Origin of the sequence: Arcobacter sp. CECT 8983 (assembly GCF_004118855.1) — a bacterium.
Lineage (GTDB): Bacteria > Campylobacterota > Campylobacteria > Campylobacterales > Arcobacteraceae > Halarcobacter.
Window position 1 is genome coordinate 346,028 of record NZ_PDKF01000008.1, and the last position, 57,671, is coordinate 403,698.

Below are 57,671 nucleotides of genomic sequence, written 5' to 3' on the forward strand. Positions count from 1 at the left end.
CTCACCACTATATTCGTGTTTTTATGGATAAGCTATTTTTTACAAAGTTAAAGGCTTTTGAGTATTTGATTCTTTTTATTGTACTAATTTTATCGATAGTGATATTTCTAACTATTACTAAGCTTTTTTAAAAATCATTTTATAGTTTTTATAGAAGTTTACATTTTCCATTAAAAGTAGGGCAATTATACCCATAATCCAGTATAAAAGCCAAAGGGAAATCATACCTTCAAAACTACCTTCACTAAAGTAATCAACTACTTGAAAGATAAGAAAAAACATAACAATAGATTTAAAAGATAGATTAGAGTTTTTATTAAAATCTACTAATTCATAGTTTTTTAGTTTTATTTTAAAAAATATAAAAATAGCAGCTAGAGGAATAATAGCAAGAAGATATAAATACTCTTTTTTTATTAGTTCTAATGTTTTTTCTTCACCAAATACAAAAAAATATGTGCAAAGAATTCCTATAAGTGCAAGGGGAAAAAGTATTTTTGGGTTATTCAATTTTAGTGTCCTATTTTTTATTTGGAATTTTATCTAAAACTAGATAAATAATTTTATGTCATAAAAACCTTATTATGCTAAGATATCTTTTTTATTTATGAAGGAAAATATTATATGAAAGAAAAGATATATTTAATTCCTGGTCTTATGACAGATGTTAGATTATGGAGTAAGTTAAAACCTTATTTAGATAAAAAATATGAATTAATACACCTACCAATACCATATAGTGAAGACTTTGATGAAATTAATAAGATATTAGATAAACAAATTGAAGATGAAAAAATCAACTTATTAGGTTTTTCTTTAGGTGGTTATATAGCTTCATATTATGCAGTTAGTTTCCCAAAAAAAGTAAAAAGGCTATTTTTATTAAGTTCAACTCCTAGTGCAACAGAACAAAAAGATGTTCCACGAAGAGAAAAAAAACTAGAAGAAGCAAGAGTTGGTAAATTTACTTCTTTAGATGAAAAAAAAGCAATTGATCTTTTAGAAATAAAAGATGATGAAGAGTTGGTTGATATTGTATGCAATATGTTTAACGAGCTTGGAAATGAAGCTTTTGCTCCTCAACTAGCCTTGACATTAAAAAGAGAAGAGTTATTTGAAAAGTTAAATAAACTTGATATTCCAACATATCTTTTCTATAGTTCAGAAGATAGGTTATTAAACCATACCTCTATAAAAGCATTAAAAGAAATGGAACATGATTTTTATATAAATAATAGAGTAGGTACAAGCCATAATATCTCTTTGGAAGTTCCAGAAGAGTTAATCATTCATATAGAAAAGTGGATGAAAATTTAAAAAGGAAATAATAGATGACATTCTATGATTTTGGTTTAAAAGAACCAATAAACAAAGCTCTTGAAAATATGGGTTTAAAAAAGCCAACACAAATACAAGAAAAAGTAATACCTTTAGTTTTAGAAAAACTTGATGTTATGGCTAAAGCACAAACAGGAAGTGGAAAAACAGCAAGTTTTGTTCTTCCTATTTTAGAAAACTTTTTAAATAATCAATATGAAGGTAAAGCTAAAGTAAGAACTTTAGTTCTTGCACCTACTAGAGAACTAGCACTTCAAGTATCAAAAACTTTTGAAGATTTAAGTAAATATATTAAAAAAAGACCTAAGGTTGTAACACTTATTGGTGGAGATGATATTTCTCAACAACTTTTAGATGTACAGCAAGGAAGAGATATCGTTGTAGCAACTCCTGGAAGATTACTTGATATTATTTCTAAAAAGCAGATTAACTTGTCTTTTGTAGAGTATTTAGTTCTTGATGAAGCAGATAAGATGCTTGATTTAGGTTTTCAAGAAGAGTTAGATTTACTATTAGAACAAATTCCTACACAAAGACAAAACTTACTTTTTTCTGCAACTTACCCTGAAAAAGTATTAGAAATCGCTTCAAAGATTACAAAAGAAGCAAAAGAGGTTTTCTTAGAAGAGAAAGAGACTGTTGAACTTATAAATCAACGAGCAATAAAAGTAAATAGTGAAAATAGGTCAGCTCTTTTAAGACACTTACTTAAAAAAGAGAAGTTTGAAAAAGTATTAGTTTTTATGGCTACAAATAGAGCAGCAGATAATTTAGCAGCAAAATTTAGAAAATATGGCTTTAATGCAGAGTCTTTTCATGGACATTTAGACCAAGAAGAGAGAAATTATACTTTAGAGGATTTTAAAAACAAGCAGATTGATATCCTTTTTTCTTCTGATATAGCAGCAAGAGGATTACATATTGATGATATTTCTTGTGTTGTAAACTATGATTTACCTAGATCTCCTGCTGATTATGTTCATAGAATAGGAAGAACTGCAAGAGCTGGTAAAACTGGAACTGCAATATCTTTTTTGACTTTAGAAAACTATGAGCATTTTAAACTTATAGAAAAGCGTTCAAATATCAATCTTGAAAAAGAAGAGATTGAAGGTTTTGAACTAAAAGGTACTCCTTTAAACAAAAAAAAGGGTGAAGCACCTGTAAAGGGAAAAAGAAAAAGTAAAAAAGATAAATTAAGAGAAGCTAGAGCTAAGAAAGAGAATTTTTAATCTTCTCTCTTAGTTTCTAGCAAGTACTTCTATTAAGTGATATCCAAACTCTGTTTTAATAGGACCTACCACTTTATTTAGTGGAGTTTTTTTAGTGAAAACTACTTCATCAAACTCTTTTACCATATCACCTTTAAAGAAACTTCCTAAAAAACCTTTTCTTTTTCCTGTTGGGCATTTAGAGTACTTTTTTGCAGCTTTTTCAAATATAATATCACCTTCTATTAGTTCTTCTTTTATTTTTTGTGCAAGTTTTTTGTTTCTAACTAATATATGCCTAGCTGTTGCAGATGCCATATAAGTACTCCTTTGTTTTATGGAATTTTAACATAAAGAGCTTATGTCTAATCCTTTTTTATAAAGTGCAAAGATATTAATCGTTCTAAAACATCAATAACTTCTTTATCATCACTTAATGATTCAACAATACAATGAATACAAGCTTGGTATTCATCAAAGCCTTTTTTTATAAGTTTAGCTGCATATACTAAAAGTCTTGTGGATACTGCTTCTTGTATATCTGTATCAGTTAACTCTCTTATCTCATTTGCAATATTTACAAGTTTTGTAGCTGTTTTCTCATCAATACTACTCTCTTTTATAATAATTTGTTTCTCTTCTTCTTTTTTAGGATAATCAAAACTTAAAGAGATAAATCTTTGTTTTGTACTTGGTTTCATTCCTTTTAGGATGTTTTGATAACCAGGATTATAAGAGACAACTAACATAAAATCAGGATGCGCTTCTATTGTTTCACCTGTTCTATCTAAAGGAAGTACTCTTCTGTAATCTGCAAGAGAGTGTAAGATAACAGTTGTATCTTTTCTTGCTTCAATTATCTCATCAAGGTAACAAATTCCTCCATATCTAACTGCTTTTGTAAGAGGTCCATCTTGCCAATATGTACCATTTTCAGAGATTAGATGTCTTCCTAATAAATCAGAAGAAGTTAAATCATCGTGGCAAACAACAGTATAAACTTCTCTATTTAGTTTTTCTCCCATTGCTTCAATAAATCTTGTTTTTCCACAACCCGTTGGACCTTTAATTAGTACGGGTAAGCTCATCTTTTCAGCAGCTAAAAAAAGTTGTGTTTCATTGTTTTGTTCTAAATAGTAAATATCCTTAGACATTTTAATCCTTTGTTAAATTCATATATATTTCTGGCAAAATTTTTGGAAGTTTTTTTACATTTCTAATTACGGTAAAACCAGTTCTTCCAAAAAGGTAAGTAAGGTAGCTTTTTGCTTCTAAATCAATAGTTATGCAAAATGGTACAATTCCCTTTGCTTTTACTTCATTGATGGCTTTTTTAGTATCTTCTATGCCATATCTTCCATCATATTTATCCACATCATTTGGTTTACCATCACTTATTATTAGAAGTAATCTATTCTTTGTTTTTTGAGTTTCTAGTATTTTTGTAGATTGTCTTATTGCTGCCCCTAATCTTGTGTAGTATCCAGGTTTTATGTAATTAATTCTTCCTCTTATAGTATCGCTATACTTTTCTTGGAAGTTTTTGATTAAATGAAATTTTACATCTTTGTTTTTCAATGATGAGAAGGCATATATGCTAAAGTTATCTTGCAGTCTTTCTAATGCTTCAGCAAATACAATAAGTCCATCTTTTATCATATCTATTACTCTAAGTTCTGAACTAATACCAGCTTCTGTTGATAATGAAGTATCAGCAAGAATCAGGGTACTCATATCTCTTGTATTTTTTTGAAAGCTTTCAAAAAAGTTTTGCTTATCTACGCTTTTATCTTTTGAACTTTTGTAATCAATCCATGTATTTAGATTTATTTCATCACCATTATCAAGATTAGTTCTTTTTATCTTATCTAATTGCATTAAATCTAGTTCATGCTGAACTTGATTTGTTATCTTTTTCAGTCTTGTAGGAAGTTTTATAGCTTTTATATTTTTTGTAAATATTGGATTTATATTAACAAAATTGTCTAAATATTTTTGTTTTTTATAATCCCATTCATCTAATGAAAAGTTGGATTTTATAGGATACTCTTCAATTGCATCGTTTTCAATATCTAAATCCATTTTTATTCTTGCATTTAGATTTGCTTTTTTTCTTCCGATTGTTATTTCATCTAAATCCTGTGCATTGAATAGGGCATTTTCATCAAAACTATCATCTTCACTTCTATCAACATTTACTCTTTCTAAAATACTCATTAGTCCTTCAGGTAAAAATACCAAAAGTCCATCAGTTTTTGATTTATCATCAATTTTCTCAACCTTTTTTTTCATAAGTAAGGTTTCGGTTTTATCTTTTTGTTCTTTATTTCTATAAGGTTCATCTTCTTCAAATTTTTCAATAGTTTTTTTCATTTTTAAAGAAGGGTAAACCCACATGTAAAATGGTTGTATTTCTAAAATATTTTTAGAACTATTTTCATCTAACTTTTTTATAAATTCTAGTTCTTTGTATTGTTCAAAGATTTCATTTGAACAGTTGTTATAAAAATCTTGAAAACCTTCATATTTAGATAATAGATATTTTGTTGTTTTAATATTACAAGAGATGATGTTTTTTTTATTTACATCTATATTACTCATCATTGCAATAAGCCAAAAATATAGAAGTTGATTTGATTTTTCATCTTTAAAGTATGAAATAGAAGGAGGGAGGTAAAGAGCCTCTTCATCTTGCCATGGAAGATAAAACTCTTTTCCTACTCCAGAAATCTTTTCGCTTAGATTTCTTCTTTTTTTTAAAATGGAACGTTTATCAGTTATATAAAGTTCTTTTGTTTTATCACCTCCTAAAAGGTGATAAAAAATTCTTAATGCTTTTTTATTGTCTTCAAAGAAAACCGTTTGTTCTTCAAAGTTTTTTCTTGCTTTTTTAGTAATATATTTATCCCAAACTTTTCCGATATACTCTTCCATTTTTCTTCTTTTAAGCTGTTGCTTCTTTTGGTTCTTTTATAAAGAAACTATATAAATAAGTTAAAAGTCCAATTACAGTCATAACTCCAAATAAAAGTCTTACTTTATATACAGGAATTAGATGCTCTTGTGTTGACATAAAGTTTAGAGCTTCTCCTGATTCAGGCCATCTTTGAAGAACAATTTGCCAAACTCCTGCAACTGTTAAGGCAAGAGTTAAACCTAACATTCCTATAACCATTAGCCAAAAAGATACTCTTTCAACTTTTTGTGCTTTTAAAGAATTACCTTTTAATCTACCTCTCATTATAGGCATTGCATAAGAGATTATTGTAAATGCAATCATTATATAAGCACCAAAAAATGCTAAGTGACCGTGAGCAGCTGTTAATTGAGTACCATGTGTATAGTAGTTTACAGGAGCTAATGTATGAATAAATCCCCAAACTCCAGCACCTAAGAAAGCAATTACAGCAGTTCCTTTTGCCCATGTAAGAGCTATTTTATTTTCATGGAAAACTCTTCTTTGTTTCTCCATTGCAAAGGCATATAAAACCATTAAGAAAAATGGTAATGGTTCAACAGCTGAAGCAATAGAACCTAACCATAACCAATAATCAGGTGTACCAATATAGAAGAAGTGATGTCCTGTACCTATGATTCCTGATACTAAAGTCATTGCAATAATTAGATATAACCATTTATCGATATGTTCTCTATCTACACCTGTTACTTTAATTAGAACAAAAGATAAAATAGCACCAAGAATTAACTCCCAAACACCTTCAACCCACAAGTGAACAACAAACCACCAGAAGAACTTGTCTTCAGCAAGATTTGCAGGAAGGTAAAATGCAAATAAAAATAAACCTGCTAGCCCTAAAAGACCTGTTAATAAAACTACTGTAATAACTGTTTTTCTACCTTTTAATACTGTCATTGCAATATTAAAGACAAAAGAAACAGCAACAATTACAATTCCTATTTTTATAATAGTAGGTTGTTCTAAAAACTCTCTTCCCATAGTAGGAAATAGGTGATTATATGTAATTTCTGTTAATGTTGCATAGGGAACTAATAAATATCCAAGTATTGTAATTACACCTGCAACTGCAAATACCCAAAAGGTAATAATTGCAAGTTTTGGACTCCATAATTCTCTTTCTGATTCTTCTGGTACTAAATAGTATGCAGCTCCCATAAAAGCAAAAAGAATCAATACAATTAATAAATTTGTATGTACCATTCTTACAACATTAAAAGGAATTAGAGGAAATAAAAAATCTCCATTTATATACTGTAATCCTAAAACTAAACCAAAAAGCATTTCTCCTGCTAAAAGTAGTAGTGCAAAAATAAAATATGGTTTTGCAACCATTTGTGAACTATATTTCATCTGTATTATCCTTCAATATTTGGTGGCCATTCATTATCATCAATCTTTGATGTCCAGATTAGAAAATTTGCTAAATCTTCAATCTCTTTATCAGAAAGATTAAATTGAGGCATTTTTCTTCTATTTTCTATATCTAAAGGTTGTGAAGCCATCCATGAACTAAGGTATGTTTTAAAAGTTTCTTCATCTTTTAATCCTCTTCTATCAAATACATTTGCAAGTTCGGGTGCATAATAAGCACCTTCTCCCATAATTGTATGGCAACCAACACAGTTGTATTTTTCCCATACATGTTTACCATCAGCTACTGATTGTGTAAGTTTATCTTCGTTTGTAAGCTCAGGAAACTTCTTTACTGTATCAACTGTAAGTCCTACAAAGAGTAGTATAAAAAACAAACTTCCACCAAAGTAAATATTACGAGCCATATTTTTCGTAATTTTTTCAGTCATTCTAACTCCTTTTTAAATTCTACCTTGAGGTAGTATTTTGGAATATTATCATTGAATATTTAAATTCTACCTTAAAGTAGAATTTAAATTATTTTTAATTAATGGTTTAATGTAAAATCATGTAAAATGATAAAAGTAAAGGGAATAAATGCAATTACACAACACAACAAAATATGCCATACGAATATTATGCTATATAGCTGATAATGGAAATGAAAAACTATATAATGCAAAAGAGTTATCAGAGATATTAGGTATTCCTTATAAATTTTTAACAAAAATAATGATTGAGTTAGTAAATGCAAAATTTGTTAATTCTATAAAAGGTAGAGAAGGGGGATATGAACTAATAGCAGATCCTTCAAAAACTAGTATAAAAGATATTTTGGAAACATTTAAAGACTTAGAAGAAGATACTACATGTATTTTAGGTATAGGTCAATGTGACTGTAACAATAAGTGTGCATTACATGATAAATGGGTTGAACCAAGAGCTTTAATTAGAAAAATGTATGAAAATACTACCTTAGAAGATATTAAAGATAAAGATTTTAAGTTATAATATAAAGTATTATTAATCAAATAGGAGTTTATTATGAAAAAACTTTTTATTTTTGCAACTCTTTTATTAGCAACTATCCTATTTTCTAAGACTAATACTTTTAGCTATAAGTTAGATGAGATAGCTTCTAATCTTGGAAAAGTATGGGGAATGACTTTTTTAAATGAAAAAGAAATTTTGTTTACTGAACTAAATGGTAAAATAGGAATATTAAATTTAGAAAAGAAAACTATTAGATATCTACTTAATACCCCAACTGTTTATCATAGAGGACAAGGTGGTCTTTTAGATGTAAAAAAAAGTCCAAACTATGAGAAAGATAAAACTTTATATTTTACATATGTTAAAGAGATAAAGAATAAAGGGGTTACTACTTTAGCAAAAGTAAAATTTGTAGATAAAAAATTTCAACAATGGAAAGATTTACTTATAACAAAATCATCAAGTGATACCTCAAGGCATTTTGGTAGTAGAATAACTTTTGATGAAGATGGACATTTATATTTTAGTATAGGAGATAGAGGTGTAAGACCTAATGGGCAAGATTTAACAACCCATGCAGGAACAATTATAAGATTAAATCTTGATGGAACTATCCCTAAAGATAATCCTTTTGTAGAAAATCCAAATGCTTTAGATGAAATATATTCCTATGGTCATAGAAATATTCAAGGCTTATTTTATGATAAAAAGACAAAAAGGTTATGGGCGATTGAGCATGGACCAAGAGGTGGAGATGAAATAAACTTAATAGAAAAAGGTAAGAACTATGGTTGGCCTATTATTTCTTATGGTAAAGAGTATTGGGCTCCGCTTTCTGTAGGGGAAGGAACTCATAAAGCAGGTATGGAACAACCTAGAAAATATTATATTCCTTCTATTGCACCAAGTTCTTTAATTGTCTATTCTGGAAAAAAATTTAAAGACTTAGAAGGAAAATTATTATCTGGAGCACTTAAACTTACACATCTAAATATAATAACTATGAATGATAATGCAGAGTTTGTAGAAGAGAATAGACTCTTTGAAAACTTACATCAAAGAATAAGAAATATTATTGAAGGACCAAAGGGAGAAATTGTACTATCTTCTGATAGTGGAAAGATCTTTCTTTTAAGGAATTAGTTTCATAGAGTGAAACTAAGTAAAATTAATATATTTTACATATATGTTATTAACTCAAGTTGTATTAGTATTTTTTAACTTAATTAAGGAGTGAACAATGTCAAAAAAAATTTTAGTTTTAGCCGGTGATTTTGTAGAAGATTATGAGTTAATGGTCCCTTTTCAAGCACTGTTAATGTTAGGTCACACTGTAGATGTAGTTTGTCCAGATAAAAAAGAAGGAGAGCAGATTAAAACTGCAATTCATGATTTTGAAGGTGATCAAACATATACAGAAAAGCCAGGACATAATTTTACATTAAATGCAACATTTGATGAGATTGATGAAACTACATATGATGCACTTGTAGTTCCAGGTGGAAGAGCTCCTGAATATATTAGACTTAACCAAAGAGTACTAGATATTGTAAAAGATTTTAGTAATAAAAATAAACCAATTGCTTCTGTTTGCCATGGTATTCAAGTTTTAGTAGCTGCTGATGTAGTTAAAGATAAAACTTGTTCTTGTTATCCAGCTTGCGCACCTGATTTAGAAATGAAAGGTGGAACTTGGATAGATATTGGCTTTGAAGATGCTCATGTAGATGGAAACTTTGTTACAGCTGCTGCTTGGCCTGCACATCCAGCTTGGCTTGCAAAATTTAATGAACTTTTATAAAACTTGTGCAAAACTATTAACTTAGTTTTGCATAAGGACTTAAATGTCAACTCAATTACAATCTTTAACAAAAGGTTTACAAGTTTATAAAGAGATAATAAACTATGGAAAACCTATTTTAGCTTCAACTCTTTGTGAAAGATTAGATATAAATAAAAGTACTATGTCTAGAATTTTACAAACATTAAAAGATGAAAACTATATTTCTTATTTAGAATATTCAAATGAGATTATTCCAAAATCTTTAGAAAATAAAACTACTCAAAAAACAAAAATACAAATTTTAGTAGAAAAAACGAAACCTATTCTAGAAAATATTTATGAACTTACAAAAGAGTGTGCTTATTTTGGAGTTTTTGATGATTATAAAGTTTTATATGTAAATCAAATCGATAAATCAAATAGAAAAGTAAAAACAAGAAATAATATAGGTCTTCAAGCTCCACTACATACTAATGCTTTAGGTAAATCAATACTTGCTTTTGGAAATTATGACTTAGAGCTTATAAAGCTTAATCAATATACGCATAATACAATTACTGATATTAGCTTTTTAGAACAAGTAATCGAAGAAGTAAAAGAAAATGGTTACTCAATTGATAATAGTGAATATCAAGATAATATGTCTTGTGTAGCAGTTCCTTTGTTCAATCATGAAAATATATTAATTGGTGCAGTGGGTATTTCTGGTACTAAAGAGAGATTATCTATAGAAAAACTTAACTCTTTAGGAAAAGAAATATCAAACCTAGTAGAAAATTATAAAATTATTTGTTAAAAAACAATTTCTTTTTTTGATACTTAACTAATTATTACCTAGGTCTAAATTTAAGTAAATCATCTAAATAGTTTTCATAATTGTATTTATAAGTAGTTAGTTTTATTCTTATTGTTAAATCTTCTCTTGTGTCAAAACTTACATCAATAGTGTATGAAGGTTTTAGAAATGGTGTAGTGTTATATTTTGATCTTAAAGATAATACTGTTTCTCTTAATGTCTTAAAATCTACATCTTCAATGGTATTAATATATTCAACAAGTTCTTCTTTTGTTTTTTCTACATATTTTTCTACATCATAGTCACTACTTACTGTATATTTAAATTCAACATAGTCTAAATCTGTAATTACTTTATGAATAATCTCTTTTTCATTTAAAACTTTATTTTCTAAAGATAGAAGTTGACCTGTCATCTCATTTTTATAAATAGTTTTAAATAGATTTACCTTTGATATTTTACAAACTTCATTTGGTTTTTCTTTAAAATAAAACTCCATTCCTTCATAAATAGTTGTTAAAATAGAAGACTTATATGCTAATCCTAAAAAGATATTATTTAATTGCTCTTTTATTGAAAATAGAAGAATTAATATAAGTGCAGATAAAACAGGAATTACAACTGCAAGGTTGTTATTAGAGATAATTAAAAAGGAAATAAGCAAATATATAGCTATGTACAGTTTTGAAAGGTTTTGTCTTTTTAGATTTAGATTTGCTTCAAGGTTTATTCTTTTTAATTCTATTTGTGTTTTATTTATTTTACTCTTGTGATATCTATTTAAAGCAATAATATTTACAATATAAACAATTAACATTGTAATTGTTAATAAAATAAGTCTGCTGTAATCAAAGTCATTTAATAAGTTAAGTAGGTTTTCTAAATCAGTAAACAGGTTTTTTAGCACATTCATTAATACATTTCCATATAAAATATTTTAAAAACGTATTATACAGTACTTTTTTTAATAAATGAAAAATATTAGAGATAAAAGAATAAAATTAAAAGCAGATTTAAATCTGCTTTTAATGGCTTTGTATGTTTTTAGGTGTACATTTTTTTGTAACAATGCATAAAGGACAAAAATCAACAAGCCCTGCAATTAAAGGAATAATTCCTAAGTAAAACCATGCAATACTTGTATAAAACCCAATACCTATCAGCACTATACCAATTAAAATTCTGAATTTTCTACAAAAATTTCTAAACTTATCAAATTTGTTCATTATAAGTTCCTTTTATATTTTTTTATAATTCTAACTTATTAAACTTAAATAAATTTTACTTATACTAACTAAATTACTTAAGATTATTTATTTTTTATTGCTATGTTTTATTGTTATAATATTTTAAATAATTTAAAAGAGGATGTTTATGAAGAATGAACAGATAAAAAAAGAGTTTGCGCAAGTTATTAGAAATGCAAAAATAGTAGCTGCGATTTTTTTCATATTATTAACTCCAAGTATAGTTATGATAGTAAAAGATGTTAATCAAGTATTTGGACAAGGACAAGATTTCTGGTTCCGTGCAGGTATTGCTGGTTTTGTAATATATATGGGATTTACTATATTTTTATGGAAATGTCCAAAGTGTAAAAAGTTTCCAGGTCGTGGGTGGTTTAGAAAAGAGTGTCAAAGTTGTGGGGCTGAACTTTCATAAAGGCATAATGCCTTTATGTTTTTAGTTCTTAATTCCTTTATTTACACCCTTGATAGTTATTTCTTTAAAATTAATATCTGATTGATAAACTAAAACTTCAACTCCATTTGAAGTTACTTCTTGAAAAATCTCATTATATTTTTTATCTATGTCTTTTGCAATTGTAAAAGGTAAGTTGTCTGTTCTTTGAATAACATAAAGCATAACTGCTCTATGACCTTCTTTTACCATATCTCTTAGCTCTTCTAAATGCTTTTGTCCTCTTGTTGTTTTTGCATCAGGAAAAGCAAGAGTCTCTCCTAAATTTAGACTTACACTTTTGATTTCAACAAAACATTTTTTATCGCTATCATTATTCCAAAGTAAAATATCAATTCTACTATTTTGATTTCCATACTTTTGTTCAGGTTTTAGATTATCATAACCTTGTAACTCTTTTATAGTTCCATTCTCAATAGCTTCTATGGCAATTTTATTTGCAACACCTGTATTTGTACAAATTAGATTTTCACCCATTTTTGTTAGTTCTAAAGTGTATTTCAATTTTCTTTTTGGATTATCATGGTGCGTAACCCAAACATCACAGTTTTCTTCAATACAAGAAGTCATGGCTCCACTATTTGGTACGTGAGCAGTTATTTCTTCCCCATTGTCTAAAATAATATCTGCTAAAAATCTTTTATATCTTTTTATAAGTTTTCCATGAATTAGTTCTTCAAATTTCACAAAAGACCTTTTTGTTTTTTGTATTTTATAGAACTTGGCTTATTTTTATATAAAATCTTTAATATATAAAAAGTAGCTATAATCTAATATGGAAAAAATAAAAAAAGTTTTTGTAGATGGTAGTGTTAATCCTCAAAGTAAAGTAGGTATTGGTGCATTTTATATTTGTGATGAGATAGAAAATTTTGATGAAAATAAAATCAAGATAAAAAAATTTGAAAATACTTCTTCTACTATATTAGAATTAGAGTGTTTACTTTGGGCTTTGAAAACTATTGATAGTAAAGATAAACTTCTTATTTATACTGATTGTCAAAATATCTTTTCTCTTTTGAATAGAGAGGAAAAACTTAAAAAAAGTAATTATTATACTTCAACAAATAAAATAATCAAAAATCATTTACTTTATGAAGAGTTTTTTACTTTAAATAAAAAATATGATTTAGAATTTATAAAAATTAAAGGTCATAAAAAAAGTTCATTAAAAGATGAGATTGATTTAATCTTCTCAAAAGTAGATAAAAAAGCCAGAAAAGAGCTTAGAAATATAACTTTAGATACAATTTAAAAATGAAAGAATTAATAACAGAACATGGGTATCAGAAGTTTGTAAAAGAGTTTAATAATCTTTTAAAAGTAGAAAAACCTTATTGGGTGAAAGAGAAAGAAATAGCAGCTCAATTTGGTGATAGAAGTGAAAATGCAGAATATATTTCTGCAAAAGAGATGATTAGAAATATCGATAAAAGACTTAGATTTTTAGATAAGATTATTAATAATTCTACTGTAGTTGATACCACAAAAATCCCCCACAATAAAGTAAACTTTGGTTCACAAGTAAGTATTTTAGATTTGAATACTGATTCTATAAAAGAGTTTATTATTGTAGGAACTTTTGAAACTAATCCAAATGAAAATAAAATATCAAATAAGTCTCCACTTGGTAGAGTACTTCTTGGAAAACATTTAAATGAAGAGTTTGAGTTTACAATAAATAATGAAACCTATGAATATGAAGTAATAGAGATAAAAAAATATGAATATAAATGATTTAGAAAATATTATAAAAGAGAATTTAAAAGAAAAAACAAAAGAGTTTAAACGAGTTTTTCATGGAAGGGGAAACTTTTATGATAAGTTTTCTTTTCTTACACTAGATAGTATAGATAAAATATTGTTTGCTACTTTCTTTGAAAAAGTTGAAAAAGAAGTGGAAGAAGAGCTTTTAAAACTTTTAGGTTCTATTTATGAAGAATATGATTTTGAGTGTTTAGTTTTACAAAGAAGATATTTAAATGGTGGAGAAAATGAGGTTTTAAAAGGTATTTTGCCAAAAGAAACACAAGCTATTGAACATGGTTTAAAATATCAACTAAACTTTTCAAATAAAAATATAGGTTACTTTGCAGATATGAAAAAAGGAAGGGAATTTATCTCTTCAATTTGTGAAAGTAAAAATGTCTTAAATCTATTTTCATATACTTGTGCTTTTTCTGTAGCTTCTATAAATGCAGGTGCAAAGCAAGTAGTAAATGTAGATATGGCTAAAAATGCTTTAAATACTGGACGTGAGAATCATTTGATAAATGGTTTAGATTTAAAAAAAGTAAAATTTTTACCTTTTAATATTTTAAAGTCATGGAGTAAAATAAGGAAATTTGCACCCTATGATATTATAATTATAGATCCACCATCTTTTCAAAAAGGAAGTTTTGCAGCAACAAAAGATTATAGAAAAATAATAAGAAAACTTGATGAGTTAGCAAAGGAAAACTGTATTGTTTTATCTTGTTTAAATGCACCAGAATTGGATTCTGATTTTATAAAAGATTTATTTAAAGAAGAAGCTCCAAGTTTTAGATTTGTAAGGAAGATTGATAATTTGAGTACCTTTCCTACCAACAAGGAAGAAAGAAGTTTAAAAAACTTAATTTTCAGTAAGTAAATTGTATAAAATGATAATAAATAATTAAGTTTTCAAAAGTTAGAATAAAATATTATATATTGTAGTAAGGATTCATTTTGTCGAACTTAAAAATATTATTTTTAATTGGACTTATAAGTGTTAACTCATTGTTTGCTAACTCTAAACCAAAAGAATTAGAAAGTCAGCTACTTTATGGAGCAATAGCAACAAATACATATGATGGAAGAAGTTATCTAGATGATATTTTCGTGTATGGAGTTGGTACAAAATCTGATGATAATGCTTATTATGGTTTTGGCTTAAAATATGATTTGAATGATTATTACTATAATGTAGAAAACCATATTGATTTTAAAAAAGCTGCTTTTATTCATAAAATAGATTTTAATGATAAGTTTTATAATAAATTTGGATTTAGTTATTTAGATAAAAAAGTATCTATTTTAGATAATTATGAATTTGTAAAACAAATGACAAGCGGAGTATCTTTAGGATTTGGTGATACTAACACTTATAATTTTGAAGTTGGTTATATAATAAATAAATTAAATGATGCCTTTCATGCAAATACCACTACAAATACAACTTTTGCTGAAATTACTTTTAAAGAAGATTACTCTTTTGGAGCAATTGATACAACATTTTCTTTGCAAACATCAAAAGCTTATGATAAAAGAGAAAAAGACTATAGTGGAACTTTAGGTTATTATCCTATTGATGATATTAAAACTTCAATAAAATATAATAGTGTTGAATATTCTGAAGATGAATATAATTTTATAGCTGGTTTAAATTATAGATTCAAAAATTTTAGTAATTTTTATGAAGGAACTTTAAATCCTTTACTAAATGCAACTTTGAATAATACTAACAATATTCAAACTATATTTGATTATAAATATGACATTGCAAACAGAAGCTTAAAAATAAAAGATAAATTTAAACAATTAATCTCAACTGCAAAAATATTTGCAAAAAAAATCAATCCAAGTGAATTTTTAAGAAAAACTTCTGAAGATAAAGAGGATTAATCTTTTTTAATAACTTTTTTGAATGTAATTTTAATGTGACAATTATGCAATTTTAATATAATCTAAACTAAAACATTTCTTTGTTAAAATTTAACTTTTAAAATTAAATTTTAGGATTATATATGTTTAAAGTATTAGTCAACAAATTTGTAAATGGAAACTTGGTTTTACAAATTTTTATAGGTATTGTTTTGGGTGTTGTTGTTGCAACAGTTTCTAAAGATTTCGCACTTTCTTTTTCTATTTTAGGAGAGTTGTTTGTAAAATCTTTAAAAGCTATAGCCCCTATTTTAGTTTTTGTCCTTGTATCAACTGCAATTGCTACAAAAGAGGTTGGTGTTCAAACTAAAATGAAACCAATTATTACATTATATATAATGGGAACTTTTTTATCTGCTGTAATTGCAGTATTAATTAGTTTTGCATTTCCTATAGATTTAGTGTTTCTTGAAGAAACACAACAATCTTTAACTCCCCCAGATAGTATTGTTGCAGTTTTAAAAGGAGTTTTATTTAATATGGTGGATAACCCTATTAATGCGCTATTAGAAGGCAATTTTATAGGAGTATTGGTTTGGGCTATAGCACTTGGCTTTGCAATGCATAGTAGCTCTGTGGAAACTAAAAAAGTTTTTTTTGATGTTTCTGATGGTGTAACTAAAATTGTAAAATTTATTATAAGATTAGCACCTTTTGGTATTTTTGGTTTAGTTGCAAATACAGTTGCGGAAACTGGTTTTGATACTTTGTTAACTTATTCTAAATTAATAATTATTCTTGTTGGCACTATGTTATTTATTGCATTAGTTCTAAATCCTCTTATTGTTTTTTTAAAAACTAAAAAAAATCCTTATCCATTAGTTTTAATAGCATTAAAAGAGAGTGGAATCACGGCATTCTTTACTAGAAGTAGTGCTGCAAATATACCTGTAAATTTAAATCTTTGTAAAAAACTTGGTTTAGATGAAGATACATATTCTATTTCTATCCCTTTAGGTGCTACTACAAATATGGCAGGTGCTGCTGTAACTATTACTGTTTTAACTTTAGCTACTGTTAATACCTTAGGAATAAATGTAGATTTTGGTACGGCATTACTTTTATGTATTATTTCAAGTTTGGCTGCTTGTGGAACTTCTGGTGTAGCAGGGGGATCAATTCTTTTAATTCCACTTGCTTGTTCATTATTTGGAATTTCTAATGATATAGCAATGCAAGTAGTGGCAACTGGATTTATTATTGGAGTAATTCAAGATTCAATGGAAACTGCTTTAAATTCTTCTACTGATGTTGTTTTTACAGCTGCTTGTCACTAATAGAAACTAAGCTTAAGCTTAGTTTCTATTTGATCAACTTTTTAACTTCTTTAATAAAAATAAAGATAAAATCATCTTCATTTTAGTTTAAGGAAATAGAATGGTTGAAAAAAATCGTTGGCTAATGGCTTTAGCAGCAGTTGGTGTTCATATTTGTATTGGGTCTGTATATGCATGGAGTGTGTATGTAAACCCAATTCAAACACAAATGAACTGGACTTTAACAGATGTAACAATAGCATTTTCTATTGCTATTTTCTTTTTAGGTTTAAGTGCAGCACTTATGGGTAAATTTGTTGAAAAAAATGGACCTAGAGTTTCTGCAATAATTTCTGCATCTTTATTTGCATTAGGAACAGCTGGTTCTGGTTTAGCAATTTTAATGGAATCAAAAGCTTTATTATATTTCTTCTATGGAGTATTAGGTGGTTGTGGCTTAGGAATAGGTTATATTGCTCCTGTTTCAACACTTGTAAAATGGTTCCCTGATAAAAGAGGTATGGCAACTGGGCTTGCAATTATGGGCTTTGGTTTTGCTTCAGCTATTTGGGGTCCAACAATTGAAATTTTGATTGCAAAAGTAGGAATTGCTTCAACATTTTTTATTTTAGGTGCAGCATACTTTGTTGTTATGTTTTCATCAGCATTATATTTAGAAAAACCAGAAGAAGATTATTTACCTACAAAGTTTAAAAACAAGCTAAAAGAGGGTAAAAAGAAATTAAAGAAAGATTTACAAACTTTAGGACTAAGTGAAGCTATTAAAACACCAAGGTTTTATGGACTTTGGGTGATGTTATTTATTAATGTAACTTGTGGAATTGCAATTATTGGTGTTGCTTCACCTTTATTACAAGAAGTAGTAGGTATCTCTGCAATAGCAGCAGCGGCAGCAGTTGGATTAATGGGAATCTTTAATGGTGCTGGAAGAATTTTTTGGGCTTCTTTAAGTGATTATTTAACTAGACCTGTTGTATATATTATTTTCTTTTTAACACAAGCAATTGCATTTTATGTATTACCATCAATTACAGAAATTGTGATTTTCCAAGTTGTTTTATACTTTATTATGACTTGTTATGGTGGTGGTTTTGCCTCTATTCCAGCATATATTGGTGATATCTTTGGAACAAAAGAGCTTGGAGCTATTCATGGTTATATCTTAACAGCATGGGCAGTAGCAGGTTTAGTTGGTCCACTTATTATATCTATTGTAAAAGATATTACAGGAAGTTATTCTCAAACACTTTATGTATTTGCAGGCTTCTTTATTATTGCACTATTTGTATCAATTGCAATGTTAATAAATATTAAATCAATTCAAAAAAAACAAAAGCATTAATCTAAATAGGTTATAAAAAGACTCTATGATATAATCTTTTTTTATATTTATGGAGTCTTTATGCCTTACAAAATAATTATATTTGCCTTTCTAGCAGGTTCTACTGTATTTATTGGTGGATTATTATCTTACTTTTTTGAAAAAACTGTTTTAAATAGAAAAACAAAAATTGAAATAATTCATTTTTTAACAGCTTTTGCAACAGGAATAATGCTTGCAGCTGTTTCTTTTGTATTAGTTCCCAAAGGAATGCATAATTTAACTGTTAGTTTTAGTATTTTTATATTCTTACTTGGTGCTATTGTTTTTTATTTTTTAGATGATTATATACATAAAAACTCTGCTTCTATACCACAGTTTCTTTCAATGCTTTTAGATTTTATTCCTGAATCTATTGCATTAGGTGCTGTGTTTATGTATGACTATCATACAGGTGTTTTATTAGCTATTTTTATTGCATGCCAAAACCTACCTGAAGCTTTTACTTCATATATTGAATTAAGGTCTTCTGCTTTTTCAATCGCAAAAGCTTTAACTATGCTGTTTTTTCTTAGTTTTATTGGTGTAATATTTTCTTTGATAGGTTTTTATCTTTTAAAGGATAATACAGAACTTACTTCTTCTTTAATGCTTTTTGCAGCAGGTGGAATTTTATACCTTATTTTTGAAGATATAGCACCATCTATGAAGTTAAAAAATAGTAGATTTATTGCGTTTGGAGTGAATTTAGGGTTTATTGTAGGTATGTTAGGTGAAGCACTTGTTTAAAGTGCTTCATTTTATTTAAGAGAAATAAACTCTTCAGAAGGTTTTCCTATGTGGTAACCTTGACAATAGTCTATATCTAGTTCATCTAAAGTTTCAACAATCTCTTGATTTTCTACAAACTCAGCAATTGTTTGTACGTTTAATTCTTTTGCTAAAGTAACAATAGAATTAACAAAAGCTTTATCTTTTTCATCTTTGTTAATATTTATAATAAAATCACCATCAATTTTTAAATAATCAATAGGGAATTTCTTAATATAGTGGAATGATGAGAAACCAGAACCAAAGTCATCAATAGCAAATTTATAACCTTCTTGTTTTAAGTTATGTACAAACTTTTCAAGTAAAGAGAAGTTTTTAACTGTCTCTCTTTCTGTTATTTCAAATACTATTTTTTCTTTATCAATATTATATTTATTTACTAAAATATTAATTTGATTTATAAAATCATTTACAATTAGAGATTTAGGAGAAAGATTTATAAATAAAAGTCCTTCATAGTTTGTAGATTGTATTTTTTCAAAGGCTTTTTCAATAACCATTAAATCCATCTTATTGATTAAACCTCTAGCTTCTGCAATTTCTATAAACTCAAAGGCAGAGAATACTTTGTCACTATGTTTGATTCTCATAAGAAGTTCATGAATTACAAGATCATTATTATTACTTAATCCTGGTCTAATAGGTTGGAAATATGGGAATATTTCATTATTTTCAATTGCAGAAATAAGTAGTGCAGATTTTTCTTGGTTTACTTTTAAAATCTCCGATACATTATCTTTTGTTGGAAGTTTGATCGAGTTTTTACCTTCATCTTTTGCTTCATACATCATGTGATCTGCAATTATAAACATCTCTTTTTGTGAAGTTGTATGTTCAGGATAAACAGAAATACCAATAGAAATAGTAATACCAACATAAGTGTTATCTGGAGCTAAAAGTTTTTCATTCTCAATTTTTTGCGAAATTCTTTTTGCAACAGTTTGAGCACCATTTGCATCGCATTCTGGTAAGATAATAGTAAATTCATCGCCACCATATCTAGCAACAATATCTTCATCTCTTTTTTCTTCTTCTAGAATATCTGCAATTGTTTGTAAGAATTTATCTCCAAAAGCATGTCCAAAATTATCGTTTATAGGTTTGAAGTTATCACAATCAATAATCATTAAAGCAAAAGAATAATCATGTTTTTTTGCTCTTTTGATTTCATAAATCATCATATCATTAAAAACTCTTTGATTAAATAGATCAGTTAATGGATCTCTTGCTGCATAATATTCTAAATCTTGTGTATATTTATTAATAGCTTTTACTGAACCAACAAGATTTGCCATAGTTGTTAAAATAGAGTCAACAACAATATATCTAATTGGGTCAGTTGATAAAACAGATTGTAGTCCAATTCCTACAATACCACCGATTTTTGGTGCATCTAAGAATAGAGATTTAGATCTATATTCTATATCTTCTCTTTTTAGATTGTCAAGCTTTTTATTTCTATTTGCAATTATATGTTTGATATTAAAATCTGTCATACCTTTAAAGTATTCAGAATTCTTAATCATATTATTTGTATATTCTTCAAATACAATTTTTACTTCTTCTTTAGGAACTCCTAGCCAAAAAATATCAACTTCAAATTGGTCATCATCTACTCTAAACATAGTCATTAAAGTATATGTTTCCATAATTTTGTTGATTTCTAAAAGTAAATCACTAATGTATTCTCTCCAGTCTTTTACTACATCTGAAGTAATAATAAATTTGTCAAGAAGTTTAATCTCAAACTCTAATAACTCTTTATCTACAGCTACATTTTTAAGCTTTTCAGCCATATTATCTACATTTTTAATAATCTCATTGAACTCTTTAAAATAAAGGTCAATATTTTTAGAGTCAAATTGTTTAAAATCATCTACTGAGTTTATTCCTTCTACTTTTTCTTTAAAAAGGTCAAGGTTTTTAGTTATTTTTTTGCTTGTATATCTTGATGAAATAAATGCAGAAATAAAGAATATAGGTATGATAATTAAAAAGAAAATGGTAAATTGAAATTTTGATTCAGCAAAGATTGTATTTAAATCTTGTTTTACTTCAACTGCTCCTAAAACATCTCCTACTTTTGCATTTGCATGACACATTAAACACTCATTAGAAGCTTTTAAAGGAATTATATTTCTAGTAACATTATCTTCAAAAGATTTGTACTCTTTAATATCTCCTTTTAAGATATTAACTAAAGTATTATCTTTTGGTTTTTCTTTAATATCTCCAAAAAGCTCTTTAACAATATCAGCTCTATAAATATTAATTTCATAATTAGTACCTTCAAAGTTTTTTTCTAATGATTCTGTAAACATCTTTAAATCTTCTCTACTCCAACCTTTTCTCATAATTTGATACATAGATGAAAAGATTTGATTAGATATTGTAGTAGAATGCTCGATTGACTCTTTTTTTGTTAATGAGGTATGCAAATATGTACTAAAAAAGAAGCATATTAGAAAAATGATTGATACTAAAATAATTTTACTAGAGAAAATATAATTTTTAAATGTTTTTGTGTTCATAAAGAGCCTTATAAATGGATTTAATAATATTTTTTAAAATTATAAAATACCGAAATCCCCATTATATAAAGCTTAGCTCTAGTTGAAATTAATTATATACTTAGACTACTTTATATGTTTCTTACATCAATAAAACTACCACTTTCAAACTCATTTTTCGTTTTTAAAACTTCAAATAATCTTTTTGCTGCAGCTTCAGGCTTTTGAATTTCTCCATTTTTTAGTTTTTTTGCTGAAGTAAATATTTCATCATCAATATCGAATCTAATATAATCAGTCATTGGTGTTTCAATAACTCCAGGAGCTATAGCAAGTAGTTTTGTATCTAACATCTCTTTGGCATAAAGATTTAATAACATATTTAAAGATGATTTTGATAAAGAGTATGAACCCCAACCTTTAGAACCATTTTTAGAAGCACCTGATGAAATACCAACTACAGTATTTGTTTTTAATGTTGCTAAAATATCAAGTAACTCTTTATTTGCAAAAACATTTAAGTTTAGTACTTCTTGTATCTCTTTTGTTTCAAGCTTTGTTATCTCTTTGATTTCTCCTAGCATTCCTGCATTCAAAAAAACAGTATCTATTTCTTTTATATTTGTTATAAATGTACTTAATTCAATTTTGATAGATTCTATTTTTGATAAGTCAAACTCTTTAAAAAAAAAGTTTTTATGTTCTATTTTAGGTTTTCTTCTACTTATCCCAAATACTTTATATCCTTTTTCTAAGTATAGTTTTGTAAGTGCTAAACCAAGTCCCGAACTACAACCAGTTATTAAGATGTTTTTGTTCATTATTTTAACTCCCATTTATATTGTTTATCATTTTTTACTTTTGAAAAATATAGTTTTCCAGCATTTCTCCAAGCATCTAAAACAATACTATTTCTAAAAGAGATATCTTTTCTTGTAAGGATTAATGCTGTGTGTTCAAAATAGTTATTCCGATTTGAAACAATTTTTTTAAATTTAAAACTTTTAAAGTCTTTATAGTTTATATATTTTAATAAATCATTTGCATAATGATAACACAAACCCTTTTCCTTTAGGTTAAGATTTATTAATGTGTTATGAATTAATGGATGTGTATTTACTCCATAACTTTCTGCAAGAAAAGAAGAGTAAAGAATAATACTTTTAGAAAACTCTTCAGCCTCTTGTTTGTCAATATATGAAGATGAATTAACTATAAGATTTGTTAGTTTTTTTGAGTTATCTTTAATTTCATTTTTTATTAAAGCATTTTTGTTTGAACAAGCTGCAAAAAATAAAACAATAGATAAATAAAATATAAAATTTTTCATTTGCTTATTATAATTTTATTATATTAAACCGACTTTACAAATGGTGTTTCTTTGGCTATAATCGTCCCAAAACTAATAAAATATGGAGAAAGAGGATAAAATCTTCTTATACAGAGTGCGTCATTTAAAAATAAGTCAAGATATAAAAAATTTAAATTTTTCAAAAATCGAAGAAAATCTATTCTATTATAAATATGATCTAAGAAATATAAAGCCACTTTTAAAATCAAATGAACAAGATGTTTCAATCGAAAATTTGGCAACCTTTAATAGTTTTAAAGGTGAGGTATATGAAAATATTATTTATGAGCTACTTTTAGAGTATGCTTCTAATAATAAGTTTATTAAACAGTTTATTTTAAAAGGTCCACATCAAAATAGAATTGATGGTGAGTATAAAACAGGACTTATGATTGATAGAAGTCTTCAGATTGTTTATAAATCAAACTATAAAGATATTTCAGAGTTTGATGCACTATTTTTCACAGATGATGCTTTATATTTTGTTGAAATGAGTACTTCCAAAAAGACTGTAAGTTTAAATAAAAGACTTGATAAAAAATATGCATTATTAAAATTGCTTTTTCCAAATCTACATATTAGAGCTTTAATTATTCTAACAGAAGGAACGGTAGGTTTAAAAAGATTTCCTGCTTATTGTACTATTTGGATTACTAAAGATTTAGAAGATATTGATTTTCTTAAAAAGATAGTATTCAATAGAAAGAAAAAAGGCTTTAAGACTAAATTTACAGATGAAAAATTTATAGAAGCTTATACAATTAGACACAAAAGGTTTATATATTTCCAAACATTAGAGTGGATATTAAAAAAATCAAGACAAAATAGTGAATGTTTAGTTGATTTAAACTTTTTAAAATCCAAAAGACTTATAAACTTTTTTGATATATATACAAAACTTTATGTAGGGTTTTTAAATATAGATGATTTTAAAAAATTAGTTCCAAGTTATGATGGTGAGATTTTAAATATCTTTGTGACAATTGAAAAAATAAACAGTAGTGATTTTGATATCGTTTATTATGTAAAAAATAAAAATGGTAAATTAAGGCGTGTTAGAGTTACAAAAAAAGAACCATCTATAAAAGAGAAAGAATTAGATGGTTTCACAAATGCAGAAGTTAGGTTCATGAAATATCTTATTGAAGATAAATATTATTTAAGTTTTGATGATATAAAAACTCTAAGACCCCAACTAAAAACTGGACTCAAACAGTAGTTTTGATTGTATTTTGTCATAGTTATATATATCATCTCTAAATTGTAATTTATTGTTTTCTACCCATGCAGTTAAGTAAACTATATGAATAGGAATTTTTTTGTTTAACTTATAATCACTCTCTTCAAATTTTTTGATAACTTCTATATTCTCTTTATTTAATGTAATAATATTTTCAAATAGTTCAAAGGGTTTTTCCAACCTTATACAACCATGTGAGAAAGCTTTTTTATTCATTCTAAAATATTGTTTTTCAGGTGTATCATGAAGATAAACAGAATATTGGTTTGGAAATAAAAACTTAACCTTTCCAAGAGGATTTGATCCACCTGGAGTTTGTATAAATCTCATTGGAGCTTCTTTGGGAGTACCTATTAAATCATTATTTAAATACATACTCCAGTCTACATTACTAACATCAAACTCTAAAGACTTAACATCCCAGTTTTCAAAAACTTTTATACTCTCTTTTGAAAGATAATCAGCATCCTTTGCAAGTTTAGGAATAATCTCTTTTTTTACAATAGTTTGAGGAATTTTCCAATAAGGGTTAAGTATGATTTCTGACATTTTATGACTAAAAATAGGTGTTGGAAACTTTTTCTTACCTACTATAACATTCATTTTCAAGTTAAGCTTTTCTTGTTCAAAATATTTTAATTTATAAGCTGGAATATTTATTAAAATATATTTTTCTCCAAGATTTCGTGGAAGCCATCTCATTCTTTCTAGATTTACTCTTAATTGTTTTACTTTTTCTTTAATAGGTGTATTTAGTTTATCTATAGTATTTTTTCCTATTATTCCATCTGTTATAAGTCCATATCTTTTTTGGAAATTTATTACTGCTTTAAAAAGCTTATCATCAAAATAGTATTGACAATTTTTAACTATTTTAGAACATTCTTTAGAGTCTATATCTTTACTTTGATATAGTCTTTTTCGTATATAATCAATATGAGGATAGAAGTTTCCTTTTTTTAAAGGTCTTGTAATTTGAGGAATCTTTGTATATCCACCATTATTTTCAATTTTTTCTAATCTAATTATCTCTTTTTCAAGATCTTGAGCATATGGGAAAGTATAGTTTACTTGATGTATTGCATAATTTATATCATTTTTTTCCATTGAGTCTTTGAGCAATTTAATATGGTTTTTTCTCACTTCATATTTTGACCATTTTGCTTTTATTTCATTTTCTTCTTCAAGTTTTTGCAGTTCTTCTACAAATTTTTTCCAATTTATAAATCCTTTTGCTAAATAGTTCATATATTGTTCATATGTTTTTGTTAGAAGAATATCAAGTTGAATTCTTGTCTCTTGATTTAGATAGTCTCTATGTTCTAATAAGTTTTCGATTTTCTTTAAATTAAATAATTTATCTAGAAATGGTTTAAGTATTTTGTCTTTTTTAATCTCTTTTATTAAATTAAAAGCAATATCTTTAACTTGATTATTCTGATCAATCCAGATAGTTTCTTTATTAAAAGCATAATAGTATTTTCTGATTTTTTCATCAGTGCTTTGAATTGTTAATTCATCTGAAAAAATAGAAGAGTTAAATATAAAAGTATTAATAATAAAAGCGAATAAGTAAAATCTCATATTTAATAACCAATTTAGTTTTTTTCATTATAGGTTATTTTAACTAAATATATTAATAAAAGTAAAAAAATAAAAATTAGTATAAAAACTTAATGATACATTCTGTTATATTTAAACTAATTTTAAGAAATGGAATAATACAATTTAATATTATAAGGAGCTTATTATGGAAGCTGTAGATTTAAAAACTAAAGCATTAGATACTTATTCTAATAATTTTTCTAATCAGAAACAAGGTGGAAAAAGTCTTAGCAATGCTAATCCTTCAGAAGAACAAAAAAATAGTTCTATACATAATTCAGCTGTAAATGTTTCAATTTCAATGGAGAGTATGAAAGTATTTTTAAATATCAAAAGTGTTGAGCTTTCTCAAGCTAATACAAATGCACAAAATGCATTAATGAATATAATAAATAATACTGAAATCTATGACTTTCTTTCTGGAAAAGAAATAGATGGAGGTTTTAGTCTTGCTTCAATTGGTTATGAGGGTAAACCTATTACTGAATTATCACCAGATGAAGCAAAAGAATTAGTTGCTGATGAAGGTTTTTTTGGAATAAATAAAACTTCTCAAAGAGTTAGTTCTTTTGTAATTGATCTTGCTGGAAATGATGTAGAAGCATTAAAAGAAGCTAGAAAAGGTATTGTTCAAGGTTTTGAAGAGGCGGAAAAAATGTGGGGAGGAAAACTTCCTGATATCTCTTATGAAACACAAGAAAAAACATTAGATATGATTGATAAGAAAATAGAAGAACTTCTTAAAACTGATACTCAAAAAGAGTTAGAAGAGGGTGATACTTCTAAAAAAGAAGAAGATCAATAGGTTTTGTACCTAGGATCTTTTCTTCTTTCTGCCCATTGTATTTGATACTCAACCATCTTATTAAAAGGTTTAGTCATATTTTCTAAATCTTTGTAAGATATATTTTCTAAACCATATTTATTTAATAAATTTATAATATATTGAGTAGATTCAATAGTAGATAAACAATATTCACTTGGTTGTTTTTTTATTTTAAACTCTGATATCTTTTTTACATCAAAACTTAACATTTTTAGATTTTGTAAGTTTTTACTCTCTTTAATCATTTTTTTAGAACAAGCCCACGTTGAATCAATTATAAAAATAACTATATTCTTGTTTGAAGTGATTTTTTCTTTACTTAGATTTAGGCTTTTTTTACTAGGATATAATAAGTAGCAGTCATTATTTTTATTTTCAAGTATTTTATTTATTTTTGTATGATTTGTAAAATCAATACCAATAAATAACTCTGAATTACATAAAGAATTTTTTGTAAATTGACCTGTTCCATTTTTTGTTTTTCTAAACTCTTTCGGATGCATAAGAATTATAAACTTAGTTTTTGTTTGTAATTTATTTATATATTTACACATGCAAGAACTTTTGGGTCTGTAGCAAGAATAACAAAATTCTCTTTGCTTAATAATTGTTTTTGCTTTATTCATTTTGTAATTTTACATAAATTTTACTAAGTTTAGAGTTTTGAATTATTAAAACTTAGATAAAAATATTAAAAACTTGATTTATTAAGTAAAGATTTAATAGTAATGAAATCACTTATTTCTAGGATGTTTTACATCTATTAATTTCTTTTTAAATAAAATAATTTATAATTCGTTAAAAAAAGGATATTTATTGGCTTTACTTGATAATTCTAAAGATGTTTTACCTTTAAGTAGTATTGCTGAGTTATTAACTGCAAAAGTTAGAACACTTAAAATGTATGAAGATAAAGGTTTATTACCTGTTAAAAAAACTCAAAAAAAATTATATTCAATTAGTGATATAAAAATTATTGCATTTGTTCATTATTTAGCAAGTGTTAAAAAAATAAATGCAAATGGTATTAAATATATTACTGAAATGTTGGAAAATAACATGGATGAGAAAAATAGATCTGATTTCTTAGAATTAATAGAGCAAAGGTTAGAAAAACTTTCAGGAGTTGATATAACAGATGTAGAAGTTATATAACTTCTACTTTTGATGACCCTTTAAATCTTTTCTATCAATAAGTTCAAATATATTATTTTTTTCAAGATTAAAAGCTTTTCCAAAACCTAAAATAGCTTCACCTTTTATAACTTCAAATTCAAAAAAGCTAAAATCTTTCATATTTTTTAACATTGAAACTGTTTCTCCATGTTTGCTTTCAAATAAAGAGATTAGTTCTTTAAACTCTTCTGTATCACGAGCTTGTTTTTTTGTTGTACATTGATAAACAACTCTTTTTCTTGCAAAAATATTTTCACACTCTTGTTCATCTTCAATAAAAAAAATAGAGCTATTTTTATTTTTTGTTAGATTATGTGAGTGCTTAGCCATAGAGCTAAGATATACATAAAACTTATTGTCTTTTCGCACAAATGGAGCATAACTTGTAAAAGGTAAGTTATGCTCATCTAATGAAGAAATTACTAAACTCTGGAAGTTCTCTAGAAACTTTTTTATGCTCCTTTCGATGCTCTTTCCTTTCTTTTTGCTTTCATTTTATTTAGTGCAAGTCTTCTCATATCTGCTGTTGTATCAAGCTCATCCATGATTTCTAAACCAAGAAGTGTTTCGATACAATCTTCTAAGGTAATAATACCTTCTGTTTGATCATAATTATCAAGAACAATAAACATATGTTCTTTTTTCTGAATAAACTTACTAAGTGCTTTTCCTACAGGAATATTCTCATTTAATGCAAAAACTGGTTTCATTATAGATTCCATTGTTGCATTTTTATCTCTAATTGCTTGTTTAAAAAGCTTTTTAGTAAGAACTACTCCTACAATGTTGTCAATTGTTTCATCGTATATTGGAACTCTTGAAAATTTGTAAGTTCTTTTGTCCTCTAATATATCTTTTATAATAGAGTCCTTATTGATTGCATACATAACTGATCTTGGTGTTAAAATATCTTTGATTTTAATATCATTTAATGATAGAGTATTTTCTATGATATCTGATTCTAAATCTCCAATAACACCTTCTTCTTCACTTAATAAAGTCGTGTGAATTAACTCTTCTCTTGATATTGAATCACTACTATCTTTTCCTTTTATCTTTTTAGTAACAAACTGAGTTGCTTTGATTATAGGAAAAGTTAATATTACAAAAAACTTAATAAATCTTGTTGCAAGGGGAGCTAATTGTTTCCAATAAACTGCACCAATTGTTTTAGGAATAATCTCTGCAAAAAATAAAATGGCAAAAGTAAGAAGGATAGAAACTATCATCACTAATGTTTTATCACCACTAAATACATTTTGTGCTTGTACACCAATAGCAGTTGCACCTAAAGTATTTGCAATAGTATTAAGAATTAAGATTGAAGCGATTGAACTATCTATATCTGTCTTTAGATTTTTAAGAAGTTTACCTGTTTCAGGATTTTTTTCTTCTAAAACTGAAATATAAGAAAAGTTAGTTGAAAGAATCACAGACTCTAAAACTGAACATAAAAAAGAAACGCCAATTACGGCTATAAAGAGGATTATTAAAAGTTCCATTTTGAACCTTTAAAATGTAGTAAGCTACGCCTCTGGGAACTATCTTCCAATAATTACTCCTTTGTTTGATTAAAATTAACAACATATAATACCAAATTTTATCTTTAAAGTATTCTTTTTTGACAAAAATTTAAAAATTTAAGTATAATTAAATATAAGCAATGAGGAGGTAGTCATGGAATATGGATTAATCCCGAAAATTGATCAAGCTGCTGAGAATAATCAAATTCTAATTCAGCAAGTTCAACCCTCTAATGAAATTGCAAAACTTAAAGAGGGTCACGAACCTAAAGAGGTTATTCTCGAAAAGCTTTCAAAAGTTAAAGAGAATGAAGAAGTATCTTCTATAAAAGAAGAAGTTAATGCTACACCTTATCAAGAAGTAGTGCTTACAAATTTGAATTTTGGTTTTAATAATAAATCAAAAGATTTTTATGTAAAAGCTATAAGAGGTGAGGCTGAAAATCAGTATCCTACTGATGAAATGATGAGATTAAAAGCCTATTTAATCTCACAAGCAAAAGAAGAAACAGCATAAGAAGCTGTATAAGCTTCAAGCTGTTTATTTTAAGAGTTTATCTCTTTATCTAAATAATATCCTGTGTATGATTTTGTTTTTTTATGGTTTGCTGCTAACTCTTCAGGCGTACCTTCAGCAACAATTTCTCCACCTTTACTTCCACCTTCAGGACCCATATCAATAATCCAATCAGAGTTTTTGATAATATCTAAGTTATGTTCAATAACTAATACAGAGTTTCCTACTTCAACTAAATGGTGTAATACTTTTGTAAGTCTATCAACATCAGCAAAGTGTAAACCTGTAGTTGGCTCATCTAGTACATAAAGAGTATTTCCTGTATCTTTTTTACTTAACTCTTTTGATAACTTAATTCTTTGAGCTTCCCCTCCTGAAAGAGTAACTGCATTTTGTCCTAAAGTAATATATCCAAGTCCCACATCTGAAAGTGTTTGTAATTTTGCTTTAATTTTAGGCACTTTTACAAAGAATTCTAAAGCTTCATCAACACTCATATTAAGTACATCTGAAATATTTTTCCCTTTGTAAAGGATTTCTAAAGTTTGAGCATTATATCTTCTACCTTGACAGTCATCACATTTAACCATTATATCTGGTAAGAAGTGCATTTCTATTTTAATTTCACCTTCACCTTGACATTTCTCACATCTTCCACCTTTTACGTTAAATGAGAATCTACCAATTTTATAACCTCTAAGGCTTGCTTCTTTAGTTTTAGAAAATAGTGTTCTAATTTCATCCATTAAACCTGTATATGTTGCAGGATTAGATCTTGGAGTTCTTCCAATAGGACTTTGGTCAAGATAAATTACTTTATCAAGTTTTTCTAAGCCTTCAATTTCTACTCCATCTACTTTTTTAACTTTTTTTGCATGGTTTAATAACTCTTTTGCCACAGGAAGTAGAGTTTGTAAAATAAGTGAAGATTTACCAGAACCTGAAACCCCTGTAATTGATACAAGGTTTTTAAGTGGTAATTCTACATCTAGATTTTTAATATTATTGATATTTACATTCTTGATTTTTATAAAATCTTCTTGAGGTCTATTATGTAGATAATCAATTTTCTTTTTACCACTTACATATTGAGCAGTTAAAGTTTTAGCTTTATTCATTTGTTTTAATGTTCCAGCAAAAACAATTTCACCACCAAATTTACCTGCGTTTGGACCAATATCTACAATAAAATCTGCTGCTTCAATAGTCTCTTTATCATGTTCTACAACAATAACAGTATTACCTTTTTCTTGTAAAGCTTTAAGTGTTTTAATAAGTTTATTTGTATCTCTTTCGTGTAGTCCAATAGATGGTTCATCAAGTACATACATAACTCCTGTAAGACCTGAACCAATTTGTGAGGCAACTCTAATTCTTTGAGCTTCTCCTCCTGAAATTGTTCTTGCATCTCGTCCAAGAGTAATATATCCTAATCCCACATCATGTAAAAAGAAAATTCTTTCACGTATTTCTTTTAAAATAGGGGCTGAAATCATCTTTTCTTGGTCACTAAAATATTCAAAATTTTTGTCATCTTGGAAAAATTTATGTGCTTCTTCAATAGGTTTATTTATAACATCTGAAATTGTTTTATTTGCAACATATACACTTTGAGATGAAGGTTTAAGTCTATTTCCTCCACAATCAGAGCAAATCTTTTCTGTCATAAACTCAGCCATTTCTTTTTCATCTTTAATCATGTCATAGGCAATTTTTACAATACCTTCCCATTTTCTTGTTAGACTATGTCTTTTCCATGTAAATTTTGCTTCTTCAACTCCACCATGTAAAATTGATTTTTGTTGATGTTCAGGTAATTCTTTAAATGGAATTGTAATATCAATGCCAGCACCTTCACAATAGGCCATAAGCATTTTAAAATAGTAACCTTTATTAAAACCATAAATAATTTTAATAGCCCCATCCTCTACAGGTAGTTCCTCATTTATTACTTTTTTCATATCTAAAGCATATCTAATACCAAGGCCATCACAAGAAGAACAAGCTCCTTTAGGTGAGTTAAATGAAAATGATAAAGGTTCAAGTGGTTCAAAAGATATTTTACAATCAAAACAAGCCATATGTTCAGAGTAGTGGATATGCTTATCAACTCCTACTTCTTCATGGTTCATTACTTCAACTTCAAGTTCTCCAAAAGACTCTTTTAAACCTTTTTCAACATCTTGTGCAATTCTATCTTTGTTTTCATCTTTTACTACAACTCTATCAATTACAACTTTGATTGTATGCATTTTATTTTTTTCTAGCTCAATATCTTCATCAAGTCTAGCCATAACACCATCAATCATAGCTCTTACATAACCTTTACCTCTTAAAGATTCTAGTAAGTCTGCAAAAGTACCTTTTTTTCTGTTAATTAGTGGAGCTAAAATAACAATTTTTGAGTTGTCAGGTAGTTTTAGTACTTGTTCTATTACATCAGTTGCAGACATTTTTGAAATAGGCTCTCCACATTTATGACAGTGTTGTTTTCCAACTCTTGCATATAAAAGTCTAAAGTAATCATATACTTCAGTAATAGTTCCAACAGTAGACCTTGGATTTTTAGATGTAGTCTTTTGATCAATAGCAATTGCAGGTGTTAGTCCTTCAATTCTTTCAACATCTGGTTTTCCCACTTTATCTAAGAATTGTCTTGCATAAGCACTTAAAGATTCTATATATCTTCTTTGTCCTTCTGCATATAAAGTATCAAAAGCTAAAGTAGACTTACCAGAACCAGAAAGCCCTGTAAAAACTACAAGTTTATTTTTCGGAATCTCTAAATTTATATTTTTTAAGTTATTTTCTTTGGCATTAAATATTTTGATTGTATCTTGCATAGTATTCCAATATTCATTAAATTTTAAATGGGCATTATACCAGATAAAGATGAAACTAAATATAGATAAAATATTAGTTTATTAAATTGTAATGTTATTTAATATCTATTGATTAATAATCTTAATTATATGGTTTCTAATTTTATTAATATTCTTTAGTTTTGTATCTATTCCACCAAAAATATTAAAACTTGACAATTCCATACCACAAAAGTTTATAATCTGTTCTTTCCACATATTTTTATGTCTTCTATTTGCACCAGTTAATGCATAATAAAATTTTGGAGCTCCAGTTGTTGTAAATATTGTAACTTTTTTGTTTTTTAATAGTCCCACAGGTCTTGAGTTTTTGTATTTATATGCAAAGTTTGTAGAAAAATTCCAATCTATCCAATTTTTTAATATTGCAGGAATTGATCCCCACCAATATGGAAATACAAATACTATTTCATCTGCTTTAGAAATTTTTTCTTGAAAATATGTTTTCTCTTTTGTTTTTTTATCTTCTAGTTGATAAAAACCTTGTTGATATTCTGATTTATATAAATCAATAAATTCTACACTATTTTTTTTTGACATCTCCTCTTTGATAAGTGATGCAATGTAGTGGTTTAATGATTTCTCATTTGGATGAGCTAGTATTACTAATATATTTTTCATAATCGTCCTTTTGAATTTAAGTTAACGATGTTAACATAATGATGTTAACATTGTCAACATTGGAAAATAAACTTATGATATAATATCTTTATGAAAAGAAGTAGTAATTTGAAGAAATCGTCAAAATATCACCACGGAAACTTAAAAGAAGAGATGTTGCAGTTAGCATTAGAAACTATCTCAAAAGAAGGAATAGAAGTTCTTACTTTAAAATTTTTAAGTGATAAACTAAACACTTCAAGAAGTGCAATATATAGACACTTCTCCTCAAAACAAGATTTAATACAAAATGTAATTGCTTATGGATTTAATCTTTTTGAAGAAACATTAATCCCAACATTAAATAAAAATAATGGAACAGTTTTAGAAAGATTATCTGCAATGAGTGATTCTTATTTAGATTTTGCAATAAATAATCCAAATTTATATAGAGTTTTATTTGGTGAAAAATACCAAGATATAAGAGAAAATACTTGTACTCTTGCTGATAAGAATATAGAAGATAGTTTTACACTTTTAATAATGTTATTAGAAGAGGGGAAAGAAAAAGATATTTTAAAAATAGAAAACTCTTTTTTACAAGCTCAAACAATACATGCTTTGATTCATGGAATAGCAATTTTATATATAGATGGACATATTAATATTAAGAATAATATAAATGAGTTATATAAAATCTCTTTTGATTCATTACTTAATGGTATAAAAAAACAAAAAAATTAATATAGACTATTAATTAATATATTTTTTCTCTTCTTTAGTTAAAAGTAATTATTATATAGATTATTATCTCTTTAGGAGAATATTATGACATATATAATTGGTGATGTTCATGGCGAGTATGATGACTTAATATTATTAATAAAAAAAATTCCTACAAATAGTGAAATTATATTTGTTGGGGATATTGTTGATAGAGGAAGTAAATCAAACAAAGTTATAGAAATTATAAAAGAAAATGGCTATAAATGTGTATTAGGTAATCATGAAAAAATGATGATAGATTTCAGTGAATACTTTATAAAAGATTATCCAAATATTCCTTTTACAGGTTTTTTAGACGCATGGATAAAAAATGGTGGTAAAGAAACATTAAAGTCTTACGATTTAATAGCAACTGATAAATATGATGGGAAATTAATTTGTAATAAAAATAACAAAGGTTTTAAACAATATAAAGAAGATATTGATTGGTTAAAAAGTTTACCTTTATATATTAGATTAGATAAAAAGAAAAATAATAAACCAATAGTTATATCCCATGCTTCTTTTGCTGATATTTGGAATCTAGTAGAATCTAAAGAAAATAAGAAGACAGTAGAACAATATGCTTTATGGAATAGAAAGCCTCCAAAAGAAAATTCTGCTATTTTTAATATATTTGGACATACACCTGTTTCAAGTATAGATACAAGTAAACACTATATAAATGTTGATACAGGATGTTGTTATAAAAAAGAACAAAACTTGGGTAAATTAAGTGCATATTGTATAGAAACCAATGAAGTTATATCTGTCTAACTAGTTTTTTAATACTTTTAATTATAATAGTAATAAATTAATATTATTATATTAGGGAAAAGAGTTGAATAGATATATAAATAGTTTTGAGATACAAGGTGAGATTTTTTATTACTATGACATAAAAGCTGTAATGCAAGAGAATAAAGAATTAAAAAAGTTACCTGTTGTTTTAAAAATACTTTTAGAAGCAAACTTACGAAATGCAAGTAATGAAAACGAACTTTATGAAATAATCAATATTTTCAAAAATAAACAACGAGTAAATATAAAACTATATCCTTCAAGGGTTATAATGCAAGATTATACAGGGGTATCTGTACTTGTAGATTTAGCTTCCATGCGAGACTCTTTTTTAGAACTTGGAAAAAATGTTGAAGATGTAAATCCTAAGATAATAGTGGACTTAGTAGTTGATCACTCTTTAGATATATATACAAATGAAGAAGAGTATAACTTTGATAGTGATATAGAAAAAGAGTATGAGTTAAATAAAGAGAAATACCAATTTATAAAATGGGCACAAAATAGTTTTGATAAGTTAAGAGTAGTACCACCTGGTTCTGGTATATGTCATCAAGTAAACTTAGAGTATTTATCAACTATTTTACACCTTAAAAGAGAAGAGAATAAAAACTTTATTTATCCAGAAACTTTAATTGGAACAGATTCCCATGCTCCTATGATAAACTCCCTTGGAGTATTAGGTTGGAAAGTAAATGAAATCCAAGCAAAAACATCTATACTTGGAATGCCAGTTTCTTTAACTTTACCACAAGTAGTAGGAGTAAATATCCATGGTAAACTAAAAGAAGGTGTTACTTCTTCTGATTTAGTATTAACACTAACAAGTAAATTAAAAGAGTGTAATATAAAAGGAAAGCTTGTAGAGTTTCATGGAAATGGATTAAAACATTTAACCTTAGAGGATAGATCTACAATTGCAAATATGGCCCCTGAGTATGAAGCAGTATGCTCTTTTTTTACTATAGATGATAAAACAATAGATTATTTTAATAAGACAAGGGACAATGAAGATTATGGATATTTATTAAAAGAGTATTTACAAAGACAAGAACTTTTTTATAGTGATGAGGTATTAGAGTTTGATGAAGTAATAAATTTTGATTTAGAAGAGTTAGAACCTGCAATTGCTGGACCTAATAAAGTACATACACATATAAAAGTAGAAGAGTTAAAAGAACAACAAATTAATAAAAGTGGTTCATATTTAAAAGACTTAGATGTAGTAATTGCTTCTATTACTTCTTGTACAACAACTTCAAATCCATATTTAATACTACACGCTGCACTTGTGGCAAAAAAAGCTTATGAGTTTGGATTACATACTAAAGAGTATGTTAAAACTTCTTTTTCTCCTGGTTCCTTAGCTATTAAAGAGTTTTTAAAAAAATTAGATTTACTTAAATACTTAGAACACTTAGGTTTTTATATTACTGGATATGCTTGCGAGCTATTTGGTAATTTAGAAGATAAGTATGAGTTTGATATAAAAGATAACAAGTTAGACGTGTGTTCTTTAACTTCAGGTAGTAAAAACTTTCAAAATAGATTACATCCTTTAATAAACTATAATTATTTATCATCTCCTTCTTTAGTGGTTATATATTCTATAGTGGGTACGACAAAGTTTGATTTATTTGAAGATGTAATAAGTACAATTGATGATAAAGATATTTACTTAAAAGATTTATGGTCTAGTTCTAAAGAAGTAGGGGATTATATGAGTGAATTAGATTATACTTTATATAAAGACATATACAAAGATATCTTCAAAGGAAATGAGTTTTGGCAAAACTTAGAAGTAGAAAATACAAAGAATTATAAATGGAATGATAATTCTACGTATATACAAGCATCTATGTTTTATACTGAAAATAAAGAAGAAAAGTTAGATATTCATGGAGCAAGATTGTTAGCTTTATTTGATGATAACATAACTACTGAACAAATTTCACCTATGGGGCAAATACCTTTATACTCTACAGCTTCTAAGTATTTAGAAGAAAAAGGAATAAAATCCTTTGAGTACAATACCTTTGGTAGTAGAAAAGCTAATGCCAAGCTAATGATAAGAGGAATATTTGAACATCCTAAATTAAAAAATAGAATGGTATCAAAAGAGTCTGCTTATACTTTTGATTATGAAAATAATGAAATAGTATCTATTTATGAAAAATCACAAAAATTTAAAGATTTAAAAAAGCCTTTAGTTGTAGTTGCAGGTCATAATTTTGGTATGGGAAAACAAAAAGAGTGGGCAAGTAAGGGAATGAACTTACTTGGTGTAAAAGTAATTATTGCAAAATCATTTGATGAAAAATATAGAAAAGACTTAATTGCTTATGGAATATTACCTTTAGAGTTTATTGATGATGATATTGATTCATTAAAATTAAAAGGAGATGAAAATCTATCTTTTATTAGTGATAAACTTATAATTGAGGGCAAAATAAAAGCTTATATAAATAGAGGATATGATGAGGTTCAAATAGATTTAAAAGTAAGAATTGATACAAAAATAGAATTAGAATATTATAAAAATGGAGGAATATTTCCATTTTTATTTAATAGTTTTAAATAGTTTTATAAACCATTGAGATAAAAATTACAAGATATAAAAGCAAAATATATTTTTTATATGATGTTGATTTTATACTATTTTTTAATTTTATTCCAAAATATACTCCAATAAGTGAAGCTATACCTACAGTTGCACCTTCTTTAAAAAGCATTTGATTATGTATTGTTAAAGAAGTAAATCCTGCAATAGATGAAAAGATAACAAAAAATAGTCCTAATGATGTAGCTTTTTTTAAATCATAATTTAAAAATCTAACAAGTATGGGAGTTAAAAGAATTGAACCACCAACACCAATACTCATTGCAGTAACTCCTATTAATGCACCTATAATAAATAAAAAGAATTTACTACTACTCTTTTTTTCATCTTCATGTATTTCTGCTGGAGATTTAAATATTGAGATTATAGAATAAAATAAGATAACTATAAAAACATATTGTAATGTTTCATTTGAAAAGTTAGTGATAATAAAACCACTTTGTAAACCTCCAAAAAAACCACCAATTCCAATGATTAAACCATCTTTTAAAACATTTTTAGCTTTTTTAGAGTTAAGAAAAGAACCATAAATTGAAGAAAATATCATTTGCATAATAGATATTGAAACAGCTTCTTTCATAATAAACCCAGCAAATAAAAGCATAGGAACAAGAACCATTCCTCCTCCAACTCCAAAAAAACCAGAGATAAATCCAGTTAGTGCTCCAAATGCTAATAATTCATACATGTTTTACTTCTTTATAGAGTTCATTGCATTAATAAATTTATTGTAATCTTCTTCTAATCTTTTGTCTTTGTCACTTACATCAATACCATCTTGTTCTTTTAAAACTTCTTCTAAAATATGAATTCTTTCAATAAGATATTTAAACATCTCTTTATTTATATCAGGCAAATCATCATGTGCAAGTTTACAATTCTTTTTATCTTTTTTGATAATTTTAGCAGGAACACCAACTGCAGTTGAGTTTTTAGGTACATCACATACTACAACAGAATTTGCTCCAACTTTAGAGTTTTTATCAATTATGATATTTCCTAAAACTTTAGCTCCACTACCAATAACTGCATTTTTTCTAATAGTAGGGTGACGTTTACCCTTATCAAGACTTACTCCACCTAAAGTTACCCCTTGATAAATAAGAACATCATCTTCTATAACAGTAGTGGCTCCAATAACAACGCCAATTGCATGGTCTATAAATACTCTTCTTCCAATTGTTGCAGCTGGATGAATATCAGTTTTAGTAAAAAGTGAACCTATGCCTACTAGAGCTCTAGCAGTTTTTGTCCATCCTTTATTATAAAGTCTATTTGCAATTCTATGATTCATAATTGCCCAAACTCCAGGATAGTTAAAAAATAGTTCAAAGCTAGAGTCTAAAGCAGGGTCATTTAATTTTGGAACAGAAAAATCTTCTTTTATCTGTTGCCATAAAGATATCTTTTTTTGTTCATTTAAAATGTGTGTTTTTATTTTTTCATGTATATTTTGTTCATTTATTTTATTCATTATAACTCCACGCTGTTTTTAAATAACTATTTTCATGTAAATACTTCTCTAAAATTTCATAGGTGTTTTTATCTAAATTTTTTTCTAAAATATTTTTTATTTCATCAGTGTCATAATCAATATCTTCTAATATATCAATAATTTTTTGTGATTCAAGTATTTTTTCTAATTTCAATTTATTATTTTCAAAAACAACATTAACTTCAGTAGGGTGAGAAAATAAATTATGTTTCATTCCTAAAGTATCTTGATAAGCACCTACATTAAAAAAGGCAAGATAATATTCTTCTTTTTCTAAGTCAACATCATGTAAATATAGAGGTTTTCTTGCATTAAACTCTATTTCTCCATCACTATCACAAGTTATATCCCATAAAGAGGCACTTCTTGTAGGTTTTTTATCTAAATGTGTAATTGGCATTATAGGAAATTCTTGGTCTATTCCCCAAAGATCAGGTAGTGACTGAAAGATTGAAAAGTTTAATAAATATTTTTCTTGTATTTTATTATCAATTCTTTTTAACTCTGCATAATCTTCTATTTCAAGTAAACTTATAGACTTTTTAATTATTAACTGTGCTAATATCTCTGCATTACTTCTATCTTGTAAATCAATATAACCTAAATCAAAAAGTTTTAATAATGATTCTAAATGATCCATACTATCATGCATATATTCTAAAGCAGTTTTTCTATTAATATCTTCATATAATTCATTTAATTCTTCTATTAAAGGAGGATTAACTTCTTTTAATCTTAAGTTATTTTCTTCATATTCTGCTGAAAATAATTCAAGTACAGGTGCTATTAACACAGTACTATTTGCAGAAATAAATCTTCCTGATTCTGTATAGATATCTGGTTCTTCAACACCTTTTTGTTTTGCAATATTTTTAAGTGTAAAAATTACATCATTTGCAAACTCTTGTAAATGGTATTGTGTAGTTCTTTGATATTGTGAATATTCAACTGTTAATCCACCACCAATATTAATTGCACTTAAATTTATAGCACCCATATTTTTAAGTTCAGCATAAATATGACCTGACTCTTTTAAAGCTTTTTTTAGTGGCTTAATAGTTGTCATTGCAGAACCAATATGGAAATGAATCATTGTTAAACAATCAAGTAAGTTATTTGTTTTAAGTAGTTCATAGGCTTCTAAAATCTCAGTTGAACTAAGCCCAAATTTTGAGTCAATTCCACCTGATTTCGCCCAAGCTCCACCACCACTATTAAATAGTCTAACTCTAATTCCTACACTAGGAGTTGGTAAAGATGTTTCTTGTTCTACTTCAAGTATTATTTCAAGTTCAGTTAAACCTTCGATAATAATAGTTATATCATGACCCATTTTTTTAGCAATAAATGCCATATGAATCATTTCTTTATCTTTAAATCCATTAATAGTAATAGGTGCTCCATACTTATTATAAGTCATAGCAAGAAATAGTTCGGCTTTACTTCCTGCTTCTAAGCCATAACCAAATTCTTCACCTGATTTTACTAATGGTAATAAAAAATTTGGTAATTGATTTACCTTTAAAGGAAATACTGCATTAAACTTCCCTTTATAATCATACTCTTTAATAGCATTGTTATATAAAGTAAACAGTTTTGAAATCTGTTTCTTTGTTAGATGTGGAAACCTAAGCAATAAAGGACCTTTAAAATCTTGAGCCCTAATGTCTTTTACTATATCTATAATTGCAGGCTTTGATGCATGATTTATTTTAACAAATCCTCCATCAATGAAAAAGTTATCATCAGCCCAAAGATCAATACCATAATTTTCCAATGTTAAAAGTCCTCTATTTTAATAGTTTTTTCTTCTTGTGTTTCAATATTTTTTACATAAATAGTGTTATCATTTAATTCATTTTCACCAATTAAAGCAACAATATTTGCTCCTTGTTTTTCTGCTAATTTAAAGTGTTTACCAAAACCTCTTGGAGTATATTCCATAATAGTTTTAGAAGTTTTTCTTTTATTATTTACAATTTTAGATACTAAATTTAATGCTTTTTCATCCATTGCACCTACATAAATTACATCTTCTTTTTGTTCTTTTATTTTTACAAGCTCTAGTAGTCTTTCAATACCAATTGCAAATCCAATACCAGGAGTTTCTCTTCCTCCAAGGAATTCAACAAGTTTGTCATATCTTCCTCCACCTGCAATTGCACTTTGTGCTCCAATTTCATTTGAAGTAAATTCAAAGGCAGTTTGAGAGTAGTAATCTAACCCTCTAACTAAGTTTGTATCTATCTCATATTTAATACCATTGAAGTCTAAAATTTCTTTTAGTTTTTCAAAATCAGTATCGCATTTTTCACAAAGATTATTTGTGATCTTAGGAGCATCGTATAATAGTTTTTGACAGTTTTCATTTTTACAATCTAAAACTCTAATAGGATTTGTTTCAATCCTTCTATTACAGTCTTCACAAAGTTTATCTTTGAAAGTTGTTAAATGCTTAACTAGGTTTTCTCTATACGTTGGCATGCAGTTTGGACAACCAAGTGAATTAAGTTGTAAAGTAAACTTAATTTCAAAGAAATCTAAAATATCTTTTAACATCATAATGATGTTTGCATCTTCATAAACAGAAGCTTGACCAAATACTTCACAACCAAATTGGTGGAACTGTCTTAGTCTTCCTTTTTGAGGTCTTTCATATCTAAACATTGGTCCATAGTAGAACCATTTATATGTTCCTCCAGCTCTATCAAATTTATTTTGTACAAAGCTTCTAACAACGCCAGCAGTCCCTTCTGGTCTTAAGCACACATCGTTTTCACCTTTGTCTATAAATTGATACATCTCTTTATTTACAATATCAGAGCTTTCGCCTACAGATCTTTTAAAAAGGGCTGTTTCTTCTAGTATAGGAGTTTCAATATACGAAAAACCATAGTTCTTTGCAATTTTTGATGCATTTTCAATAAAGTATGTAAAGTATTTACTATCTTCATTTAAAATATCATTCATACCTCTTAAACTTTGAATATTAGCCATTTATAAATCCTTCTATTTTTTGTGAAATCTCTTCAATGCTTAGGCTTGCATCAATATAAATATGATTTAAATTCAACATCTCAATTGTTTTTTTCATTCTATTTTGGATATCAAGTAAATAATCAATACCCCTTGATTCAATAGAGTCATTAGTTTTTCCACTTAATCTTTTTGTTAGCTCTTCTTTTGATAACTCAAGTAAGATAACGTGGCTAGGTAGTGTATTTTGTGTTGCTATTAAGTTTAAGCTTGTAACAACTTCTAATGGTAACTCTTTGGCATAAGAAATACCACTGATTATACTTCTATCACTAATAACCATTTTTTCTTGATTAGGCTTTATAACTTGTTCTATGTGCTCTGCTCGATCTGCAAGAAATAAAAACATTTCTGCTGTTGTACTTGTTGCTTCGCCATTTAAAGCCATTGCTCTTAGTTTTAAACCTATTTCTGTTCCACCTGGTTCTTTTGTAAAAATCGCTTCTTTATGATTTTTTTTCAAAATTTCAAGTTGAGTTGATTTACCAGCAGTATCAACTCCTTCAATTACTACATACATTTTAATACCTCGTCTGGAACAAGATGACAGAATTTACCATTAAACCTGATTATTTCTCTTACTATTGTTGAAGAAACAAAAGCATTTTCTAATGTTGGCATTAAATAAAGTGTTTCTATTTTTTTATTGATTGATGAGTTTGCATAACCCATTTGTAGTTCATATTCAAAATCAGAAACAGCTCTAAGTCCCCTAATAATAGTATGTATCTCAAGTTCTGTGGCTAAATCAACTAATAAAGTATCAAATCCAATTACTCTAACTGTTTCCATACCTTTAGTTGCAGCTTTAGCAAATTCAACCCTTTGTTCATGGGAAAACATTGGGCCTTTTGTTTCACTTTTTGCAACTGCAATAACAACTTCATCAAAGATATTTGTAGCTCTTCTAATAATGTCCATATGTCCATTTGTAATTGGGTCAAAAGTCCCACTATAAATAGCTTTTCTATATGAGTCAATAGGTTTTTTAGTTTTTTCTGCCATCTTTATTCCCATCTTTTATATAAATTGTGGTCAATTTTTAATAAATCAAACCATTTCCCTATCATAAAATCTTCCATCATGTCCAATGAATCTTGCTTTGAATAATATGCAAGTGTTGGTGGAGCAATAGTTACACCTAGTTTTGAAAGTTTTAACATATTCTCTAATGCAATTGAAGAATAAGGCATTTCTCTAGGAGCTAGAATAACGTCTCTATTCTCTTTAATCATAACTGTAAATGCTCTAGTGATTAAGTTATCACTAATTCCAACAGCACATTTTGCAAGGGTATTCATAGAGCAAGGAAGAATAATCATCTTGTCTGTTTTAAAAGAACCTGACGAGATAGGGGCTTCTATTTGAGTTTCTTTGTAGATAAACGAGTTTTTTCTTTCATTTATCAAATCTTTTACACTTATATTTTCTTCAAGTTTTAAAGCTTTTTTAGCGCTTTTAGAAATAACTGCGTGAACTTCTATGTTATTAGGAAGTTTTTGTATGAATTTTAAACCTAGTCTAGAACCACTAGCACCAGTTATAGCAACAACTAATTTCATTTAAAACCTTTAAAGATTATTTAGAAGAATTAGATGTTATCGAAAAATGACTTTATTTTCAAAAACCAACATAAAAATACAATAAAAAATTATATAAAAATGTATAAAATTTAATCTAAATTTAAGCAATGTTTATATATCATTTTGTATAACTATTTTATATCTTTTATTTAACAATATGTTAGCTAAAAAATATAAAATAATACTTTTTGTTTAAGGAAATAAGATGTCTAGAATTTTAAGTTTTGTAAGAGTTAATAACAACAATGAAGTTTATACGAATTCACAAAGAGAAGGTATAAAAAATTATGTGGAAAAAAACAATATTTCTATTTCAGAAAATATAGAAATTGAAATTGATACTCCTGTTGAAGAAAGAAATATTTTGGATTTTTTAAAAAACTGTGAATCTTCATCTACTCTTTTAGTTTATGATTTAAATGTTTTTGGAAGAACAATTGAAACTATTTTAGAAGTGTTAAAGTTTCTTTTATCAAATAAAATTAGAATAATTGTTGTTAAACAAAATCTTGATTTAATTGATGATAAAGATATGTTAACTCAAATGATACTTGGTGTTGTTTCTATGACAATTGGATTAGAAAAAGAGTTAATGAGTTTAAGAACAAAAGAAGCATTAACTGCAAAAAAATTAAAAGGTGAACATTTAGGTAAACCAAAAGGAACAATTCAAAAATCTAAATTTGATAAACAAAGAGATAAAATTGAAGAGTTATTAGCAGTAGGTTTATCTGTTAGAAAAATTGCAAAACTTTTAGGATATAATAATCATATAGGTTTAAATAACTATGTTAAAAAAAGAAATATTAGAAATAATCTTCCTAATACTTTAGATATTGCAAGTTAATTAGGAAGTTGAAAGAAGAGTGATATGTTTGCAATTTATAATAAGGGTGGCTTAAACTTTAGAAGTACTATAGATAATCTTTATTCTATGTCTAATGTTGAATCAGTATCTGAAGCAAGAAATAATACAGAAGAAGGTTTACCTAAAGATCACAGTGTTAAAGAAAAGAAAAAAGACCAAGGGCAAAATAAAAATTCCTTTGAGCAACTTTTAGAAAAAGATGCAGCAAACACTTATAAAGAAATTGCAAATATTGATACAAAAGAACCAATCTTCCATATTAGTGATTTAATGAGAACAGATGTTATTACATTAAACACTAATAATAAAGTCAATGAAGCATATGAAATCATGGAAGAAAATGAAATAAGACAAATTCCTATTTTAGACCCAGAAACTAATAAGATTATTGGAATGGTAACTCACAAAGTACTTTTAGATTATATCTTCAATGATTTAGAGTATGCAGAACATAATTCAGAAAAAACATTAGACAATTTAGAATTAAGAGAAGTTATTACAGCTCATCCTTTGACAGATATAAGAAGAGTTGCAAAAGTAATGGTTGACTTTTCTTTAACGGCAATTCCAGTAGTAGATGAAAACGATATGATCAGAGGAATTGTTTCAAGAGCTAATATTTTAAAAGCAGTTGCAAATACTCCTCCTTTACAAATTTGGGGTTAATTATTAAATTTAAAAATTGACAAAATTTTAAATATTTCTTATAATTAGTAAAAATAAATGAAAGGTAAAAGATGATTAATTCTGTTTCTTCAGTATCAGATGTATCAATGTCAGGTTATGGTGTTAATGATGTTATATCTAGATTAACTTCTGATGAATATAGTACTGTTCGTTCAGTATTATCAAATTATGACTCTTCAAATCTTTCAAATCAAGATGCAGTAGAAATAACACAAGCTTTTGATGAAGCAAATATAGAACCATCTAGACAGTTAAATAACTTTATGGATAGCTTAGGTTTTGATGCTCAACAAATAGGTCAGCTTGCAAGTGTTTTACCTCAAAATATACAAGCTTCAAATCCATCTAATTCTTTAGATGAGTTTAAAAAAGAAGAGGAAGCTTTAACTATTGCATTAAAAGACTTACTTTTAGAAAACAATGACAATAATGAAACACCATCTTTTTCTAAAGAACAAGTTGAAGATTTCGCAAGTAAAATTGCAGCTTTAAAAGATGATACAAAAGAGTCAGTAAAACAGATGATTGAAAATCTAAGTTCACAAAGTTCTTCTTTAACACAAACTCAAACACAAAATATAGTTCAAAACTCATTAAGTCAAGTTTTGAGTGACTCAAATAACTATAACTCTTTTTCTATTTACGCATAGAATAAATTCTAAAAATTATTAGATTAATTCTCACTTCAAACAACTTATAGTAAAATAATTCACTTTTTGAAAATGGAGAAATTATGAAAGTATTATTATTAAAAGATGTTAAAGGAACTGGAAAAGAAGGTGATGTAGTTGAAGTTAAAGACGGATATGGTAAGAATTTTTTAATTGGAAAAGGTCTTGCTCTTCTTGCTACTAATGAAGTTCTTAATAAATATAAAGCTCAACAAAGAAAATTAGCTGAAATCGAAGCTCAAGAGATTGCTGAAGCTCAAGAGCTTTCAGAAAAGTTAAATTCTACAAAACTAACAGTAAAACATAAAATTGGTGCAAATGGTCATTTAATTGGTTCTGTGACTAATAAAGAGATTAGTGAAGAGTTAAAAACTCAATTTGATATTGATTTAGATAAAAAAACATTAACTTTAAAATCAAAAATCAAAGCAGAAGGTATTTTTGAAGTTGATTGTAAACTGGGTCATGGAATTCATGCTACTTTAAAAGTGGATATTATAGGAGTTCAATAGTGTTTGACGCAACTACAATACTTGCATATAAAGGACAAGGACAAGCAGTAATTGGTGGAGATGGTCAGGTTACTTTTGGAAATACTGTATTAAAAGGTAATGCTACAAAAATCAGAAGATTATATAAAGACCAAATACTAGCAGGTTTTGCAGGAAGTACTGCAGATGCTTTTAATCTTTTTGATATGTTTGAAACGCATCTAGAAACAACAAAAGGTGATCTACTTAAAGCTGTTGTTGCTTTTTCAAAAGAGTGGAGAAAAGATAAAGTTCTAAGAAGATTAGAAGCAATGATGATTGTTTTAAATAAAGAACATATTTTTATTCTTTCTGGAACTGGTGATGTTGTTGAACCAGAAGATGGAAGTATTGCTTCAATTGGAAGTGGTGGAAATTTTGCAATTTCAGCAGCAAGAGCACTTGCAAAACATTCTGATCTTAAACCAGTTGATTTAGTAAAAGAGTCATTAATGATTGCTGGAGAACTTTGTATATATACAAATCAAAATATTAAAATATTAGAAATAGAGGATTAATATATAATGGATATGACACCTAAAGAGATTGTTACTTTTTTAGATGATTATGTAATTGGTCAAGATAATGCAAAAAAAACAATCGCATTGGCATTAAGAAATAGATATAGAAGAATGAAAGTTGAGCCAGAACTTCAAGAAGAGATTATGCCAAAAAATATTCTAATGATTGGAAGTACTGGTGTAGGTAAAACTGAAATAGCTAGAAGACTTTCAAAAATGATGGGATTACCATTTATTAAAGTAGAAGCATCAAAATATACAGAAGTTGGTTTTGTGGGACGAGATGTTGAATCTATGGTTAGGGATTTAGTTTTTGAATCAATTAATTTAGTAACTAAAGAGTTTGAAGAAAAAATTAAAGATAAAATAGATGAAGAGATTAATAAACAAATTATTGAAATATTAGTTCCTCCTTTACCTGAAACAGCAACTGATAGTGCTAGAGAATCATTTATTAAAACATATAATAAAATGGAAGCAAAATTACTTGCTGGTGAATTAGATGATAAAAAAATTGAGATAGAGGTTCCTAAAAAAGCACATGTTGAAATTATTGATTCATCAATGCCTATGGATATGAGTTCTATGCAAGAAAGTTTAAATAAAATGCTTGGTGGACTAAATAAAGAGAAAGTTAAAAAAGAAGTAACTATAAAAGATGCAAAAGTTTTATTAAAAGATGTTGCAAGCGAAAATCTTCTTGATCAAGAAGCTATTAAAATTGAAGCTATTAAAAGAGCTGAAAATGGTGGTATTATTTTTTTAGATGAAATTGATAAAATTGCAACTGGTTCTAAAACACAAAATCAAGACCCATCAAAAGAGGGTGTTCAAAGAGATTTACTTCCAATTGTTGAAGGAAGTTCAGTTCATACTAAATTTGGGCAAATAAAAACTGACCATATTCTTTTTATAGCTGCTGGTGCATTTCATGTTTCTAAACCAAGTGATTTATTGCCAGAGTTACAAGGAAGATTTCCTTTAAGAGTTGAGTTAGAAAACTTAAATGAAGATGCTCTTTATCAAATCTTAACAAATACAAAAAACTCTTTACTTAGACAATATAAAGCATTACTTGCTGTTGAAGATGTAGAGTTAGAGTTTGATGATGAAGCAATTCATGCTTTTGCTAAGTATTCAGTAAGTGCAAATGAAAAAACAGAAGATATTGGAGCAAGAAGACTTCATACTGTAATTGAAAAAGTAATTGAAGATATATCTTTTGAAGCAGATACAAAAGCAGGTGAAAAAATTATTATTACAAAAGAATTAGTTGAAGAAAAACTAGAAGATATTGTAGATAATGAAGATACGGCGCGGTATATTTTATAAAATTTATTAAATATGTTTTAAAAGTTTAACTTTATTTTTGATAAAATGAATTAAATTGTAAATTGGAGTAAGTCAATGAAAATCGTAACATTTAGAGAAATTGAAGAATCATTAATTGATAATAAACACACAGTTGAGCATTTTCAAAGTGGTTGTAGTGGAGAAGCTCAAGTAGCAATTTTAGATATAGATACTATATTTGATTTTGAAGAAAATAAACATGAGGCTTGTACTGAAGAGTTTATCTCAATTGCTATAGTTGATGATGAAAGTGATTTTGATGCATTTAGGAATTTTGGTATTGATTCTTGGATCAAAGGAAGTGACTTACAAGATTTAAACTCATTATTAAATTTAATTGAAAAAAGGCATTTCTCATAATTATAGATTCTCACTGTCACTTAGACAATAGCCAGTATTACGATGATATTGATGAAGTAATAATTCGTGCACTAGAAAATGGGATTAAAGGTTTTTTAATTCCAGGTGCAGATTTAAATGATCTTCCAAGAGCTCAAAAATTAGCAGAAAAATATGATGAAGTTTTTTTCTCAGCAGGTGTTCATCCATATGATATTGAACAATATGATAGAAAAGTTTTAGAAGAGTATATTTCTCATCCTAAATGTATAGCAGTGGGTGAGTGCGGTTTAGACTATTTTAGACTTCCAGAAGATGAAATTGAAAAAAAACAAAATATAGAACTTCAAAAAGAAGTATTTATTGATCAAATAGAGTTTGCTAAAAAAGTAAATAAACCTTTGATTGTACATATTAGAGAAGCTTCAAATGATTCAAGAATAATTTTAGAAGAGTATGATGCAAAAGAAGTTGGTGGAGTATTACACTGTTTTAATGCAAGTGAACATTTACTACCTTTAGCAAAACATAATTTCTATTTTGGAATAGGTGGGGTTCTAACTTTTAAAAATGCAAGGAAGTTAGTAGAAATTTTACCTAAAATTCCCCTTGATAAATTAATACTAGAAACAGATTGCCCATATTTAACTCCTCATCCTCATAGAGGAAAAAGAAATGAACCTTATTACACAAATTTTGTAGCCGAAAAAGTTTCAGAACTTTTAGAAATACCATTAGAAGAAGTTCAAAAACTTACTGTAGATAATACTATTAAGTTATTTAAGCAATTTTCTAAAATAATTTAGATAAAATATTACCTATTTCATAAAAATAGGATAGTATTTGAATAAAGTTCTTTCTCTCATAATAATTTTCTCACTGTACTCTTATGCCTCATTAATTGGTTCTAGTTATTCCCAAAGAGATCTACAAATCTTAGAAGAATTGGATATAACACCTTCTTTTATTAGTGATTACAAGCTTCAAAGAGTATATTACCATTATCAAAGTAAATATAATTCAAGCAACTATATAGACAAGCTAAATGAAGCATCTTTATTTTTACCAAAAATCAAAGAGATTTTAAAAGAAGAAGGTATTCCTGATGTATTTATTTATATGGCAATGGCCGAATCAAACTTTACAATGGATGCTAAATCAAGAGTAAGAGCAACTGGTCTTTGGCAGTTCATGAGTGCAACAGGAAGAAGATATGGATTAGAAAATGATTTATATGTTGATGAAAGAATGGATTTAATAAAATCAACAAAAGCTGCTGCTAATTATTTAAATAGATTGCATAGTTTATTTGGGAAATGGTATTTAGCAGCAATTGCATATAACTGTGGAGAAGGTAGAGTAATTGAAGCAATAACTAGAGCTACTCTTGACTTATATGTTGAAAAACATCCTAAAATGGAACATGATAAAAGAATTAAAAAATATAGAGAAACAATAAGAGATTATCAACAAAGAAGAGTTAGATTTAGAGAAGTACGAAAAATTTATAATGTTGTTAAAAAATGGGATACAAAACCTGATATAAATGATTTATTAAAAGTTCAAACAAAAATTAGTAGACAATATATTCCAAGTGAAAGTAGAAGCTACATTAGAAAAATTATATCTTTAGCAATGATGAAGTCACAAAGTTTTATTAGAGATGAAGAGAATTCACATCTTTTAAATATGGGAATATCAACAACTGTTACAACTGTTCCTGTAAAGGGTGGTTTACATTTAAGAAATATTGCAAACTCTATTGGTATGAGTTATGAAGAGTTATTAAGTTTAAATAAACATATTAAACAATCAATTATTCCACCTACAAAAAAAGTATATGAAATTAATATTCCATATAGTAGATTAAGTAGATTTAATGAAGCAAAAGATAGTATCAAAGATACAAAATTTTTAGTACATATTGTAAAACGTGGAGATACTTTGTATGGTCTTTCTAAAAAATATAGAATTCCATATAGTCTTATTAAAGATTATAATAACCTAAAATCAAACATGCTTTCTTTAAAACAGAAAATTATTCTACCTATTCCAACTGATATGCTAGGGAAAATTAAATTTTCAAGTGATAGATATAGAACAGGTAAAAAATATATTGTTAAAAGTGGAGACTCTTTGTACTCTATTGCAAAAAGATATAAAATAAAAGTAGAAAAATTAAAAAGAGATAATAACTTAAAAACATCACTTTTAAGGATTGGAGATAAAATTGTTATTAGGTAAGTCATCATTAAAATCAATACTATTTATAAGTTTAAGTGCAACAATCCTTTTTACTGGGTGTTCAAGAAAATCTACAGTAGGTTCATATATTCCTTATTATGGTGAAACTCAAAAAAAGAAAACTTTTAAACCATTAGGAAGTCAAAAAATTAGAAACTCTAAAGCTATGCACAAAGCTACTATGAGACCTTATAAAGTTCATGGTAAGTGGTATTATCCAACTTTAGCGAAAGTTGGGGATACTCAAAAAGGTATAGCTTCTTGGTATGGTCCAAATTTCCATGCAAAGCTTACTTCAAATGGTGAAATGTATGATATGTATGCAATGACAGCGGCGCATAAAACACTTCCTATGAATTCTATGGTAAAAGTTGACAATTTAGAAAATGGAAAATCAGTTGTTGTAAGAATTAATGACAGAGGACCTTTTATTACAGGAAGGATTATTGACCTTTCAAATAAAGCTGCCCATGCAATTGATATGGTAGGAAAAGGTACAGCAAGTGTTAAAATTGAAGTATTAGGCTTTAATGCAAAAATTGCAAGAACTAAAGAAGAGAAACAAGAAACTGCAAGTGTTGGAAGATATTATGTTCAAGTTGGAGCATTTAGTAGGCCTGAAGGTGCAAAAATTACAAAAAGAAAATTTGAGTTAATACTTGAAGATAGATATAATGTTATAATTAAAAAAAGTGATTTAAATAGAGTATGGATTAGTGGATTTAGATCAGAACAAGAAGCACAAGACTTTAAAGAAGCAAATGGTCTAAGTGGTGCACTAATTATTGCAAAATAGGAATATAGTATGACAGAGATTAATAGAAAAACAAAAGAAACTGATATTAAGTGTAAAGTAGATACTCAAGGTAATGGAAAATCAAATATAAATACTGGTGTAGGTTTTTTTGACCATATGTTAGAAGCTTTATCAAAGCATAGTGGAATAGATATTGATTTATCTTGTGATGGTGATTTACATATTGATGCTCACCATACTGTTGAAGATTGTGGAATCGTTTTAGGTAAAGCACTTAAAGATGAAATTTTTCCTATTGAAAATGTAGAAAGATATGGAAATGCAACTGTTGTTATGGATGAAGCAGCAACTACATGTGCTTTAGACTTATCTAATAGACCTTTTTTAGTATATGAGGTAAATTTAAGTGGAAAAGTAGGTGAGTTTGATGTTGAACTTGCAGAAGAGTTTTTTCATGCTTTAGTTATGAACTCAGGACTTACTTGTCATATAATAAATGAAAGAGGAAGAAATAAACACCATATTTTAGAAGCTAGTTTTAAAGCCTTTGCAGTTGCACTTAGACGTGCAATGGCAAAGAATGATAAATTAGGAATTCCTAGTACAAAAGGTGTTTTATGATTGAGTTAATTGTTCTTGATGTTGATGGCACATTAACAAATGGACAAATAACATATACAAATAGTGGTGATGAACTTAAATCATTTGATGTAGCAGATGGTTTAGCAATTGCTACATGGACAAAAAAGCTTGGTAAAAAAGCAGCAATTATTACTGGAAGAAACTCTAAGATAGTTGAAACTAGAGCAAAAGATTTAAATATTACTCATCTTCATCAAGGTATTCATAATAAAGATGAAGTTTTAGAAAATATTTTAAAAGAAGAGAATCTTTCTTGGAATCAAGTTGCTGCAATTGGTGATGATTTAAATGATTATAAAATGCTAAAAAAAGTTGGACTTTCTTTTACTCCTGCAAATGGTTCAAAATATATTAATGATGTAGTTAATATAAGATGTGAAGCATATGGGGGAAGTGGTGCAGTAAAAGAGATGATTGAATATATCATTAAAGAAGATGGTATAGAAGAGGAATATGTAAACTCATGGTTATAAGAGTATTTGTTTTAATTCTTTTAGCTTTATCTGTAACTAGTTATTTTATACCTGTTAAAAATCTAATTAAAAAAGATAATCAAACGGAAACTCCTTTATTGGTATTTAATGATTCTACAATGTATACACTAACAACAGATAGTATGAATAGAATTCTTTATGCTAAAGAGGTTTATAGATTTGAAAAAAGAGATGTTATGCATGAAGGTGCATTAACTTTAAAAAGTTATGATTCTAAAAACAATTATGTAACAGATGTATTGTATTCTGATGTAATTGTAAAAAGAGGAGATATTTATAAATTTTTCAAAAATGTAAGATTTAAAAGAGATAACTTTATATCTTTAAATACAGATGAACTTTTTTATAATGCTAAAGAAGAGATTGCTACAAACACTCTTCCTTTTAATGGTACTTATTATAATAATATTATTAATGGAAATAGCTTATATTTAGATATGAAAAGTTATTTTATGAAATCAAATAATACACATTTTGAAATAGATATGAAAAATAAATAAAGGAATATAATTTAATGAAACTATTATTAAAACTAGCACTTGCTTCAACACTAGTTTTTGCAAATGCAAACACTGAAAAACTTATTATTGATGCTAAAAATTTTGAAACTGATGACAGTAAAGGGATATCAATTTTTACAGGAAATGTAAAATTAAAAATGGCAAAAGATAGATTGAATTCAAATAAATTAGAAGTTTTTATGAAGCCAAAGTCTCAAGGTAAAAATTTAGAACCTTTAAAGTATATTGCAACGGGAGATGTTAGTTTTACAATTTTCTCAAATGGAAAACACTATAAAGGAAAAGGGAATAAAGTAATTTATGACCCTATAAAGCAAGAATATACAGTATTAGGAAAAGGTTACTTAAATGAAGTAACTGAAGATAGAAAACTTTATGGTGAAAAGATTTTTATTAATCAAGAAACGGGAAATGCTAAAGTTAGTGGAACAGATAATAAGCCAGTAAGGTTTATTTTAAATATTGATAGTGGTAAAAAATAATGAAAATCGTAGATGCACAATTTTTAACATCAGCACAAAGTATAAATGATTCACCCGCTCCTGATAGAGCAGAAGTGGCTTTTCTAGGAAGATCAAATGTAGGTAAATCTTCTTTATTGAATACATTAACAAATAGAAAAGGATTGGCAAAATCTTCTTCTACGCCTGGAAAAACTCAACTTATTAACTATTTTGAAATCAAATTTAAAACAGGCAATGAAGAGTTACCATATCTTTATGGAAGATTTGTTGACTTACCTGGATTTGGTTATGCTAAAGTATCAAAAAGTCTAAAAAAAGAGTGGAACAAAAATTTAACAGGTTATTTAGAAGAAAGACTATGTTTACAAATCTTTGTTCATTTAATTGATGCAAGACATACTGATTTAGCTATTGATAAAAATGTTGATGAGTTTTTAAAAACAATTAAAAGAGGGGATCAAATTATAATTCACGCTTTTACAAAAATTGATAAATTAAAACAAAATGATTTACAAAAACTAAAAAGAGCTTACCCCGATGGAATATTTATTTCAAATTTGAAAAAAAGAGGTTTAGAACAACTTCAAAATAAAATTACAGGATATCTATTTGGAAATTAAATTTTTTAAACCTGATGTTACTCATATTACTACTATGCAAGCTCTTGTAAAAGGAGAAGTTGAAAATGGTAATATTCTTTTACGAACAGAAGATGAAATGGCAAATACTATTAGAGCTTATACTGTTGTAGAAGTAGATGGAGTAATGGCAGGTTTTACAGCCTTACATATTCACTCTGCTAGACTAGCAGAAGTTAGAAGCTTAGTTGTATCTAAAAATTTTAGAGGCTTAAAACTAGGGCAAAAACTTGTTCAAGCCTGTATAGAAGAGGGTAGAAAATATAAGCTACAACAAATACTTTCTTTAACATATGAAGAAGGATTTTTCAAAAGTTTAGGCTTTGTTACTATTGAAAAAGAGGACATTCCTGAACATAAGATTTGGGCAGATTGTATTCGATGTAAACACTTTCCTGTTTGTAATGAAATAGCAATGGTATATGATTTATGAAAAAATTCCTGTTTTTAATATTTGGCCTTAGTGTTATTTTATTAAAAGCAGACACTTCAATTGAAAATAAAACTAATTTAATAAAACTTACAAAAGAAGAAAAACTTTTTTTAATCGAAAAACAGATTAAATGTGTAGTAACTAAAAGTTGGGCACCTTTTAATTTTGAAGAGAATGGTAAACTTGTAGGAATCTCCCATGACTTTTGGCAATTAATAAAAAATAAAACTTTAATAGACTCCACTTGTACTTCTGTAGATAGTTTTCAAGAGGCTATGAGGCTTATAAAAGACAAAAGAGCAGATATAACCTTATCAGCAGCTATAACTGGAAATAAACTATATTATGGTAGGTTTTCTAAGCCTTATGTCTCTTATCCTATTGCAATTGCTACAACTTTAGATAAACAGTATATTTCAAATACAGAATTCTTAAACAATAAAAAAGTAGCAGTGGGTAAGTTTTATAGTACTTATCAAATTCTAAAAAGTAAATACCCAAAGGTAAAATTTGTAGAGGTTGAAGATAATATAGAAGCATTAAAACTTTTATCAAGGGGTGATGTTTATGCTGTAATTGATATTTTGCCTGTTTTATCACTTACAATAGCAGATCATGGATTTAAAAATATCAAAATAAGTGGAACAACAGAGTTTAATTTTGATCTTAGATTTATGGTTAGAAGCGATTATGAAGAATTGATTCCTATTATAAATAAAGGTATAGATTCAATTTCTAAAAAAGAATTAAGTGAAATTAAAAATAGGTGGCTTTCAGTTAGGCTAGAGAGTGTAGTTAATTTTTCAAGATTTTGGGAAATAGGTTTTATAAGTTTTTTAGTTCTTATTATTTTATTTTATAGGCAATATATTTTAAATAGACACAATAAAAAGCTTCAAGAAGCAAATGAAGAAATTGAAAAGAAGACAAAAGAATTAGAGTATAAAAGTAATCAATTAGCAAAACAAAAAGAGCTTTTTGAAAAGATATACCATGAATCTACTGATGGTATTTTTTTAATGCATTTAGATACAAAAGAGATAATTGATTGTAATGATGCCACATTAAAAGTATTGAAATATAAAAGTAAACAAGAGTTTTTGGGCTTAGGAATTGCTGATTTATTTCCAACAAAACAACCAAGTGGTTTATCTTCTGTTTTTAATATATATAAAATGCTTGATACTGCTATTGAAAAGGGCTCAAACTCTTTTGAGTTTGTATTTAAAAATAAAAGAAATAAAAATATATGGCTTGAAGTTGTATTAACAACAATTACAATTGATGATAAAAACTTAATTCATGTTGTTTTAAGAGATATAGATAAAAGAAAAGAAATGGAAGAGGAGTTAAATATATTAACTCATAATCTTGAAGATAAAGTAAAACAAGAAGTTAAAAAGAACGAAGAAAAAACAAAGCAGTTATTGCAACAAAGTAGATTAGCTCAAATGGGTGAAATGATTTCTATGATAGCCCACCAATGGAGACAACCTTTAACAGCTATTTCTGCAACTACAAATAATTTATTACTTAGAATGATGATAAAAGATAGACCAAGTGATGAAGAATTAAAAAAGGAAGTCTCTTTAATCTCTGATTATTCTCAACATCTATCAAATACAATTGATGATTTTAGAAACTTTTTCAAAACAGATAAGCAAAAAACAAATACAACTTTAGAAAGTATTGTTTCAAACTCTATTAATATCGTTAAAAACTCTTTAGAAGGAAATAATATTAAACTTATTGTTGATTTTGATTGTTATGAGTCTATAAATGTTTTTGCTTCTGAAGTAAGTCAAGTAATTTTAAACTTGGTTAAAAATGCGGAAGATGCAATTTTAGAAAATGAAATAACTAATGGAGAAATAAAAATTGCTACTTCATGTGAAGATAAGTTTTGTTATATAGAAATCAGTGATAATGGAGGAGGTATTCCACCTAATATTATGGAAAAAATATTTGACCCATACTTCTCTACAAAAAAGTCTAAAGAAGGTACAGGTTTAGGTCTTTATATGAGTAAGATAATTATCAATGACCATTGTAAAGGAGAATTATCTATAAAAAACAACTCTTTAGGAGCTAGTTTTATAGTTAAAATCCCTTTTAGTACTACTTCTTAATAATCTTTTTTACATGATTTTTAATAATTACAGGAACAAAGAACATTGATACAACATATGACATCAATGTTCCTCCAATAAGTGCAACACCTAAGCCTCCAAATACTGCATCAGTTGCCAGAAGAGAAGATGCAAAAACCATAGTTAGAACTGTTAAAATAATAGGTTTTGATCTTGTTGCAGTAGCCCGTGCTATAGCTTCATTTATACTAAGGTTTTTTTCTTCTACTAATTGTTTAGAAAAATCAATTATAAGTGTTGAGTTTCTTGAGTTAATTCCAATAAGACCAATAAACCCAATCAAAGAAGTTGCGGTTAAATAGAAAGTATCTGTTGTAATAGCATCCATAATAATATGTGCAAAAATAACTCCAATAATAGAGACAAAAGAGGCTAATACAATTGCTGCTGAAAGAGCAAAACTTTTATAATAAATAACCATTAGAAAAAAGATTAATACTAAAGCTATAATAAATGCTCCTCCTAAATCAATAAAAGTATCTATAGTTACTTTTAATTCTCCATCCCAAATAAGCTTGAATTTCTCTTTTGTTAACTTGTGGGTAAATTCAAGGTTTAACA

65 protein-coding genes (2 of these 65 running past the window's edge) are annotated in these 57,671 nt (G+C 27.1%); 39 read left to right on the forward strand and 26 right to left on the reverse strand.

The window, feature by feature from the left end; genetic code table 11:
• Positions 1-131: the final stretch of a CopD family protein gene (locus tag CRV01_RS13935; RefSeq protein WP_129008196.1), read on the forward strand. The gene continues 298 nt to the left of window position 1, outside the view; the window shows 131 of its 429 coding nt (coding positions 299-429); its start codon lies off the left edge, out of view; it ends in the stop codon at positions 129-131.
• On the opposite strand, the gene CRV01_RS10690 is transcribed toward CRV01_RS13935, so the two are convergent.
• The gene (locus tag CRV01_RS10690) at positions 118-510 is read right to left on the reverse strand and encodes a hypothetical protein (protein ID WP_129008197.1); all 393 of its coding nucleotides are present in this window, start codon (positions 508-510) and stop codon (positions 118-120) included. The genes CRV01_RS13935 and CRV01_RS10690 overlap by 14 nt on opposite strands.
• Positions 511-624: 114 nt before the next feature.
• On the opposite strand from CRV01_RS10690, the gene CRV01_RS10695 reads away from it, so the two are divergent.
• Positions 625-1,317 carry an alpha/beta fold hydrolase gene (locus CRV01_RS10695; RefSeq protein ID WP_129008198.1) on the forward strand — a complete coding sequence of 231 codons (693 nt, stop codon included), beginning with the start codon at positions 625-627 and terminating at the stop codon, positions 1,315-1,317.
• A gap of 14 nt (positions 1,318-1,331) precedes the next feature.
• A complete protein-coding gene (locus CRV01_RS10700; protein WP_129008199.1) occupies positions 1,332-2,570 on the forward strand; it encodes a DEAD/DEAH box helicase in 1,239 nt (412 codons plus the stop codon).
• A 9-nt stretch (positions 2,571-2,579) separates the two neighbouring features.
• Here the strand turns inward: CRV01_RS10700 and CRV01_RS10705 are convergent, their stop codons facing one another.
• Genes CRV01_RS10705 through CRV01_RS10725 form a run of 5 tightly spaced genes read right to left on the reverse strand, consistent with a single transcriptional unit; the run spans position 2,580 to position 7,331 of the window.
• A complete protein-coding gene (locus CRV01_RS10705) occupies positions 2,580-2,867 on the reverse strand; it encodes a peptidylprolyl isomerase (protein ID WP_129008200.1) in 288 nt (95 codons plus the stop codon).
• Positions 2,868-2,914: 47 nt separating this feature from the next.
• Entirely contained in the window at positions 2,915-3,703 is a 789-nt protein-coding gene (locus CRV01_RS10710) for a CbbQ/NirQ/NorQ/GpvN family protein (RefSeq protein WP_129008201.1), read from the reverse strand.
• 1 nt (position 3,704) lies between these two features.
• Complete coding sequence (locus CRV01_RS10715; RefSeq protein ID WP_129008202.1) at positions 3,705-5,483, reverse strand: nitric oxide reductase activation protein NorD; 1,779 nt, start codon at positions 5,481-5,483, stop codon at positions 3,705-3,707.
• 10 nt (positions 5,484-5,493) lie between these two features.
• Positions 5,494-6,879 (reverse strand): cbb3-type cytochrome c oxidase subunit I, encoded by a 1,386-nt coding sequence (locus CRV01_RS10720; RefSeq protein WP_129008203.1) that lies wholly within the window; start codon positions 6,877-6,879, stop codon positions 5,494-5,496.
• Positions 6,880-6,884: 5 nt separating this feature from the next.
• A complete protein-coding gene (locus CRV01_RS10725; RefSeq protein ID WP_129008204.1) occupies positions 6,885-7,331 on the reverse strand; it encodes a cytochrome c in 447 nt (148 codons plus the stop codon).
• Between the two features lie 148 nt (positions 7,332-7,479).
• On the opposite strand from CRV01_RS10725, the gene CRV01_RS10730 reads away from it, so the two are divergent.
• The 4 genes from CRV01_RS10730 (at position 7,480) to CRV01_RS10745 (ending at position 10,454) form a co-directional block, all read left to right on the forward strand.
• Positions 7,480-7,893: an Rrf2 family transcriptional regulator gene (locus CRV01_RS10730; protein ID WP_129008205.1), complete on the forward strand. Its 414-nt coding sequence runs from the start codon at positions 7,480-7,482 to the stop codon at positions 7,891-7,893.
• Between the two features lie 33 nt (positions 7,894-7,926).
• The gene (locus CRV01_RS10735; protein ID WP_129008206.1) at positions 7,927-9,018 is read left to right on the forward strand and encodes a PQQ-dependent sugar dehydrogenase; all 1,092 of its coding nucleotides are present in this window, start codon (positions 7,927-7,929) and stop codon (positions 9,016-9,018) included.
• A 97-nt stretch (positions 9,019-9,115) separates the two neighbouring features.
• Entirely contained in the window at positions 9,116-9,676 is a 561-nt protein-coding gene (locus CRV01_RS10740) for a DJ-1/PfpI family protein (RefSeq protein WP_129008207.1), read from the forward strand.
• Between the two features lie 43 nt (positions 9,677-9,719).
• Entirely contained in the window at positions 9,720-10,454 is a 735-nt protein-coding gene (locus CRV01_RS10745; RefSeq protein ID WP_129008208.1) for an IclR family transcriptional regulator, read from the forward strand.
• 34 nt (positions 10,455-10,488) lie between these two features.
• On the opposite strand, the gene CRV01_RS10750 is transcribed toward CRV01_RS10745, so the two are convergent.
• Both CRV01_RS10750 and CRV01_RS10755 read right to left on the reverse strand, forming a co-directional pair.
• Positions 10,489-11,367, reverse strand: a complete 879-nt coding sequence (locus tag CRV01_RS10750) for a hypothetical protein (RefSeq protein WP_129008209.1) — start codon at positions 11,365-11,367, stop codon at positions 10,489-10,491.
• 112 nt (positions 11,368-11,479) lie between these two features.
• Positions 11,480-11,680: a YgaP-like transmembrane domain gene (locus CRV01_RS10755; protein ID WP_129008210.1), complete on the reverse strand. Its 201-nt coding sequence runs from the start codon at positions 11,678-11,680 to the stop codon at positions 11,480-11,482.
• Positions 11,681-11,828: 148 nt separating this feature from the next.
• Here CRV01_RS10755 and CRV01_RS10760 point away from each other — a divergent pair, with 148 nt between their 5' ends.
• Positions 11,829-12,116, forward strand: a complete 288-nt coding sequence (locus CRV01_RS10760) for a hypothetical protein (RefSeq protein WP_129008211.1) — start codon at positions 11,829-11,831, stop codon at positions 12,114-12,116.
• A gap of 21 nt (positions 12,117-12,137) precedes the next feature.
• Here CRV01_RS10760 and sfsA read toward each other — a convergent pair whose 3' ends face one another.
• The gene (sfsA, locus tag CRV01_RS10765) at positions 12,138-12,842 is read right to left on the reverse strand and encodes a DNA/RNA nuclease SfsA (RefSeq protein ID WP_129008212.1); all 705 of its coding nucleotides are present in this window, start codon (positions 12,840-12,842) and stop codon (positions 12,138-12,140) included.
• 88 nt (positions 12,843-12,930) lie between these two features.
• On the opposite strand from sfsA, the gene CRV01_RS10770 reads away from it, so the two are divergent.
• The 7 genes from CRV01_RS10770 to CRV01_RS10800 all read left to right on the forward strand — a co-directional run bounded on the left by CRV01_RS10770 (position 12,931) and on the right by CRV01_RS10800 (position 19,226).
• Positions 12,931-13,410, forward strand: a complete 480-nt coding sequence (locus CRV01_RS10770) for an RNase H family protein (protein WP_129008213.1) — start codon at positions 12,931-12,933, stop codon at positions 13,408-13,410.
• 2 nt (positions 13,411-13,412) lie between these two features.
• Positions 13,413-13,892, forward strand: coding sequence for a transcription elongation factor GreA (gene greA / locus CRV01_RS10775; protein WP_129008214.1), 480 nt, complete (start codon positions 13,413-13,415; stop codon positions 13,890-13,892).
• Entirely contained in the window at positions 13,879-14,787 is a 909-nt protein-coding gene (locus CRV01_RS10780; RefSeq protein WP_129008215.1) for a class I SAM-dependent methyltransferase, read from the forward strand. The genes greA and CRV01_RS10780 overlap by 14 nt, the downstream gene beginning before the upstream one ends.
• Before the next feature lie 77 nt (positions 14,788-14,864).
• Positions 14,865-15,800, forward strand: a complete 936-nt coding sequence (locus CRV01_RS10785) for a hypothetical protein (RefSeq protein ID WP_129008216.1) — start codon at positions 14,865-14,867, stop codon at positions 15,798-15,800.
• A gap of 122 nt (positions 15,801-15,922) precedes the next feature.
• Entirely contained in the window at positions 15,923-17,116 is a 1,194-nt protein-coding gene (gene sstT / locus CRV01_RS10790; protein WP_129008217.1) for a serine/threonine transporter SstT, read from the forward strand.
• 100 nt (positions 17,117-17,216) lie between these two features.
• Positions 17,217-18,458 carry an OFA family MFS transporter gene (locus tag CRV01_RS10795; protein ID WP_129008218.1) on the forward strand — a complete coding sequence of 414 codons (1,242 nt, stop codon included), beginning with the start codon at positions 17,217-17,219 and terminating at the stop codon, positions 18,456-18,458.
• A 60-nt stretch (positions 18,459-18,518) separates the two neighbouring features.
• Positions 18,519-19,226: a ZIP family metal transporter gene (locus CRV01_RS10800; RefSeq protein ID WP_129008219.1), complete on the forward strand. Its 708-nt coding sequence runs from the start codon at positions 18,519-18,521 to the stop codon at positions 19,224-19,226.
• A gap of 11 nt (positions 19,227-19,237) precedes the next feature.
• On the opposite strand, the gene CRV01_RS10805 is transcribed toward CRV01_RS10800, so the two are convergent.
• The 3 genes from CRV01_RS10805 to CRV01_RS10815 form a co-directional block, all read right to left on the reverse strand.
• Complete coding sequence (locus tag CRV01_RS10805; RefSeq protein WP_129008220.1) at positions 19,238-21,799, reverse strand: bifunctional diguanylate cyclase/phosphodiesterase; 2,562 nt, start codon at positions 21,797-21,799, stop codon at positions 19,238-19,240.
• A gap of 110 nt (positions 21,800-21,909) precedes the next feature.
• Positions 21,910-22,599, reverse strand: coding sequence for an SDR family NAD(P)-dependent oxidoreductase (locus CRV01_RS10810; protein ID WP_129008221.1), 690 nt, complete (start codon positions 22,597-22,599; stop codon positions 21,910-21,912).
• On the reverse strand, positions 22,599-23,108 hold the full coding sequence (locus CRV01_RS10815) for a hypothetical protein (protein ID WP_129008222.1): 510 nt from the start codon (positions 23,106-23,108) through the stop codon (positions 22,599-22,601). The genes CRV01_RS10810 and CRV01_RS10815 overlap by 1 nt, the downstream gene beginning before the upstream one ends.
• 82 nt (positions 23,109-23,190) lie before the next feature.
• On the opposite strand from CRV01_RS10815, the gene CRV01_RS10820 reads away from it, so the two are divergent.
• Positions 23,191-24,348, forward strand: a complete 1,158-nt coding sequence (locus tag CRV01_RS10820) for a hypothetical protein (protein ID WP_129008223.1) — start codon at positions 23,191-23,193, stop codon at positions 24,346-24,348.
• On the opposite strand, the gene CRV01_RS10825 is transcribed toward CRV01_RS10820, so the two are convergent.
• Positions 24,325-25,953 carry a murein L,D-transpeptidase gene (locus CRV01_RS10825; RefSeq protein ID WP_129008224.1) on the reverse strand — a complete coding sequence of 543 codons (1,629 nt, stop codon included), beginning with the start codon at positions 25,951-25,953 and terminating at the stop codon, positions 24,325-24,327. The two genes, CRV01_RS10820 and CRV01_RS10825, sit on opposite strands and share 24 nt — an antisense overlap.
• 166 nt (positions 25,954-26,119) lie before the next feature.
• Between CRV01_RS10825 and CRV01_RS10830 the strand changes: the two genes are divergently transcribed.
• The gene (locus CRV01_RS10830; protein WP_129008225.1) at positions 26,120-26,779 is read left to right on the forward strand and encodes a hydrogenase-4 component G; all 660 of its coding nucleotides are present in this window, start codon (positions 26,120-26,122) and stop codon (positions 26,777-26,779) included.
• On the opposite strand, the gene CRV01_RS10835 is transcribed toward CRV01_RS10830, so the two are convergent.
• Entirely contained in the window at positions 26,773-27,426 is a 654-nt protein-coding gene (locus CRV01_RS10835; RefSeq protein ID WP_129008226.1) for a tRNA-uridine aminocarboxypropyltransferase, read from the reverse strand. The genes CRV01_RS10830 and CRV01_RS10835 overlap by 7 nt on opposite strands.
• A gap of 190 nt (positions 27,427-27,616) precedes the next feature.
• Between CRV01_RS10835 and CRV01_RS10840 the strand changes: the two genes are divergently transcribed.
• Positions 27,617-27,955, forward strand: a complete 339-nt coding sequence (locus tag CRV01_RS10840; protein WP_129008227.1) for a MerR family transcriptional regulator — start codon at positions 27,617-27,619, stop codon at positions 27,953-27,955.
• Between the two features lie 3 nt (positions 27,956-27,958).
• On the opposite strand, the gene CRV01_RS10845 is transcribed toward CRV01_RS10840, so the two are convergent.
• Together CRV01_RS10845 and CRV01_RS10850 are read right to left on the reverse strand one after the other, a co-directional pair.
• Entirely contained in the window at positions 27,959-28,444 is a 486-nt protein-coding gene (locus CRV01_RS10845; protein WP_129008228.1) for a HugZ family protein, read from the reverse strand.
• Positions 28,429-29,478, reverse strand: coding sequence for a hemolysin family protein (locus CRV01_RS10850; protein ID WP_129008229.1), 1,050 nt, complete (start codon positions 29,476-29,478; stop codon positions 28,429-28,431). The genes CRV01_RS10845 and CRV01_RS10850 overlap by 16 nt, the downstream gene beginning before the upstream one ends.
• Positions 29,479-29,653: 175 nt before the next feature.
• Between CRV01_RS10850 and CRV01_RS10855 the strand changes: the two genes are divergently transcribed.
• The gene (locus CRV01_RS10855; RefSeq protein ID WP_129008230.1) at positions 29,654-30,016 is read left to right on the forward strand and encodes a hypothetical protein; all 363 of its coding nucleotides are present in this window, start codon (positions 29,654-29,656) and stop codon (positions 30,014-30,016) included.
• Between the two features lie 29 nt (positions 30,017-30,045).
• On the opposite strand, the gene uvrA is transcribed toward CRV01_RS10855, so the two are convergent.
• Together uvrA and CRV01_RS10865 are read right to left on the reverse strand one after the other, a co-directional pair.
• Entirely contained in the window at positions 30,046-32,859 is a 2,814-nt protein-coding gene (gene uvrA / locus CRV01_RS10860) for an excinuclease ABC subunit UvrA (protein ID WP_129008231.1), read from the reverse strand.
• A gap of 105 nt (positions 32,860-32,964) precedes the next feature.
• Positions 32,965-33,519, reverse strand: coding sequence for an NAD(P)H-dependent oxidoreductase (locus tag CRV01_RS10865; protein ID WP_129008232.1), 555 nt, complete (start codon positions 33,517-33,519; stop codon positions 32,965-32,967).
• Positions 33,520-33,627: 108 nt separating this feature from the next.
• Between CRV01_RS10865 and CRV01_RS10870 the strand changes: the two genes are divergently transcribed.
• The 3 genes from CRV01_RS10870 (at position 33,628) to acnA (ending at position 37,645) form a co-directional block, all read left to right on the forward strand.
• On the forward strand, positions 33,628-34,242 hold the full coding sequence (locus CRV01_RS10870; RefSeq protein ID WP_164970053.1) for a TetR/AcrR family transcriptional regulator: 615 nt from the start codon (positions 33,628-33,630) through the stop codon (positions 34,240-34,242).
• 84 nt (positions 34,243-34,326) lie between these two features.
• Positions 34,327-35,040, forward strand: a complete 714-nt coding sequence (locus CRV01_RS10875; protein WP_129008234.1) for a metallophosphoesterase family protein — start codon at positions 34,327-34,329, stop codon at positions 35,038-35,040.
• Between the two features lie 64 nt (positions 35,041-35,104).
• Complete coding sequence (acnA, locus tag CRV01_RS10880; RefSeq protein WP_129008235.1) at positions 35,105-37,645, forward strand: aconitate hydratase AcnA; 2,541 nt, start codon at positions 35,105-35,107, stop codon at positions 37,643-37,645.
• Here acnA and CRV01_RS10885 read toward each other — a convergent pair.
• The 7 genes from CRV01_RS10885 to CRV01_RS10915 form a co-directional block, all read right to left on the reverse strand.
• Positions 37,638-38,372, reverse strand: coding sequence for a sulfite exporter TauE/SafE family protein (locus CRV01_RS10885; protein WP_129008236.1), 735 nt, complete (start codon positions 38,370-38,372; stop codon positions 37,638-37,640). The two genes, acnA and CRV01_RS10885, sit on opposite strands and share 8 nt — an antisense overlap.
• A 3-nt stretch (positions 38,373-38,375) precedes the next feature.
• Entirely contained in the window at positions 38,376-39,089 is a 714-nt protein-coding gene (gene cysE, locus CRV01_RS10890; protein WP_375234268.1) for a serine O-acetyltransferase, read from the reverse strand.
• Between the two features lie 61 nt (positions 39,090-39,150).
• Positions 39,151-40,956: a biosynthetic arginine decarboxylase gene (speA, locus tag CRV01_RS10895; protein WP_129008238.1), complete on the reverse strand. Its 1,806-nt coding sequence runs from the start codon at positions 40,954-40,956 to the stop codon at positions 39,151-39,153.
• Positions 40,957-40,958: 2 nt separating this feature from the next.
• Positions 40,959-42,176 (reverse strand): histidine--tRNA ligase, encoded by a 1,218-nt coding sequence (hisS, locus tag CRV01_RS10900; protein ID WP_129008239.1) that lies wholly within the window; start codon positions 42,174-42,176, stop codon positions 40,959-40,961.
• Complete coding sequence (gene tmk, locus CRV01_RS10905) at positions 42,169-42,735, reverse strand: dTMP kinase (protein ID WP_129008240.1); 567 nt, start codon at positions 42,733-42,735, stop codon at positions 42,169-42,171. The genes hisS and tmk overlap by 8 nt, the downstream gene beginning before the upstream one ends.
• Positions 42,726-43,220, reverse strand: coding sequence for a pantetheine-phosphate adenylyltransferase (coaD, locus tag CRV01_RS10910; protein ID WP_129008241.1), 495 nt, complete (start codon positions 43,218-43,220; stop codon positions 42,726-42,728). The genes tmk and coaD overlap by 10 nt, the downstream gene beginning before the upstream one ends.
• A gap of 2 nt (positions 43,221-43,222) precedes the next feature.
• Positions 43,223-43,777, reverse strand: coding sequence for a UbiX family flavin prenyltransferase (locus tag CRV01_RS10915; protein WP_129008242.1), 555 nt, complete (start codon positions 43,775-43,777; stop codon positions 43,223-43,225).
• Between the two features lie 226 nt (positions 43,778-44,003).
• Between CRV01_RS10915 and CRV01_RS10920 the strand changes: the two genes are divergently transcribed.
• The 17 genes from CRV01_RS10920 to CRV01_RS11000 all read left to right on the forward strand — a co-directional run bounded on the left by CRV01_RS10920 (position 44,004) and on the right by CRV01_RS11000 (position 57,089).
• Positions 44,004-44,645, forward strand: coding sequence for a recombinase family protein (locus CRV01_RS10920; RefSeq protein ID WP_129008243.1), 642 nt, complete (start codon positions 44,004-44,006; stop codon positions 44,643-44,645).
• A gap of 24 nt (positions 44,646-44,669) precedes the next feature.
• The gene (locus CRV01_RS10925; RefSeq protein WP_129008244.1) at positions 44,670-45,332 is read left to right on the forward strand and encodes an HPP family protein; all 663 of its coding nucleotides are present in this window, start codon (positions 44,670-44,672) and stop codon (positions 45,330-45,332) included.
• 71 nt (positions 45,333-45,403) lie between these two features.
• A complete protein-coding gene (locus CRV01_RS10930; protein ID WP_129008245.1) occupies positions 45,404-46,003 on the forward strand; it encodes a hypothetical protein in 600 nt (199 codons plus the stop codon).
• 83 nt (positions 46,004-46,086) lie between these two features.
• Complete coding sequence (gene rplI / locus CRV01_RS10935) at positions 46,087-46,536, forward strand: 50S ribosomal protein L9 (RefSeq protein WP_129008246.1); 450 nt, start codon at positions 46,087-46,089, stop codon at positions 46,534-46,536.
• Positions 46,536-47,072: an ATP-dependent protease subunit HslV gene (hslV, locus tag CRV01_RS10940; protein ID WP_129008247.1), complete on the forward strand. Its 537-nt coding sequence runs from the start codon at positions 46,536-46,538 to the stop codon at positions 47,070-47,072. Before rplI ends, hslV begins: the two co-directional genes overlap by 1 nt.
• 6 nt (positions 47,073-47,078) lie before the next feature.
• Positions 47,079-48,407 carry an HslU--HslV peptidase ATPase subunit gene (gene hslU / locus CRV01_RS10945; protein WP_129008248.1) on the forward strand — a complete coding sequence of 443 codons (1,329 nt, stop codon included), beginning with the start codon at positions 47,079-47,081 and terminating at the stop codon, positions 48,405-48,407.
• A gap of 75 nt (positions 48,408-48,482) precedes the next feature.
• Complete coding sequence (locus CRV01_RS10950; protein ID WP_129008249.1) at positions 48,483-48,788, forward strand: hypothetical protein; 306 nt, start codon at positions 48,483-48,485, stop codon at positions 48,786-48,788.
• Positions 48,785-49,573, forward strand: coding sequence for a TatD family hydrolase (locus tag CRV01_RS10955; RefSeq protein ID WP_129008250.1), 789 nt, complete (start codon positions 48,785-48,787; stop codon positions 49,571-49,573). The genes CRV01_RS10950 and CRV01_RS10955 overlap by 4 nt, the downstream gene beginning before the upstream one ends.
• A 37-nt stretch (positions 49,574-49,610) precedes the next feature.
• On the forward strand, positions 49,611-51,011 hold the full coding sequence (locus CRV01_RS10960) for a lytic transglycosylase domain-containing protein (RefSeq protein ID WP_129008251.1): 1,401 nt from the start codon (positions 49,611-49,613) through the stop codon (positions 51,009-51,011).
• A complete protein-coding gene (locus tag CRV01_RS10965; RefSeq protein ID WP_375234269.1) occupies positions 50,992-51,807 on the forward strand; it encodes a septal ring lytic transglycosylase RlpA family protein in 816 nt (271 codons plus the stop codon). The genes CRV01_RS10960 and CRV01_RS10965 overlap by 20 nt, the downstream gene beginning before the upstream one ends.
• A gap of 9 nt (positions 51,808-51,816) precedes the next feature.
• Entirely contained in the window at positions 51,817-52,389 is a 573-nt protein-coding gene (hisB, locus tag CRV01_RS10970) for an imidazoleglycerol-phosphate dehydratase HisB (protein WP_129008252.1), read from the forward strand.
• Entirely contained in the window at positions 52,386-52,883 is a 498-nt protein-coding gene (locus tag CRV01_RS10975; protein WP_129008253.1) for an HAD family hydrolase, read from the forward strand. The genes hisB and CRV01_RS10975 overlap by 4 nt, the downstream gene beginning before the upstream one ends.
• Entirely contained in the window at positions 52,874-53,404 is a 531-nt protein-coding gene (locus CRV01_RS10980) for a hypothetical protein (protein WP_129008254.1), read from the forward strand. Before CRV01_RS10975 ends, CRV01_RS10980 begins: the two co-directional genes overlap by 10 nt.
• Before the next feature lie 14 nt (positions 53,405-53,418).
• Positions 53,419-53,907: an LptA/OstA family protein gene (locus CRV01_RS10985; RefSeq protein WP_129008255.1), complete on the forward strand. Its 489-nt coding sequence runs from the start codon at positions 53,419-53,421 to the stop codon at positions 53,905-53,907.
• Positions 53,907-54,509 (forward strand): ribosome biogenesis GTP-binding protein YihA/YsxC, encoded by a 603-nt coding sequence (gene yihA, locus CRV01_RS10990; protein WP_129008256.1) that lies wholly within the window; start codon positions 53,907-53,909, stop codon positions 54,507-54,509. Before CRV01_RS10985 ends, yihA begins: the two co-directional genes overlap by 1 nt.
• A complete protein-coding gene (locus tag CRV01_RS10995; protein WP_129008257.1) occupies positions 54,499-54,960 on the forward strand; it encodes an N-acetyltransferase in 462 nt (153 codons plus the stop codon). The genes yihA and CRV01_RS10995 overlap by 11 nt, the downstream gene beginning before the upstream one ends.
• On the forward strand, positions 54,957-57,089 hold the full coding sequence (locus CRV01_RS11000; RefSeq protein ID WP_129008258.1) for an ATP-binding protein: 2,133 nt from the start codon (positions 54,957-54,959) through the stop codon (positions 57,087-57,089). The genes CRV01_RS10995 and CRV01_RS11000 overlap by 4 nt, the downstream gene beginning before the upstream one ends.
• Here the strand turns inward: CRV01_RS11000 and CRV01_RS11005 are convergent.
• Positions 57,079-57,671, reverse strand: partial view of an efflux RND transporter permease subunit gene (locus CRV01_RS11005; protein ID WP_258238393.1) — the 3' portion only. 1,072 nt of this gene lie beyond the right edge of the window; only the last 593 of its 1,665 coding nucleotides appear in the window; its start codon lies off the right edge, out of view — the gene reads right to left on this strand; it ends in the stop codon at positions 57,079-57,081. The genes CRV01_RS11000 and CRV01_RS11005 overlap by 11 nt on opposite strands.

Bases quoted from the DNA above. Each gene is read 5' to 3' on its own strand.
- CRV01_RS10695 (WP_129008198.1), top strand. From the start codon at position 625: ATGAAAGAAAAGATATATTTAATTCCTGGTCTTATGACAGATGTTAGA.
- CRV01_RS10700 (WP_129008199.1), top strand. From the start codon at position 1,332: ATGACATTCTATGATTTTGGTTTAAAAGAACCAATAAACAAAGCTCTT.
- CRV01_RS10705 (WP_129008200.1), bottom strand. From the start codon at position 2,867: ATGGCATCTGCAACAGCTAGGCATATATTAGTTAGAAACAAAAAACTT.
- CRV01_RS10710 (WP_129008201.1), bottom strand. From the start codon at position 3,703: ATGTCTAAGGATATTTACTATTTAGAACAAAACAATGAAACACAACTT.
- CRV01_RS10715 (WP_129008202.1), bottom strand. From the start codon at position 5,483: ATGGAAGAGTATATCGGAAAAGTTTGGGATAAATATATTACTAAAAAA.
- CRV01_RS10720 (WP_129008203.1), bottom strand. From the start codon at position 6,879: ATGAAATATAGTTCACAAATGGTTGCAAAACCATATTTTATTTTTGCA.
- CRV01_RS10725 (WP_129008204.1), bottom strand. From the start codon at position 7,331: ATGACTGAAAAAATTACGAAAAATATGGCTCGTAATATTTACTTTGGT.
- CRV01_RS10730 (WP_129008205.1), top strand. From the start codon at position 7,480: ATGCAATTACACAACACAACAAAATATGCCATACGAATATTATGCTAT.
- CRV01_RS10735 (WP_129008206.1), top strand. From the start codon at position 7,927: ATGAAAAAACTTTTTATTTTTGCAACTCTTTTATTAGCAACTATCCTA.
- CRV01_RS10740 (WP_129008207.1), top strand. From the start codon at position 9,116: ATGTCAAAAAAAATTTTAGTTTTAGCCGGTGATTTTGTAGAAGATTAT.
- CRV01_RS10745 (WP_129008208.1), top strand. From the start codon at position 9,720: ATGTCAACTCAATTACAATCTTTAACAAAAGGTTTACAAGTTTATAAA.
- CRV01_RS10750 (WP_129008209.1), bottom strand. From the start codon at position 11,367: ATGAATGTGCTAAAAAACCTGTTTACTGATTTAGAAAACCTACTTAAC.
- CRV01_RS10755 (WP_129008210.1), bottom strand. From the start codon at position 11,680: ATGAACAAATTTGATAAGTTTAGAAATTTTTGTAGAAAATTCAGAATT.
- CRV01_RS10760 (WP_129008211.1), top strand. From the start codon at position 11,829: ATGAAGAATGAACAGATAAAAAAAGAGTTTGCGCAAGTTATTAGAAAT.
- CRV01_RS10770 (WP_129008213.1), top strand. From the start codon at position 12,931: ATGGAAAAAATAAAAAAAGTTTTTGTAGATGGTAGTGTTAATCCTCAA.
- greA (WP_129008214.1), top strand. From the start codon at position 13,413: ATGAAAGAATTAATAACAGAACATGGGTATCAGAAGTTTGTAAAAGAG.
- CRV01_RS10780 (WP_129008215.1), top strand. From the start codon at position 13,879: ATGAATATAAATGATTTAGAAAATATTATAAAAGAGAATTTAAAAGAA.
- sstT (WP_129008217.1), top strand. From the start codon at position 15,923: ATGTTTAAAGTATTAGTCAACAAATTTGTAAATGGAAACTTGGTTTTA.
- CRV01_RS10795 (WP_129008218.1), top strand. From the start codon at position 17,217: ATGGTTGAAAAAAATCGTTGGCTAATGGCTTTAGCAGCAGTTGGTGTT.
- CRV01_RS10800 (WP_129008219.1), top strand. From the start codon at position 18,519: ATGCCTTACAAAATAATTATATTTGCCTTTCTAGCAGGTTCTACTGTA.
- CRV01_RS10805 (WP_129008220.1), bottom strand. From the start codon at position 21,799: ATGAACACAAAAACATTTAAAAATTATATTTTCTCTAGTAAAATTATT.
- CRV01_RS10810 (WP_129008221.1), bottom strand. From the start codon at position 22,599: ATGAACAAAAACATCTTAATAACTGGTTGTAGTTCGGGACTTGGTTTA.
- CRV01_RS10815 (WP_129008222.1), bottom strand. From the start codon at position 23,108: ATGAAAAATTTTATATTTTATTTATCTATTGTTTTATTTTTTGCAGCT.
- CRV01_RS10820 (WP_129008223.1), top strand. From the start codon at position 23,191: ATGGAGAAAGAGGATAAAATCTTCTTATACAGAGTGCGTCATTTAAAA.
- CRV01_RS10825 (WP_129008224.1), bottom strand. From the start codon at position 25,953: ATGAGATTTTACTTATTCGCTTTTATTATTAATACTTTTATATTTAAC.
- CRV01_RS10830 (WP_129008225.1), top strand. From the start codon at position 26,120: ATGGAAGCTGTAGATTTAAAAACTAAAGCATTAGATACTTATTCTAAT.
- CRV01_RS10835 (WP_129008226.1), bottom strand. From the start codon at position 27,426: ATGAATAAAGCAAAAACAATTATTAAGCAAAGAGAATTTTGTTATTCT.
- CRV01_RS10850 (WP_129008229.1), bottom strand. From the start codon at position 29,478: ATGGAACTTTTAATAATCCTCTTTATAGCCGTAATTGGCGTTTCTTTT.
- CRV01_RS10855 (WP_129008230.1), top strand. From the start codon at position 29,654: ATGGAATATGGATTAATCCCGAAAATTGATCAAGCTGCTGAGAATAAT.
- uvrA (WP_129008231.1), bottom strand. From the start codon at position 32,859: ATGCAAGATACAATCAAAATATTTAATGCCAAAGAAAATAACTTAAAA.
- CRV01_RS10865 (WP_129008232.1), bottom strand. From the start codon at position 33,519: ATGAAAAATATATTAGTAATACTAGCTCATCCAAATGAGAAATCATTA.
- CRV01_RS10875 (WP_129008234.1), top strand. From the start codon at position 34,327: ATGACATATATAATTGGTGATGTTCATGGCGAGTATGATGACTTAATA.
- CRV01_RS10885 (WP_129008236.1), bottom strand. From the start codon at position 38,372: ATGTATGAATTATTAGCATTTGGAGCACTAACTGGATTTATCTCTGGT.
- hisS (WP_129008239.1), bottom strand. From the start codon at position 42,176: ATGGCTAATATTCAAAGTTTAAGAGGTATGAATGATATTTTAAATGAA.
- tmk (WP_129008240.1), bottom strand. From the start codon at position 42,735: ATGTATGTAGTAATTGAAGGAGTTGATACTGCTGGTAAATCAACTCAA.
- coaD (WP_129008241.1), bottom strand. From the start codon at position 43,220: ATGGCAGAAAAAACTAAAAAACCTATTGACTCATATAGAAAAGCTATT.
- CRV01_RS10915 (WP_129008242.1), bottom strand. From the start codon at position 43,777: ATGAAATTAGTTGTTGCTATAACTGGTGCTAGTGGTTCTAGACTAGGT.
- CRV01_RS10920 (WP_129008243.1), top strand. From the start codon at position 44,004: ATGTCTAGAATTTTAAGTTTTGTAAGAGTTAATAACAACAATGAAGTT.
- CRV01_RS10925 (WP_129008244.1), top strand. From the start codon at position 44,670: ATGTTTGCAATTTATAATAAGGGTGGCTTAAACTTTAGAAGTACTATA.
- CRV01_RS10930 (WP_129008245.1), top strand. From the start codon at position 45,404: ATGATTAATTCTGTTTCTTCAGTATCAGATGTATCAATGTCAGGTTAT.
- rplI (WP_129008246.1), top strand. From the start codon at position 46,087: ATGAAAGTATTATTATTAAAAGATGTTAAAGGAACTGGAAAAGAAGGT.
- hslU (WP_129008248.1), top strand. From the start codon at position 47,079: ATGGATATGACACCTAAAGAGATTGTTACTTTTTTAGATGATTATGTA.
- CRV01_RS10950 (WP_129008249.1), top strand. From the start codon at position 48,483: ATGAAAATCGTAACATTTAGAGAAATTGAAGAATCATTAATTGATAAT.
- hisB (WP_129008252.1), top strand. From the start codon at position 51,817: ATGACAGAGATTAATAGAAAAACAAAAGAAACTGATATTAAGTGTAAA.
- CRV01_RS10975 (WP_129008253.1), top strand. From the start codon at position 52,386: ATGATTGAGTTAATTGTTCTTGATGTTGATGGCACATTAACAAATGGA.
- CRV01_RS10980 (WP_129008254.1), top strand. From the start codon at position 52,874: ATGGTTATAAGAGTATTTGTTTTAATTCTTTTAGCTTTATCTGTAACT.
- CRV01_RS10985 (WP_129008255.1), top strand. From the start codon at position 53,419: ATGAAACTATTATTAAAACTAGCACTTGCTTCAACACTAGTTTTTGCA.
- yihA (WP_129008256.1), top strand. From the start codon at position 53,907: ATGAAAATCGTAGATGCACAATTTTTAACATCAGCACAAAGTATAAAT.
- CRV01_RS11000 (WP_129008258.1), top strand. From the start codon at position 54,957: ATGAAAAAATTCCTGTTTTTAATATTTGGCCTTAGTGTTATTTTATTA.